51 protein-coding genes and 4 pseudogenes (2 of these 55 cut by a window edge) are annotated in these 56234 nt (G+C 55.4%); 21 read left to right on the forward strand and 34 right to left on the reverse strand.

The window, feature by feature from the left end:
• A protein-coding gene (locus tag ACIO0C_RS18260) for an arylsulfatase (protein ID WP_401314297.1) crosses the window boundary here: on the reverse strand, window positions 1–433 show its beginning. It extends 1226 nt beyond the left edge of the window; the window shows 433 of its 1659 coding nt (coding positions 1–433); the start codon lies at window positions 431–433; its stop codon lies beyond the left edge, outside the window.
• 348 nt (window positions 434–781) lie between these two features.
• Here ACIO0C_RS18260 and ACIO0C_RS18265 point away from each other — a divergent pair, with 348 nt between their 5' ends.
• Entirely contained in the window at window positions 782–1597 is an 816-nt protein-coding gene (locus ACIO0C_RS18265; RefSeq protein WP_401314298.1) for a transporter, read from the forward strand.
• A 187-nt stretch (window positions 1598–1784) separates the two neighbouring features.
• Here ACIO0C_RS18265 and ACIO0C_RS18270 read toward each other — a convergent pair whose 3' ends face one another.
• From ACIO0C_RS18270 to ACIO0C_RS18315, 10 genes and pseudogenes are all read right to left on the reverse strand, one after another.
• Window positions 1785–1994, reverse strand: a complete 210-nt coding sequence (locus tag ACIO0C_RS18270; protein WP_401314299.1) for a hypothetical protein — start codon at window positions 1992–1994, stop codon at window positions 1785–1787.
• A gap of 117 nt (window positions 1995–2111) precedes the next feature.
• Window positions 2112–2237: pseudogene (locus ACIO0C_RS18275) on the reverse strand (NmrA family transcriptional regulator); the annotation flags it as partial.
• A gap of 201 nt (window positions 2238–2438) precedes the next feature.
• Window positions 2439–2723: a hypothetical protein gene (locus ACIO0C_RS18280; protein WP_401314301.1), complete on the reverse strand. Its 285-nt coding sequence runs from the start codon at window positions 2721–2723 to the stop codon at window positions 2439–2441.
• 199 nt (window positions 2724–2922) lie between these two features.
• A complete protein-coding gene (locus ACIO0C_RS18285; protein ID WP_401314303.1) occupies window positions 2923–3153 on the reverse strand; it encodes a hypothetical protein in 231 nt (76 codons plus the stop codon).
• A gap of 129 nt (window positions 3154–3282) precedes the next feature.
• Complete coding sequence (locus tag ACIO0C_RS18290; RefSeq protein WP_401314304.1) at window positions 3283–3504, reverse strand: hypothetical protein; 222 nt, start codon at window positions 3502–3504, stop codon at window positions 3283–3285.
• Window positions 3505–3576: 72 nt separating this feature from the next.
• Window positions 3577–4596 carry a DNA topoisomerase IB gene (locus ACIO0C_RS18295; protein ID WP_401314306.1) on the reverse strand — a complete coding sequence of 340 codons (1020 nt, stop codon included), beginning with the start codon at window positions 4594–4596 and terminating at the stop codon, window positions 3577–3579.
• A gap of 76 nt (window positions 4597–4672) precedes the next feature.
• Window positions 4673–5752 carry a molybdenum ABC transporter ATP-binding protein gene (modC, locus tag ACIO0C_RS18300; protein WP_401314308.1) on the reverse strand — a complete coding sequence of 360 codons (1080 nt, stop codon included), beginning with the start codon at window positions 5750–5752 and terminating at the stop codon, window positions 4673–4675.
• A 3-nt stretch (window positions 5753–5755) separates the two neighbouring features.
• Window positions 5756–6436, reverse strand: coding sequence for a molybdate ABC transporter permease subunit (gene modB / locus ACIO0C_RS18305; protein WP_401314310.1), 681 nt, complete (start codon window positions 6434–6436; stop codon window positions 5756–5758).
• Window positions 6437–7204, reverse strand: coding sequence for a molybdate ABC transporter substrate-binding protein (gene modA, locus ACIO0C_RS18310; RefSeq protein ID WP_401314312.1), 768 nt, complete (start codon window positions 7202–7204; stop codon window positions 6437–6439).
• A gap of 122 nt (window positions 7205–7326) precedes the next feature.
• Window positions 7327–8391: an NAD(P)H-dependent flavin oxidoreductase gene (locus ACIO0C_RS18315; protein ID WP_401314313.1), complete on the reverse strand. Its 1065-nt coding sequence runs from the start codon at window positions 8389–8391 to the stop codon at window positions 7327–7329.
• 120 nt (window positions 8392–8511) lie between these two features.
• Here ACIO0C_RS18315 and ACIO0C_RS18320 point away from each other — a divergent pair, with 120 nt between their 5' ends.
• Window positions 8512–9495, forward strand: a complete 984-nt coding sequence (locus ACIO0C_RS18320; protein WP_401314315.1) for an MDR family oxidoreductase — start codon at window positions 8512–8514, stop codon at window positions 9493–9495.
• Between the two features lie 134 nt (window positions 9496–9629).
• Here ACIO0C_RS18320 and ada read toward each other — a convergent pair whose 3' ends face one another.
• From ada to ACIO0C_RS18340, 4 genes are all read right to left on the reverse strand, one after another.
• A complete protein-coding gene (ada, locus tag ACIO0C_RS18325; protein WP_401314316.1) occupies window positions 9630–10694 on the reverse strand; it encodes a bifunctional DNA-binding transcriptional regulator/O6-methylguanine-DNA methyltransferase Ada in 1065 nt (354 codons plus the stop codon).
• Window positions 10695–10781: 87 nt separating this feature from the next.
• Complete coding sequence (gene alkB / locus ACIO0C_RS18330) at window positions 10782–11447, reverse strand: DNA oxidative demethylase AlkB (RefSeq protein WP_401314416.1); 666 nt, start codon at window positions 11445–11447, stop codon at window positions 10782–10784.
• A gap of 171 nt (window positions 11448–11618) precedes the next feature.
• Window positions 11619–11786, reverse strand: a complete 168-nt coding sequence (locus ACIO0C_RS18335; protein ID WP_162135948.1) for a hypothetical protein — start codon at window positions 11784–11786, stop codon at window positions 11619–11621.
• Window positions 11787–11821: 35 nt separating this feature from the next.
• Window positions 11822–12124 carry a DUF1883 domain-containing protein gene (locus ACIO0C_RS18340; RefSeq protein ID WP_008065357.1) on the reverse strand — a complete coding sequence of 101 codons (303 nt, stop codon included), beginning with the start codon at window positions 12122–12124 and terminating at the stop codon, window positions 11822–11824.
• Between the two features lie 212 nt (window positions 12125–12336).
• Here ACIO0C_RS18340 and ACIO0C_RS18345 point away from each other — a divergent pair, with 212 nt between their 5' ends.
• Window positions 12337–12693 (forward strand): hypothetical protein, encoded by a 357-nt coding sequence (locus tag ACIO0C_RS18345; RefSeq protein WP_401314318.1) that lies wholly within the window; start codon window positions 12337–12339, stop codon window positions 12691–12693.
• A gap of 70 nt (window positions 12694–12763) precedes the next feature.
• Window positions 12764–12994, forward strand: coding sequence for a hypothetical protein (locus ACIO0C_RS18350; protein WP_008065361.1), 231 nt, complete (start codon window positions 12764–12766; stop codon window positions 12992–12994).
• Window positions 12995–13004: 10 nt separating this feature from the next.
• On the opposite strand, the gene ACIO0C_RS18355 is transcribed toward ACIO0C_RS18350, so the two are convergent.
• On the reverse strand, window positions 13005–13286 hold the full coding sequence (locus tag ACIO0C_RS18355; protein ID WP_401314320.1) for a hypothetical protein: 282 nt from the start codon (window positions 13284–13286) through the stop codon (window positions 13005–13007).
• A 130-nt stretch (window positions 13287–13416) separates the two neighbouring features.
• Complete coding sequence (locus tag ACIO0C_RS18360) at window positions 13417–13605, reverse strand: hypothetical protein (protein ID WP_401314322.1); 189 nt, start codon at window positions 13603–13605, stop codon at window positions 13417–13419.
• Window positions 13606–13897: 292 nt separating this feature from the next.
• On the opposite strand from ACIO0C_RS18360, the gene galU reads away from it, so the two are divergent.
• Together galU and gorA are read left to right on the forward strand one after the other, a co-directional pair.
• Window positions 13898–14737 carry a UTP--glucose-1-phosphate uridylyltransferase GalU gene (galU, locus tag ACIO0C_RS18365; RefSeq protein ID WP_008065368.1) on the forward strand — a complete coding sequence of 280 codons (840 nt, stop codon included), beginning with the start codon at window positions 13898–13900 and terminating at the stop codon, window positions 14735–14737.
• Window positions 14738–15677: 940 nt separating this feature from the next.
• Window positions 15678–17036, forward strand: a complete 1359-nt coding sequence (gene gorA, locus ACIO0C_RS18370) for a glutathione-disulfide reductase (RefSeq protein ID WP_401314324.1) — start codon at window positions 15678–15680, stop codon at window positions 17034–17036.
• Here gorA and ACIO0C_RS18375 read toward each other — a convergent pair.
• On the reverse strand, window positions 17033–18046 hold the full coding sequence (locus ACIO0C_RS18375; protein ID WP_401314326.1) for a DNA-binding protein: 1014 nt from the start codon (window positions 18044–18046) through the stop codon (window positions 17033–17035). The genes gorA and ACIO0C_RS18375 overlap by 4 nt on opposite strands.
• A 208-nt stretch (window positions 18047–18254) precedes the next feature.
• On the opposite strand from ACIO0C_RS18375, the gene ahpC reads away from it, so the two are divergent.
• Together ahpC and ahpF are read left to right on the forward strand one after the other, a co-directional pair.
• Window positions 18255–18818, forward strand: a complete 564-nt coding sequence (ahpC, locus tag ACIO0C_RS18380; RefSeq protein WP_007975937.1) for an alkyl hydroperoxide reductase subunit C — start codon at window positions 18255–18257, stop codon at window positions 18816–18818.
• Between the two features lie 126 nt (window positions 18819–18944).
• Window positions 18945–20507, forward strand: a complete 1563-nt coding sequence (gene ahpF / locus ACIO0C_RS18385; RefSeq protein WP_401314328.1) for an alkyl hydroperoxide reductase subunit F — start codon at window positions 18945–18947, stop codon at window positions 20505–20507.
• A gap of 105 nt (window positions 20508–20612) precedes the next feature.
• Here the strand turns inward: ahpF and ACIO0C_RS18390 are convergent, their stop codons facing one another.
• Both ACIO0C_RS18390 and gloA read right to left on the reverse strand, forming a co-directional pair.
• On the reverse strand, window positions 20613–21782 hold the full coding sequence (locus tag ACIO0C_RS18390; RefSeq protein ID WP_401314330.1) for an IS4 family transposase: 1170 nt from the start codon (window positions 21780–21782) through the stop codon (window positions 20613–20615).
• Window positions 21783–21950: 168 nt separating this feature from the next.
• Complete coding sequence (gloA, locus tag ACIO0C_RS18395) at window positions 21951–22472, reverse strand: lactoylglutathione lyase (protein WP_401314332.1); 522 nt, start codon at window positions 22470–22472, stop codon at window positions 21951–21953.
• A gap of 145 nt (window positions 22473–22617) precedes the next feature.
• On the opposite strand from gloA, the gene ACIO0C_RS18400 reads away from it, so the two are divergent.
• Window positions 22618–23142 carry a DUF4946 domain-containing protein gene (locus tag ACIO0C_RS18400; protein WP_401314417.1) on the forward strand — a complete coding sequence of 175 codons (525 nt, stop codon included), beginning with the start codon at window positions 22618–22620 and terminating at the stop codon, window positions 23140–23142.
• 25 nt (window positions 23143–23167) lie between these two features.
• On the opposite strand, the gene ACIO0C_RS18405 is transcribed toward ACIO0C_RS18400, so the two are convergent.
• The 6 genes from ACIO0C_RS18405 to ACIO0C_RS18430 form a co-directional block, all read right to left on the reverse strand.
• Window positions 23168–23332: a hypothetical protein gene (locus ACIO0C_RS18405; protein ID WP_401314334.1), complete on the reverse strand. Its 165-nt coding sequence runs from the start codon at window positions 23330–23332 to the stop codon at window positions 23168–23170.
• Window positions 23333–23540: 208 nt separating this feature from the next.
• On the reverse strand, window positions 23541–26039 hold the full coding sequence (locus ACIO0C_RS18410; protein ID WP_401314336.1) for a TniQ family protein: 2499 nt from the start codon (window positions 26037–26039) through the stop codon (window positions 23541–23543).
• Window positions 26014–26988: a TniB family NTP-binding protein gene (locus ACIO0C_RS18415; RefSeq protein WP_401314338.1), complete on the reverse strand. Its 975-nt coding sequence runs from the start codon at window positions 26986–26988 to the stop codon at window positions 26014–26016. The genes ACIO0C_RS18410 and ACIO0C_RS18415 overlap by 26 nt, the downstream gene beginning before the upstream one ends.
• A gap of 264 nt (window positions 26989–27252) precedes the next feature.
• Complete coding sequence (locus tag ACIO0C_RS18420) at window positions 27253–29136, reverse strand: transposase (protein ID WP_401314340.1); 1884 nt, start codon at window positions 29134–29136, stop codon at window positions 27253–27255.
• Window positions 29123–29761 (reverse strand): hypothetical protein, encoded by a 639-nt coding sequence (locus ACIO0C_RS18425; protein ID WP_401314342.1) that lies wholly within the window; start codon window positions 29759–29761, stop codon window positions 29123–29125. The genes ACIO0C_RS18420 and ACIO0C_RS18425 overlap by 14 nt, the downstream gene beginning before the upstream one ends.
• 501 nt (window positions 29762–30262) lie before the next feature.
• Window positions 30263–31033 carry a hypothetical protein gene (locus ACIO0C_RS18430; RefSeq protein ID WP_401314344.1) on the reverse strand — a complete coding sequence of 257 codons (771 nt, stop codon included), beginning with the start codon at window positions 31031–31033 and terminating at the stop codon, window positions 30263–30265.
• Between the two features lie 617 nt (window positions 31034–31650).
• On the opposite strand from ACIO0C_RS18430, the gene ACIO0C_RS18435 reads away from it, so the two are divergent.
• Window positions 31651–32547: a hypothetical protein gene (locus ACIO0C_RS18435; RefSeq protein WP_401314346.1), complete on the forward strand. Its 897-nt coding sequence runs from the start codon at window positions 31651–31653 to the stop codon at window positions 32545–32547.
• 115 nt (window positions 32548–32662) lie between these two features.
• On the opposite strand, the gene ACIO0C_RS18440 is transcribed toward ACIO0C_RS18435, so the two are convergent.
• The gene (locus ACIO0C_RS18440) at window positions 32663–33643 is read right to left on the reverse strand and encodes a DNA-binding protein (RefSeq protein WP_401314348.1); all 981 of its coding nucleotides are present in this window, start codon (window positions 33641–33643) and stop codon (window positions 32663–32665) included.
• 176 nt (window positions 33644–33819) lie between these two features.
• On the opposite strand from ACIO0C_RS18440, the gene ACIO0C_RS18445 reads away from it, so the two are divergent.
• From ACIO0C_RS18445 to ACIO0C_RS18455, 3 genes and pseudogenes are all read left to right on the forward strand, one after another.
• Complete coding sequence (locus ACIO0C_RS18445) at window positions 33820–34728, forward strand: site-specific integrase (RefSeq protein WP_401314349.1); 909 nt, start codon at window positions 33820–33822, stop codon at window positions 34726–34728.
• Between the two features lie 460 nt (window positions 34729–35188).
• Window positions 35189–36105: pseudogene (locus ACIO0C_RS18450) on the forward strand (ATP-dependent nuclease); the annotation flags it as partial.
• 19 nt (window positions 36106–36124) lie between these two features.
• The gene (locus ACIO0C_RS18455) at window positions 36125–36490 is read left to right on the forward strand and encodes a histone-like nucleoid-structuring protein, MvaT/MvaU family (RefSeq protein WP_401314351.1); all 366 of its coding nucleotides are present in this window, start codon (window positions 36125–36127) and stop codon (window positions 36488–36490) included.
• Window positions 36491–36589: 99 nt separating this feature from the next.
• Here the strand turns inward: ACIO0C_RS18455 and ACIO0C_RS18460 are convergent, their stop codons facing one another.
• The 4 genes from ACIO0C_RS18460 to ACIO0C_RS18475 form a co-directional block, all read right to left on the reverse strand.
• Window positions 36590–39643 carry an FAD-binding and (Fe-S)-binding domain-containing protein gene (locus ACIO0C_RS18460; protein WP_401314419.1) on the reverse strand — a complete coding sequence of 1018 codons (3054 nt, stop codon included), beginning with the start codon at window positions 39641–39643 and terminating at the stop codon, window positions 36590–36592.
• 145 nt (window positions 39644–39788) lie between these two features.
• Window positions 39789–40427: an RraA family protein gene (locus ACIO0C_RS18465; protein ID WP_401314353.1), complete on the reverse strand. Its 639-nt coding sequence runs from the start codon at window positions 40425–40427 to the stop codon at window positions 39789–39791.
• A 33-nt stretch (window positions 40428–40460) separates the two neighbouring features.
• A complete protein-coding gene (locus tag ACIO0C_RS18470; RefSeq protein WP_401314354.1) occupies window positions 40461–41435 on the reverse strand; it encodes a hydroxyacid dehydrogenase in 975 nt (324 codons plus the stop codon).
• A gap of 9 nt (window positions 41436–41444) precedes the next feature.
• A complete protein-coding gene (locus ACIO0C_RS18475) occupies window positions 41445–42794 on the reverse strand; it encodes an MFS transporter (protein ID WP_401314355.1) in 1350 nt (449 codons plus the stop codon).
• Between the two features lie 170 nt (window positions 42795–42964).
• On the opposite strand from ACIO0C_RS18475, the gene ACIO0C_RS18480 reads away from it, so the two are divergent.
• Window positions 42965–44512: an IclR family transcriptional regulator C-terminal domain-containing protein gene (locus ACIO0C_RS18480; protein ID WP_401314421.1), complete on the forward strand. Its 1548-nt coding sequence runs from the start codon at window positions 42965–42967 to the stop codon at window positions 44510–44512.
• A 150-nt stretch (window positions 44513–44662) separates the two neighbouring features.
• Here the strand turns inward: ACIO0C_RS18480 and ACIO0C_RS18485 are convergent.
• Window positions 44663–45484: pseudogene (locus ACIO0C_RS18485) on the reverse strand (IS5 family transposase); the annotation flags it as partial.
• Between ACIO0C_RS18485 and ACIO0C_RS18490 the strand changes: the two are divergent.
• The 3 genes and pseudogenes from ACIO0C_RS18490 to ACIO0C_RS18500 form a co-directional block, all read left to right on the forward strand.
• Window positions 45478–45756: pseudogene (locus ACIO0C_RS18490) on the forward strand (LysR substrate-binding domain-containing protein); the annotation flags it as partial. The pseudogenes ACIO0C_RS18485 and ACIO0C_RS18490 sit on opposite strands and share 7 nt — an antisense overlap.
• Before the next feature lie 91 nt (window positions 45757–45847).
• Window positions 45848–47014 (forward strand): pyridoxal phosphate-dependent aminotransferase, encoded by a 1167-nt coding sequence (locus ACIO0C_RS18495; RefSeq protein WP_401314357.1) that lies wholly within the window; start codon window positions 45848–45850, stop codon window positions 47012–47014.
• Window positions 47011–47928 (forward strand): AEC family transporter, encoded by a 918-nt coding sequence (locus ACIO0C_RS18500; protein ID WP_401314359.1) that lies wholly within the window; start codon window positions 47011–47013, stop codon window positions 47926–47928. Before ACIO0C_RS18495 ends, ACIO0C_RS18500 begins: the two co-directional genes overlap by 4 nt.
• Before the next feature lie 243 nt (window positions 47929–48171).
• Here ACIO0C_RS18500 and ACIO0C_RS18505 read toward each other — a convergent pair whose 3' ends face one another.
• Window positions 48172–48459: a c-type cytochrome gene (locus tag ACIO0C_RS18505; protein ID WP_401314360.1), complete on the reverse strand. Its 288-nt coding sequence runs from the start codon at window positions 48457–48459 to the stop codon at window positions 48172–48174.
• A gap of 500 nt (window positions 48460–48959) precedes the next feature.
• Between ACIO0C_RS18505 and ACIO0C_RS18510 the strand changes: the two genes are divergently transcribed.
• The 4 genes from ACIO0C_RS18510 to ACIO0C_RS18525 all read left to right on the forward strand — a co-directional run bounded on the left by ACIO0C_RS18510 (window position 48960) and on the right by ACIO0C_RS18525 (window position 55812).
• Window positions 48960–50678 carry an ABC transporter ATP-binding protein gene (locus tag ACIO0C_RS18510; protein WP_401314362.1) on the forward strand — a complete coding sequence of 573 codons (1719 nt, stop codon included), beginning with the start codon at window positions 48960–48962 and terminating at the stop codon, window positions 50676–50678.
• 75 nt (window positions 50679–50753) lie between these two features.
• Complete coding sequence (locus ACIO0C_RS18515; RefSeq protein WP_401314364.1) at window positions 50754–52058, forward strand: tryptophan 7-halogenase; 1305 nt, start codon at window positions 50754–50756, stop codon at window positions 52056–52058.
• 324 nt (window positions 52059–52382) lie between these two features.
• A complete protein-coding gene (locus ACIO0C_RS18520; RefSeq protein ID WP_401314366.1) occupies window positions 52383–53858 on the forward strand; it encodes a benzaldehyde dehydrogenase in 1476 nt (491 codons plus the stop codon).
• A gap of 154 nt (window positions 53859–54012) precedes the next feature.
• Window positions 54013–55812, forward strand: coding sequence for a sigma-54-dependent Fis family transcriptional regulator (locus ACIO0C_RS18525; protein WP_401314367.1), 1800 nt, complete (start codon window positions 54013–54015; stop codon window positions 55810–55812).
• 226 nt (window positions 55813–56038) lie between these two features.
• On the opposite strand, the gene ACIO0C_RS18530 is transcribed toward ACIO0C_RS18525, so the two are convergent.
• Window positions 56039–56234, reverse strand: partial view of a helix-turn-helix domain-containing protein gene (locus tag ACIO0C_RS18530; protein ID WP_401314369.1) — the final stretch only. Its footprint extends 764 nt past the window's final position; only the last 196 of its 960 coding nucleotides appear in the window; its start codon lies beyond the right edge, outside the window; its stop codon occupies window positions 56039–56041.

Below are 56234 nucleotides of genomic sequence, written 5' to 3' on the forward strand. Positions count from 1 at the left end.
GCGCGTAATCGGCTTCACCCAAATGCCATTTGCCGGTGAAGTAGGTGTCATAGCCGCCGGTCTTCAACACGGATGCCAGCGTCCATTCGGCTGCTGGCAAACCACCGCCCTGACCCTGGAAGGCCACGGTAGTCATGCCGCTACGATTGGGGATCCGCCCGGTTTGCATGGCCGCCCGGCCAGGCGTGCAGCTTGGTTGGGCATAAAAAGAGTAAAAAGTGACGCCTTCTGCCGCCAACTCATCGATTTTGGGCGTGGGCATCCCGCGCCCGATCCCACCTCCATAGGGACCCAGATCGCCGTAGCCCGTATCGTCGGAGACGATAAACAGGATATTGGTCTTTTCCGTTTGAGCCGCGTGGGCAAGTCCGCTCAATGAAAAAAGCGCAGCAAACACGAGAGATAGCGTGAAACGATCCGATAACTGTTCCATACCAGAATCCTTCGTAATTTCATGGTGTTGGCAACCGGGTGATGAGTGCACATCAACATTGACCCTTGGTGCATTGACCACCGAGTAATTAGCCTAGGTACTGCGTACAGAATCATTTCCCCCTTAATTGCATGACCATGCACGGGTTAAGGCGCACGAAAGAGTCTAGTGCGGTTTTTCCAGTTGGCAGGGTAATTGCCCGGGTCGCATCTACTGCCCGTTATCCAATCTGAACACGGTTCAATAACCTGATCTAAGCTCAACCGCGGCAGGGCTAACGCTCAGCCTGCGTCTTGCAGTAGCGATGCGGTGGTCCAGACTTTCAATTCCCAAGAAGGGAGCAGGCGAATGAACAAAGGCTTGCAACTTGCCCGTTTTATTGCCTTGGCGACGGTGTGGTCTGAATCGGGTATCGCTGCCGATAGCCAGGCGGAACTAGCCAAACAATCCCTGAACCCGGTCGCCGCGCTTTACAGTTTGCCGATTCAATACAACTGGAACCAGAAACTCGGGCCCAGTGGTGAGGGCTATCAGAGTGTCACCAACATTCAGCCGGTGCTGCCCTTCAGTCTCAACGAGGAATGGAACCTTATTTCCCGCACCATCCTGCCCGTCATCGATCAGCATGGTCTGGTACCCGGCGGGATTGCCGACAAATCAGGAGTGGGAGACACCACGCAAAGCTTCTTTTTTTCACCCAAGCAGCCCACCTCCAGCGGTTGGATCTGGGGCGCAGGTCCGGCCATATTGGTGCCCACCGGCAGCGATGATCTGCTGAGCAGCGAGCAATGGGGGTTGGGGCCGACGGTGGTGGCCCTCAAACAAAGCAATGGTTGGACTCGCGGCATTCTGGCCAACCATATCTGGTCGCTGGAAGACAGCCCGCCGGATGACAAAGACAAGGTCAATCAGACGTTTCTGCAACCGTTTTTAAGCTTTACCACCCATACCTACACCACGTTTGGCATCAATACCGAGTCCACCTACGATTGGCAGACCAGGCAGTGGTCTGTGCCGATCAATCTTTTCATTACCCAATTGTTCAAGGTGGGTCACCAGCCCATGAGTCTGCAGGCGGGGCCGCGCTACTGGGTCGAAAGTCCGGAGAATGGCGCCGAAGGCTGGGGGTTTCGGGTAGCGTTTACGCTGTTGTTTCCCAAATGAGGTGATGAAACAGCACGTTCAAGTGGCTGCTTTTGGCTGGGGATTCAACCGGTCGATGCAACAGATTGGCTAAGTCGTTCAGCGGGCGTTTCGTAGTTTAGTGTTTTCCGGGGGGGGGCGGCTGTTCAGCTGCCTTGCCACGACATCACGGGGGGCCAGTGGCGTCCATTGACCGCTGGCCGTCTCGCTACTCCTGTTTATCCTCACTGCCCAAATCCGCCTTGCGCCGATCGCTGCCATTGGGGTTGCCGACATTGATCAGCCTTCTTTCCAGCAGAATGGTTTTCAGTGCCTCGCGTTCTGACGGGGACATCTGATGCTCTCGCTCCTTGAGTTCAAGCAGGATCGGGGTGGACCACTGGCGATAGGTTTGTTCGGCATTACGAGTGGATGACATCGGTTCCTCCTTGGGTTGATTTCCGCCAATCAAGACGCCTCGCTTCTCTACACAAAGTGACCCTAGCCGAGGAAGGCCATTGTTGCCAATGCCTCACATCGGACTGGCCCAGGCACCCTCGGCGACCGCCTCGGCGAACGTCAGCGCTCGTGGCCCGGTCAATTCATGGAGCTGACCTGAGTGACCGGGTTGGGTCAGTGCCGCGACGGCGACGTCGGCAATGTCCTCGGCCTGGTCGGTGAATGCCTGGATGCTCTCGGCGATCAGGTGAAGATGAGTGAAATCGCCGGGCTGTCACAGATTTCGATTGGCTCGCTTTATCAGTACTTCCCAAGGTCGCCGATTGGTGGAGGCTTGCAAGGCACATGTCGCTGCATGAAATCTTTGGGTTGGTGCGCCAGTAACCAGGATTGGGTCGACTGGGTCGACCCGTTCCTCGAGCCTCTAGACAAAACCCTGCCCATGAAAGCCCCGGGGCAACCGTTGCAGTCCGGCCATGGCAGTCAGCCGCTCGGTCCAGGCCTGGCGCCAGTCATTGACCACCTGAACGGTCTTGGCCTTGCGTGCGGCGCGACGTGCAGCGTTGCGTTCGGTTTTGCGCGCCTCTTTGTAAGCGTCGGTGTTTCGACAGCTTCGGCATTTCACCCGATTCAGTTCCCGGGTGGAGGTGAGGTTGCTGCCCTTGTGACCGCAGGCCAGGTGCCCGCTGACTTTGAAGTGGGTGACCATCAGAACGCCTCCTTCGTAACGTAGTAAACGTTGGACAACCCTGTTTTAGTGATGTTCGCCGCTTGCGGGCACAAAAAAATCCCAGCGCCTGGCTGGGTTGGGGGCAGGAATCAGACGGACACACACACGCGGTGACGATAACGTCGCCGGTCATGCGTCCCGCGTCAGGCAGTGTCTGCGCATCGGTATCCAGTTACGATCATCTGAACCGTGGCAGAGGTGGGTCGACTGGCCGCAGCGACGACAGGGTGTTACGGATCAGCGGCGTATCCTTTTCGATGTCGTTCAGCCGATCACGAATTCTGAGGGCAGTCGGATGTCCGCCTTGATGATCGACCCAATCGGCGATTTCCTTGCACGCGGCAGCCAGGCGAACCTGACGGGAGTCGAGCAGGGTGAGCAGGGTGGTGATGGACTCTTTTTCGGACATGGGGAACACCTCCGTTGAAGAAACCTGGAATTGGCAGTAAAAAGCCCGCCGCAAGCGAGCTTTCTACCCATGGGGCGCTGATCCTTCAGCCTTTTCATTATAGACCTGTAACCGCTTGGTGAATGTGCGTCAGCCTTGCCGGACCATCATTTGTGACCGGGCGTTGAGCTGTCGGCATACGTTTTGGGCATCGTCTTCACATTCATAGCCGTCACCGATGAAACCGTTGGTGCGGGTATCGGCGATGCGGTACCAGACGGCGGCTTCAGCGGGTTGATGCACGGTTTCTCCAGCCCGGCGTCCATGAATGATGATCTTGTTACAGCGCTTGACGACGAAAATGTCTTCCATGGCTTCACCGCAGCTGATTGGCGTACAGATCTACTATAGAAGCCATTTGCAATCGTGCAAAAAATAGGCAGGTCAGTTCGTCGGTTCAGCGGCCATTTTCTCCAGCAACATCGCCAGCCCGACTTCCTCCGCCCGCAGGCCTTTACGCACCCTCGGCCTTGGCATTTGCGCGAGGGCGCCGAGCAAAAAGCCCTCGAGCACCGCCGGATGGATGTAGCACTTGCGGCAGACCGCCGGGGTGTTGCCCAACTGCCTGGCAACGTCCTTGACCATCGCCACCACGTGCTGTTTGGCCTGTGACTCCGGTTGCCACTCAAGCCCGCGCAACACCGCCAGGGCCAGGACGCTGCCGGCCCAGGTGCGGTAATCCTTGGCGGTGAAGTCGGCACCGGTCAGGGTTTGCAGGTAGGTGTTGACGTCGGCGGAAGTGATGGTGTGTCGCTCACCGTTTTCATCGAGGTATTGAAAAAGGTTTTGCCCGGGAATCTCCTGGCAGCGCTTGATGATTCGCGCCAGACGCCGGTCCTTCACGGTGATTTGATGTTCGACGCCGCTCTTGCCGCGAAACTGGAACAGGATAGCGCTGCCGTTGACCTCCACATGCCGGTTGCGCAGGGTGGTCAGGCCGTAGGAGCGGTTGTCCCGTGCGTATTGGGTATTGCCGACGCGAATCAGCGTCGCGTCGAGCAAGGTGATGACCGTGGCCATGACCTTGTCGCGACTCAAGCCCGGTGCCGCCAGCAAAGCTTCCAGTTGTTTGCGCAACTTTGGCAGGGCCAGGCCGAAATCCCGCAGGCGCGAGTATTTGTCGCTGTCGCGCACCTCGCGCCAGCGCGGGTGATAGCGGTACTGCTTGCGCCCGCGGGCGTCGCGGCCAGTGGCTTGCAGGTGACCGCGCGGGTCGGTGCAGATCCACACGTCGGTGTAGGCCGGAGGAACTGCCAGGGCATTGATGCGCTGGATTTCCTGCGGGTCGACGATGCGCTGGCCAGTGGGGTCGAAATAACAGAATTTGCCGCGCAGTTTCCGGCGGGTGATGCCCGGTTGGGTGTCATCGACGTAATGCAGGTCACGGGGCAGTGCATCGGGCATGGCGGTTGTCCTGGGCGAAGGATCGGGGGGCCGTTACAGCCATTGACCCCGCGCTGCGCCAGTCGTGCCCGCGCCGTTACGCCAGCACGGCCACGGCCTTGATTTGCGCCCAGAGACGCTGGCCCGGGTGCAGGTGCAAGTGGTCCCGGGAATAACGGGTGATACGCGCCAGCAAAGGGCTGCCCTCGGCGTCCAGGCGCACCAGCACATGGGCGCTGTTGTCGGCAGGCATTTCACTGACCACCGTGACTGGCAGGCGATTGAGGATGCTGCTTTGGTAATCGCCTTGCAGGCTAAGGCTCACATCCCGCGCCTGGACTTTGCAACGCAATGCCTGGCCCGTGGCCATCGGCGTGTGCGTCACGCGAATGTTCAGGTCGGTATCGGGCAGTTGCAGCGTCAACAACTGGTAGTGGGCGTCATAGGCAGCGACATGCCCCTGGATCACCACGCCGGCGTCGTCACCCAGCGCCAGCGGCAAATCGAGGCGTGCCAGGGTCTGGCCGATGGGACCGCTGGCCAGTGCCTTGCCGTCGCTGAGCAGGACGATGTGGTCGGCCAGTTGGGCGACTTCATCCTGGGAGTGGCTGACATAGAGTACCGGGATGTCCAGCTCATCGTGCAGCCGTTGCAGGTAAGGCAGGATCTCGCTTTTGCGTTGCGCGTCCAGTGCTGCCAGGGGTTCGTCCATCAACAGCAGTGTCGGGCTGGTGAGCAGGGCGCGTGCCATGCCGACACGCTGGCGTTCGCCGCCGGAGAGGTGCTGCGGATGCCGGTCGAGCAGGTGACTGATGCCCAGTAGTTCGGTCGCGTGCGCCATGTCGACCCGGCGCTGGGACTTGGGAATGCGCTTAAAGCCAAATTGCAGGTTGGCCAGCACCGACAGATGAGGGAACAGGCTGGCTTCCTGAAACACGTAACCCAGTGCGCGCTTGTGCGGCGGGACGAAGATCCCCTTGTTGCTGTCTTGCCACAGGAGCTCGTTGACCTGGATAAATCCCTCATCGGCCCGTTCCAGACCGGCGATGCAGCGCAGGCAGGTGGTCTTGCCAGAACCGGAGTGCCCGTACAGCGCCGTCACCCCGCGGCCGGGCAACTGCAAATCGACATCGAGGGCGAACCCCGGATAATTCAGCTTCAGGCGCATTCGAATCATCGATCAGCTCCAGCCCGCTTTGGTTTTACGGCCGCCGTACAGCGCCAGCAACACCGCAAAAGAGAACACCAGCATGACCCCGGCCAGCCAATGGGCCTGGGCATATTCCATGGCTTCGACATGATCGTAGATCTGCACCGAGACCACTCGGGTCTTGTCGGGGATGTTGCCGCCAATCATCAGCACCACGCCGAATTCGCCGACGGTGTGGGCAAAGCCGAGGATGGTCGCGGTGATGAAACCGGGGCGGGCCAGGGGCAGAGTGACACTGAAGAATGTGTCCCAGGGACCGGCGCGCAGGGTCGCGGCCACTTCCAGCGGGCGGGTACCAATGGCGGAAAAAGCGTTTTGCAGCGGCTGGACCACGAACGGCATTGAATACAGCACCGAGCCGATCACCAGGCCTGCAAAACTGAAGGTAAGGGTGCCAAGCCCCAGGGATTGGGTGAACTGGCCGACAAACCCGTGGGGGCCGAGCGCCAGCAACAGATAGAAACCGATTACCGTGGGTGGCAACACCAGCGGCAGGGCGACGATGGCTCCGACCGGGCCGCGCAGCCAGGATTGGGTGCGCGAGAGCCATAATGCCAGCGCAGTGCCGACCAGCAACAGGATGACGGTCGTCAGGGACGCCAGTTTCAGGGTCAGCCAGATGGCGGAAAAGTCGGCACTCGATAGCGACATTTAGATCTGGTAACCGTAGGACTTGATGACGGCAGCGGCTTTTGGCCCCTTGAGGTACTCAACCAGTGCCTTGGCGGCCGGGTTGCCCTTGCCCTTGTTGAGGATCACCGCGTCTTGTTTGATCGGGTCGTGCAGGTCGGCCGGGACGATCCACGCCGAACCGCTGGTGATCTTGCCGTCCTTGTAGATCTGCGACAAGGCAACGAAGCCGAGTTCGGCATTGCCGGTGGACACGAACTGGTAGGCCTGTGTGATGTTCTGGCCTTCGACGATCTTGTCCTTGACCTTGTCGGTCAGGCCTTGCTTGGCCAGCACTTGGGTCGCCGCCAGGCCATAAGGCGCGGCTTTCGGGTTGGCGATGGACAGATGCTGATACTGGTTGTCGCTCAGGACTTTGCCCTTGGCATCGACGTAGCCTTCCTTGGCCGACCACAACGCCAGCGTGCCGACGGCATAGGTGAAGCGCGAGCCCTTGACGGTGTCGCCTTCGGCTTCAAGTTTTTGCGCCGTGGTGTCGTCTGCACAGAGGAATACTTCGAACGGCGCGCCATTCTTGATCTGGGTGTAGAACTGGCCGGTTGCGCCGAAGGCCGTGATCAACTTGTGCCCGGTGTCCTTCTCGAAATCGGCGGCGATGGCCTGGATCGGCGCGGAGAAGTTGGCAGCGACAGCGACCTGGACGTCGTCGGCCTGGGCAGAGCCGAAGGCGAACGTGGCAAGAAGGCTCGCCAGGCAGGTGGGGGCAAAACGTGAGGCACGAATGGTCATGAAACGGCTCCGTCACAGGCGAGTGTTGCAAGAGGGGTTAATCGTTATATATCGGAATATATAGCGAAATGCCGGTAAACGGAATGTGTTGCAGCGCCAACCGTTGTTGCCCGTCACGACGCTCAGCGCGCAAGCAACTTCGCCAACCCTTCCTCGGCCAGGCGCCGGGTTAATTCTGCGGTACCCGACTCGACCCCCAGGGTGAACGCCTGTCCGGCCCAGAGGTTGCTGAAGTCTGCCTCGTCTTTGGCGCGCAACGGTAGCAATGCACCGCCCGCGAGGGGGAAGTGCGGTGCCTGGCTGCTCATCGGTCCCAGCTCGCGCATCACCCGATTGAGAATCCCCCGTGCCGGGCGACCGGTGAAAATGTTGGTGAGCGCGGTCTCGCTTTCCCTGGCGGTCCGCAATGCCTGGTGATGCGAGGCGCTGACCTTGGCCTCTGGCGTGAACAGGTACGCCGTGCCCACTTGCACCGCCGATGCACCCAACATGAACGCCGCCGCCACTCCCCGCGCATCGGCAATGCCGCCGGCGGCAATCACCGGCACGTTCACGGCATCGACCACTTGGGGCACCAGGGCGAAGGTGCCGACTTGGCTGCTCAGGTCATCACTGAGAAACATGCCCCGGTGCCCGCCCGCTTCATAACCCATGGCGATGATCGCGTCGCAGCCATGCTGCTCGAGCCAGATGGCTTCTTCGACCGTGGTGGCCGAGGACAGCACTTTTGCTCCAGTGGCCTTGACCCGATCCAGCAGGGATTTTTCCGGCAAGCCAAAGTGAAAACTCACCACCTCTGGTCGCAACTCTTCCACCACTTCGCAGGCGGCCTGATCGAACGGCGCGCGATTGGACACCGGTGTCGGCGCATCGAAGTCCGCTCCCAGTTCGCGATAATAGGGCTGCAGCAAGTTCTTCCAGTCCTGGGCACGTTGCTCGTCGACCGCCGGCGGTTGATGGCAAAAGAAGTTGACGTTGATCGGGCGCTGGCTGTGTTGGCGAATGTCCTTGAGGGCTTCACGCAACTGTTCGACGCTCAGCATCGCAGCGGGCATAGAGCCGAGGCCGCCGGCGTTGCTCGCCGCAATGACCATGGCCGCGGTGGTGGCGCCGGCCATGGGGGCCTGGATGATCGGCAGTTCGATCCCGAGCAGGTCAAGAATGCGCGTATCTGGCCATTGGCTCATTTCAGATGTTCTCCGTCATTGATAGCGGTTCATCATATTGGCTTAAAGTGGAGTACGGTATTTTTTTGCGATGTGGTATTTAATTCACACCACAACAGGTGATCTCACCAGGAGGCAGCAATGTTCCAAGGTATTCTGATCGATAAAAACGAAAGCGGTTACCAGGCCACACTGCAACAGATCAATGAAGACCAGCTGCCCGAGGGCGATGTAACGGTGCGTGTGGCGTACAGCACGCTGAATTTCAAGGACGGCCTGGCGATCACCGGCAGCAGCCCGGTGGTGCGCAAATTCCCGATGGTGCCGGGGATCGACCTGGCGGGGACCGTTGAAGCCAGTGGGCATCCGGACTACAAGGTCGGTGACAAAGTCCTGCTCAATGGCTGGGGCGTGGGCGAAGGGCATTGGGGTGGCCTGGCGCAGAAAGCGCGGCTCAAGGGCGAGTGGCTGATTGCGCTGCCCGAGGCATTCACTGAAGCCCAGGCCATGGCCATCGGCACGGCAGGCTACACGGCGATGCTGTGCATCATGGCGCTGGAACGCAACGGTGTGACGCCCGACCAAGGCGAGGTTCTGGTCACCGGGGCCAACGGCGGTGTGGGCAGCTTCGCCATCGCGTTGTTGAGCAAGCTCGGTTATCGGGTGGTCGCTTCCACCGGTCGTCTGTCGGAGCACGAATACCTCAAGCAACTGGGGGCCAGCGAAATCATCGACCGTGCCACCTTGTCCGAGCCCGGCAAGCCCCTGGCCAAGGAACGTTGGGCGGCGGTCATCGACTCCGTGGGTAGCCACACCCTGGCCAACGCCTGTGCCAGTACCAAATCCGAAGGCACCGTCGCCGCCTGTGGTCTGGCACAGGGCATGGACTTTCCGGCGTCCGTCGCGCCCTTTATTCTGCGCGGCGTGACTCTGGCGGGGATTAACAGTGTGACTCAACCTAAAGCCAGGCGTGTGGAGGCCTGGGGGCGTTTGGCCAAGGACCTGGACTTCGACTTGTTACCGCTGATCAGCCATGAAATCGGTTTGAGTGAAGCGATTGAGGCTGCGCCGCGGCTGTTGGCTGGGCAGTTGCGGGGGCGGGTGGTGGTGGATGTGAATCGCTGAACACGGATCAAAGCCCGGCACACAACATTGTAGGCGCTGGCTTGCCAGCGAAGGCGTTGTTGAATTTTGCAATGATCTTTCGGGCGCCTTCGCTGGCAAGCCGGCTCCTACAGGGCGCGCGGCATCTCTCGATGTCAGGGCTTCTCCCGCTCCAGCAATTGCCGCTTACGTTCCACGCCCCAGCGATACCCCGACAGATTGCCGTCGCTGCGCACCACGCGGTGACAGGGGATGGCGACTGCCAGGCTGTTGGCGCCACAGGCTTGTGCTACGGCGCGTACAGCTTTGGGGTTGCCGATGCGCTGGGCAATATCGGCGTAGCTGGCGGTGCTGCCGGCGGGTATCTCCCGCAGGGCTTGCCAAACCCGCTCCTGAAACGCTGTGCCGCGCACATCCAGGGGCAAGTCCAGGCCCAGGGCCGGGGCTTCGATGAAGCCCACGACTCTGGCGATCAATTGTTCGAAGGCCTGGTCGGCACCGATCAGCGTGGCGCGACGAAACTTGTCCTGCAGGTCGCAGACCAGTTGCTGCGGATCATCACCCAGCAGAATCGCGCAGACCCCACGCGCGCTTTGCGCCACCACAATTGCGCCGAGTGAACACTGGCCAACCGCAAAACGAATGTCATTGTTTTGCCCCGCGCCACGGTAATCAGTGGGTTTCATCCCCAGCACCTGATCCGCCGCCTCGTAGAAGCGGCTGTTGGAATTGAAGCCGGCAGCATACAGCGCATCGGTGACCGAGCGGCCATCGGCCAGTCGCTCGCGCATTCGGCGCGAACGATGGGCCGCGGCATAGCCTTTGGGTGTCAGGCCGGTCACAGACTTGAACACCCGATGGAAATGAAAACTGCTCAGGCCTGCCGCTTGCGCAAGCTCATTCAGCGCGGGCAGCGCTTCGGCGGTTTCGATCTGGCGGCATGCGGCGGCCACGGTGGCGGCATGTTGCGCGGCGACGGCACTGTGATCCTTCGCCGCGCGCTTGCTTGGACGATAACCCGCGGCCTGGGCAAGCTCGGCGCTGTCGAAAAATTCGACGTTCTGCGGTTTCGGCAAGCGCGAGAGGCTGCTGGGGTTGCAGTAGATCCCGGTGGTTTTCACCGCATAGACGAACTGCCCGTCCGCCTGTGGGTCGCGGGCGACCACCGCGGCCCAGCGTGGATCGTTTTCGGTGCTGCTTGTTGTCGATTGGCTTGTCATGGCTTTGCATCCGTTGACCCGTTTGCCGCAGATTAACCACCGGCCCGTACAGCTACACTCCGGCGCTTGCGGTCAAACTCCAGGTCCTCACTGCGCAGCCCGAAAAGTGAAGTTGATCCGCTGTTCGCCCAGGCGTGTGTGTTGGCCATCCTTGATCGGCAGGACGCCGTGATAACGCAAGCGATCCACGCCGCCCCAGACCACGACGTCGCCATGCAACAACGGTACCCGCTGGCTTTTGTCGCTGCGCGCGAAGCCGCCGAACAGGAACGTCGCGGGCAACCCCAGGGATACCGAAACGATAGGGGCAGTGTAGGATTTTTCGTCCTTGTCCTGATGCAGGGACATTTTCGCCCCGGGCACATAGCGATTGATCAGGCAGGAATCCGGCACGAAATCGGCAAATCCCGCCTCCCGTGCCGCCGCCTGCGCCAGTTGGAAAAATACTTCGGGCATGGGTGGCCAGGGCAGGCCGGTCCGGGGATCGTCGCGGGTGTAGCGATAACCGCTGCGATCGGTGGTCCAGCCCCATGTGCCGCAACTGCTCAGGGCCACCGACATGGTGAAGCCGCCGGGGGTGACCATTTGCCGAAACGGTGCGGCGGTCAGCACGGCCTCCAGAGCTGGCAGCAAACGCGCAAGCCAGGGCAGGGCAAAGCCTCTGAGAACAAAGGACTGTTCACCGATCTGCTCGCGTCGGCGCGCTTGCTCGGGCTCGGCGTCGGCAAACAGGTCCAGGGTGGTTGGGTTCATGGTGCTCATGATGCGTCGTGAAAGATGATTCCAAGCGTATCAAAATACGTGTACTCGGCCCTCCGGTGATTCAGGTGGCGAGACTAAGGGGCTTGACGAATGTAAACACTCCGACACTTGCGGTCGAATCTCGGCAGGGAGCAGACGTCCATGTTGTCGCTCCAGGCAACGTTACAGCGCTTTGCTGACGCTGATGTCGCTGATGACGTCTTCGCCGCCATGAAGGGCGTCCAGCGCGGCTTTGGCTTCTTCTGCAGTGCCGTTTTCCAGCTGGGCAAATTCGAAGCGGCGTTCGCCATTGAGTTTGTACTTGATGACGTATTTGGTCGTCTGGGCCACGGTCATACCTGTCTGTTTGCGTATTGAGGCGCTGCTCAGCTCAGTTTCGAGCTGGAGCGGCGGATGATCTTGATCGAGTGGGTCAGGGTCGGCTTGCGCGTCACGCTGATCGGCCGGCGGTTGACCGTGTCGATGGTGATGTTCCAGAACCCGGTGCTCGGCGCCGTGATGCGGGCCGGGAAGGTGTCGAACGCGCCGCCGTGATAGGTGTGACGACCGCCATTCTTGAAGCTGCGGAAGTTGGCGTCGTTCATCAAGCGAATGTTGCACGTTTGCGAGCATTGAATGACGACGATGTCGTCTTCGTTGAGGTGCTCGCGCTGGTGGATAAATTTCATGGGGCGCCTCCAGAAGGGCTTTTTCTACAAAATCAAAACGATAGCATGGGCGATTGGCGCAGTTTATCAGCCCCGGGGCGTTATTATCCGGCTGTCCGGGCCCGGTTTGACAATAAAAACCGGATATTACGCACACCGTGAAAGAAAAAAGCGCTGAGGCTCGGAGAAAACCCGTGTTTGAGCTGTCGGAGGGTCTTTAACGGAGGTTTCATATGAAGTGGGGCATGTTGGGCTTGCCGTGGGTCTTGGCAGTCAGTGGGTGTGCAAGTGTCTCGGACATCAACCAGACGCTGCCGACCATGAATGTGATTTCAGGCAAGAAGCCCCATGAGTATGCGCAGTGCCTGAGCGAAAAACTCGCCGACAGCCGTGGCGCGCTTCAGATCGAGGAGCAGAAAGACGGGGTACGGGTGATCGTGCCGCAGAAGCTTTCCTCGGGGCCGGCCGCGGTGTTCGATATCGAGGAGCGCTCCGGCGGCAGCAGCATCAAGCTGCATGAGCGCATCTCCAACGTGCCGTTACGCCCCTTCGATGTACGCGATGCCGCCACGGCGTGCATTTCCGGCTGATAGACTGTCGAGCGTCAACCAATGCCGTCAAAGCGACCCTTTGGCGGCATTGTCATTTCTGGAGTCGAACATGAAGCGAGAGCGGGTAAGGGAGCGGCACGCAGAGGGCCAAATCTGCGCCACCCATGTGATTCAGAACCCGGCGAATCCGGGGGAGTGGATCGTGTTTTTCAAGAAAAGCGCCGGGCGCAGTTTTTTCCTGGTGGACGAAAGCGACGAAGTCGAGTCCTTCAGCAGTCTCGACGAGTTGGTCGAGACCGTACGCAGCCTGGGGATCAAGTTCGCGGAAATTCACATGTAGGCACCATGCCCTATTTGCAGACCACTACCACGCTACGGTTCTTGTAGTTGCCAACGTCGACGCCCAGGGTCTTGTCGCTTTCCTCGGGGGCGGGTGAACCGTCGGTGCCAACGATCCGGTAGCCTGTGCCGGCGCAGGACGCATCGGCTTTTTCGTAACAACTCGCCCAGGAATTGGCTTCGCCGGAACAGTCGATGGCCAGGCCTTGTTCGCCATTGTTCAGGTAAGTGGTTTCGGAAGTGGCGCAGCCACTGAGGGCCAGAACCGCAATCAGCGGCAAAAATTTGGTCATGTCGTTGTCGTCGTCAGGATGAGGGGCAAAGCCTGTGACAGCGCGGTTGGCAAAAGGTTATAGCCAAAGGCCACTTCTTGCCGGTATTCGCAAAAAAAGCCCTGCACCAAGGCAGGGCGTCAGGCGTGGATCAGTTCTTGTCCTTGCCCCGTCGTTTGGGTGCCGGGTGCTCCAGTTGCAACACCGATGCCACTTCGACAGCCATGGCTTCGGACGGGAAAGGTCCGGCAATATTCTCGCCGCCAACGCCAGCTACCCACCACTGGCCGTCTTTGGCCTTGTTGATCAAGTACCCGTTGACGCTTTTTGCTTCTGACATCTATTTGCCTCGCTGGCTGGTTCAATGGCGCCATGATACCGCCAAATGCACCGTTCGGGTGCCGATGGGCGCGGGTTGGTGCGCTTGCCCATGGGTTGACTTGGCGTGCAAACCTGGCGGACTCTGCTATCAATAACAGGCTGCTGATCCATTCGCGGTGCTTGCTGCGGAACTAACGGCGAGAATATTTCTCTATGATGGCATCGGTTAGCCAGCGCGGGGCATTGTAAGGTGTACGCCGCCTGATTAGACTGCGCCGAAACTCGTACACACAGCCCTTTCAAGGACTTTTATGATCAAGAAATGCTTGTTTCCAGCAGCCGGTTACGGCACTCGCTTCCTGCCAGCGACCAAAGCCATGCCCAAGGAAATGCTGCCGGTGGTAAACAAGCCACTGATCCAGTACGGCGTCGAAGAAGCCCTGGACGCCGGGTTGACGGAAATCTCCATCGTCACCGGTCGTGGCAAGCGCGCCCTGGAAGACCATTTCGACATCAGCTACGAGCTGGAAAACCAGATCAAGGGCACCGACAAGGAAAAGTACCTGGTCGGCATCCGCAAGCTGCTCGACAACTGCTCGTTCTCCTACACCCGCCAGACTGAAATGAAAGGCCTGGGTCACGCGATCCTGACCGGCCGTCCGCTGATCGGCGACGAACCCTTCGCCGTGGTACTGGCGGACGACCTGTGCGTCAACCTCGAAGGCGACGGCGTACTGACCCAGATGGTCAAGCTGTACAAGCAGTTCCGCTGCTCGATCGTGGCCATCCAGGAAGTCGATCCGCAAGAGACCAACAAGTACGGCGTGATCGCCGGCGAGATGATCCGCGACGACATCTACCGCGTGCACAGCATGGTGGAAAAACCAAAACCTGAAGATGCGCCGTCGAACCTGGCCATCATCGGTCGCTACATCCTGACCCCGGACATCTTCGACCTGATCGAACAGACCGAGCCAGGCAAGGGTGGCGAAATCCAGATCACCGACGCCCTGATGAAACAGGCCCAGAACGGCTGCGTGATGGCCTACAAGTTCAAGGGCAAGCGTTTCGACTGCGGCGGCGCTGAAGGCTATATCGACGCGACCAACTTCTGCTTCGAGAACTTCTACAAGACGGGCAAGGCTTACTGATAGCGCTTGAGCTGCTTGTATTGAAAGCGATCTTCTCAAGCATGTAATCATGCTGATGAAGGCCTAGACAAACGCCCCGATTTGATCGGGGCGTTTGCTTTTGTGCACGCTAAAAAAGCGCCTGCTTTACTGTAGCCAGGGCGAAGGCGTCCTGACAGAGGGCCCATCTCTCGCGGCTGAACCCGATCTACTGTGGGAGCTGGCTTGCCAGCGATGGCGGCCTGACAGCCGACCTGGATCTTGTTGACTGAGTACATATCCATTCCTCCGGTAACGGCCACTTATGGTTTCGCTCTTACAGCGAGTCACTTGGAAAAGCCCCAAGTAACCAAGGGCTCTTGCCCCTGGCGTTCGGTGCCTCGCTGTGGCTCGACATGCCCTCGCTCCGGTCCTGCTCCGTGGGCCCACTGCGCAGAACCGGAACGAAGCCTCTCGATATAGGTTGTCCGTGATGTGATCGTTCCCACGCGCCGCAAAGGAATGCCGCCAGGGACGCTCCGCGTTCCGCTGTCGACGCATGACGTGAGCCCTGCGCAACGGTGACGCGGAGCGTCACAGGATGCATTCCTTTGCGGCGCGTGGGAACGATCACGTGTTCACTTGAAATCAGGTCGACTGTCAGGCCGCCTCGCTTTTGCTTTTGATCTGGGTGCCCCGTTAACCACGATGGCCGAACGCAGGCATTGCGCAGTGGGGAAACCGGCAGGACGCCGGTTTAGCCGCGCTGGGCCCAGAGTGTGAGACGCTGTCTGGCGCCTATCATGTGGCTGCAGGCATGTCGGGTGATCAAGCAAGGGAATTGATATCGCAGGCGGGAAGGGCATTCGAAGGTGGAATCGGTTTGGTTTCGTGGGTGACCCGCTCGACCCGGGCATTTCAGCACAACGCTTGCTCATCGGCCGCCCGCAGGTATGCTGTTCACCTGCCGAGGAGATTGAAAATGGCCTACGATTTTGACCTTTATGTGATTGGCGCCGGTTCTGGCGGTGTGCGGGCGGCACGGTTTGCGGCCGGCTTTGGTGCGAAAGTGGCGGTGGCCGAGAGTCGCTACCTGGGCGGCACCTGTGTGAACGTCGGTTGTGTGCCGAAAAAATTGCTGGTCTACGGTGCGCATTTCGCCGAGGACTTCGAGCAGGCGTCGGGTTTTGGCTGGAGCCTGGATGAAGCGCAGTTCGACTGGGCGACGCTGATTGCCAACAAGGATCGTGAGATCAATCGCCTCAACGGCATTTACCGCAACCTGCTGGTCAACAGCGGCGTGACGCTACACGAAGGCCACGCCAAGATCGTCGACCCGCATACCGTCCAGATCAATGGCGAGCGCCATACGGCTAAAAACATCCTGATCGCTACCGGTGGCTGGCCGCAGATTCCCGAGATTCCGGGGCACGAGCACGCGATCAGCTCCAACCAGGCGTTTTTCCTCAAGGCGCTGCCCAAGCGTGTGCTGGTAGTGGGCGGTGGTTACATCGCCGTCGAATTCGCCGGAATCTTCCATGGCCTGGGCGCGCAGACAACGCTGTTGTATCGCGGCGAACTGTTCCTGCGTGGCTTCGACGGTTCGGTGCGCAAGCATTTGCAGGAAGAACTGACCAAGCGCGGCATGGACCTGCAATTCAATGCCGACATCGAACGCATCGACAAGCAGGCCGATGGCAGCCTGAAAGTAACACTCAAGGACGGCCGTCAGCTGGAGGCCGACTGCGTCTTCTACGCCACCGGTCGACGTCCGATGCTGGACAATCTCGGGCTGGAAAACACCGGGGTGAAGCTCGACAACAAAGGTTTCGTCGAGGTGGATGACCTGTACCAGACGGCCGAGCCGTCGATCCTGGCCCTGGGCGATGTGATCGGTCGGGTGCAGCTGACGCCGGTGGCGCTGGCCGAAGGCATGGCGGTGGCGCGACGCTTGTTCCAGCCTGAGCAGTATCGCCCGGTGGATTACAAGATGATCCCGACGGCGGTGTTCAGTCTGCCCAACATCGGCACGGTCGGCCTGACCGAGGAAGAAGCGCGCGAAGCCGGCCACGAGGTGCAGATCTTCGAAAGCCGCTTCCGGCCGATGAAGCTGACCCTGACCGAATGCCAGGAGCGCACGCTGATGAAGCTGGTGGTGGACGCCCAGACCGACAAGGTGCTGGGTTGCCACATGGTCGGTCCGGAGGCTGGCGAAATCGTCCAGGGCCTGGCCATCGCCTTGAAGGCCGGTGCCACCAAACGCCACTTCGACGAAACCATCGGTGTGCATCCGACGGCCGCCGAAGAGTTCGTCACCCTGCGGACGCCGGTTGGCGCTTAATCGACTTTGGCGACGTCTGGCGCTGCTGTGTTGGCAGCGACCAGGCGTAGGCTTTTTTCGAGGTCTGCCCGGGTTTTCTGCAGTTCCATTTCCAGGGACCTGTTGACCTGCGCTTGCTCCTCGACGCTCTGTTTGAGTGCCTGGCTTTCCAGCATGGCCACGCGCAGGCGTTCCTGGAGGAGGGTGCGGTCGCTGTCGACACGATTGGCCTGGTCGAACAGTTGATCCTGGCGGGCGTTGCTTTGCTTGAGCTGTTCTTGCAACAGACTCAGCTCACGCTGTGTGCCGCGGTTCTCGGTCAGCAGGCGTTCGTTGTCGCGGTGCAGTTGGGTGATTTCGTCCTGGCGGACCAAGGCGCTTTGTTGTGCCTGGCGCACCTCCATCTGCAGTTGCTGCACTTGGTTTTCGTGGCGGCTCTGCTCTTGCTCGCGCTGCTCGTTGATCGTATTGCGGTAGTGCTCCAGGGCGTCACGGCTGTGCAGGTGTTTCTCTTCGAGCGAGCGAATCTGCTCGTCCTTGTCCTGCAGGCGTAGTTCGAAATCAGCCAGTGCCTGAGCCAGCCCGGCATTGCGGGTTTGTTCGCCCTGCAGCAGAGCCAGTGTGCTTTGCAGTGCCTCGGATTCCTGGGTCAGTGCCAGGCTCTGCAATTCGTAGTGCTGCTGCAATTGTGTATTGGCTTGTTCGGCTTGCTGCAACTGCGTTTCCAGTGCCTTGCGTTGTTGCTCATACTCCTCGCGGGCCTGGTCAATGGGTTCCTGCGCCTGCTCTTTGAGGCGCTGCGCCAGGCGCGTTACCAGGGCCAACAGCTCTTCGTCGATCGGCTCGGGCGGCGCTTCGTCAGCACCCGGGGTGCTGTCATCGAGCTCCTTCATATAGCGATGGATCGTGGTTTTCGAACCGGTATTGCCCATCTCGATCCGTACGGCATCGATGCTGGGGTTTTCGCCACGGGCAAGGATCGCCAATCGAGCCGCTTGCACCACCTGTTTGTTCACGCCGCCACGGGCCATGGAATCTCCTGCGATTTCTGCTGTGTGGTACGTACCACGAAAAAGCAGATTCTAGCATTTGCGAATGTAAATTCGGTTTTCTTCTATCAATACTGTTGGTTAATAGCGAAAGCCAATCAGCAGCATCAGGTTTGCCAATGAGCCAACCGTCCGTCGAGTGGGTAAAGTTCTCTCCATCAACTTCTTAACCCCTGACGGAGAGTCAACGATGCCTATCATCAACAGCCAAGTTAAACCGTTCAAAGCTGACGCATTCAAAAATGGCGACTTCGTAAAAGTCTCGGACGCTGACCTCAAGGGCAAGTGGTCCGTGGTGTTCTTCTACCCGGCCGACTTCACCTTCGTCTGCCCGACCGAACTGGAAGACCTGGCTGACAACTACGACGCCTTCCAGAAGCTGGGCGTCGAGATCTACAGCGTTTCCACCGACACCCACTTCGCCCACGCTGCCTGGCACAACACGTCGCCAGCCATCGGCAAGATCCAGTACACCATGATCGGCGACCCGACCCACGCCATCTCCCGCAACTTCGACGTGCTGATCGAAGAAGCTGGCCTGGCTGACCGTGGCACCTTCGTGATCAACCCTGAAGGCCAGATCAAGATCGTTGAACTGAACGACGGCGGTGTAGGCCGTGACGCTTCCGAGCTGCTGCGCAAGATCAAGGCTGCCCAGTACGTTGCTGCACACCCGGGCCAGGTTTGCCCAGCCAAGTGGAAAGAAGGCGAGGCCACTCTGGCGCCGTCCCTCGACCTGGTCGGTAAGATCTAAGTCCGTGACACGCTTCCCAGGGCGGAACTCCGCACCTACTCAGTAAGTTGCACCGCCCAATAAAAACGCCCGGGCGAGATTCGCTCGGGCGTTTTTTTTCGTCTCAAGTAAAAGGAAATCGCCCGTATGTTGGACGCCAATCTTAAAGCCCAGTTGAAGTCGTACCTGGAACGGGTCACCCAGCCGATCGAGATCGTAGCCTCCCTCGACGACGGTGCGAAATCCCGGGAAATGCTCGAACTGTTGAAAGACGTTGCCAGTCTTTCCACCCAGATTACCTTACTCGACAACGGTGATGACGCACGCAAGCCATCGTTCTCGATCAACCGCCCGGGAGCGGATATCAGCCTGCGTTTCGCCGGCATCCCGATGGGCCACGAATTCACCTCCCTGGTGCTGGCCTTGCTGCAAGTCGGCGGCCACCCCTCCAAAGCCAGTGTCGAAGTGATCGAACAGATTCGCTCGCTCAAGGGCGAGTTCAGCTTCGAGACTTATTTCTCGCTGTCCTGCCAGAACTGCCCGGACGTGGTCCAGGCGTTGAACCTGATGGCGGTCCTGAACCCCAACATCCGCCACGTCGCCATCGACGGCGCGCTGTTCCAGGCAGAAGTCGATGAGCGCCAGATCATGGCGGTACCGAGCATCTACCTCAACGGTGTGAACTTCGGCCAGGGCCGCATGGGCCTGGAAGAAATCCTCGCCAAAATCGACACCAGCGGCATCGAGCGCCAGGCCGAGAAGATCAGCGCCAAGGAGGCCTTTGACGTGCTGGTGGTCGGCGGTGGCCCGGCCGGTGCTTCGGCGGCGATTTATGCCGCTCGCAAAGGCATTCGCACCGGTGTCGCGGCTGAGCGTTTTGGTGGTCAGGTGCTGGACACCATGGCCATTGAAAACTTCATCTCCGTGCAGGAAACCGAAGGGCCGAAACTGGCGGTCGCCCTGGAGGAACACGTCAAGCAGTACGACGTGGACATCATGAACCTGCAGCGCGCCGACAAATTGCTGCCAGGCAAAGCCGGCGAGCTGCACGAAGTGCACTTCGCCAGCGGCGCGAAACTCAAAGCCAAAACGGTGATCCTGGCCACCGGTGCGCGGTGGCGTGAAATGAACGTGCCGGGTGAGCAGGAATATCGCAACAAGGGCGTGGCGTACTGCCCGCACTGCGACGGCCCGTTGTTCAAAGGCAAGCGCGTGGCGGTGATTGGCGGCGGTAACTCCGGCGTCGAGGCGGCCATCGACCTGGCCGGTATCGTGTCCCATGTCACGCTGCTGGAGTTCGATGTACAGCTGCGTGCCGATGCGGTGTTGCAGCGCAAGTTGCACAGCCTGCCGAACGTGACCGTGATCACCCGTGCGCAAACCACTGAAGTGACGGGTGACGGGCAGAAGGTCAACGGCCTGCGCTACAAGGATCGCCAGAGTGACGAATTGCGCAGCGTGGAACTGGAAGGGATCTTCGTGCAGATCGGTCTGTTGCCCAACACCGATTGGCTCAAGGGCACCATCGAGCTGACACCGCGTGGCGAGATCATCGTCGATGCTCGTGGCGAAACCTCTGTGCCTGGTGTGTTCGCTGCCGGCGACGTGACCACCGTGCCGTACAAGCAGATCGTGATCGCGGTGGGCGAGGGCGCCAAGGCTTCCCTGAGCGCATTCGACCACCTGATCCGCACCTCGGCCCCGGCGTAATAGCGGACGCTGAAAACAAAAAACCCATGAATGATCATGGGTTTTTTTTCCGCTTTACACTGATCGTTCCCACGCTCTGCGTCACTAGTGTCCGGTAAACATGTTTCATAGCTGAAGGCTGCCTTGGGCAGCCTTCAGCTTTTCTCGCTTTTGCCTTCGTCGATCCGCCACTTCTGAGGGAGCGGATCGCTCATGCAGGACATGAGCGATGCGAACCGTGAATTCGAACAACGAGCCGGTGAATGCTGAGCGACGGTGGAAAAGTTGCAATAACAGGTAGCTGATCAAGGCACTGTAAATTTGCAGGCGCACTGCGTTTTCAGAGAAGGCATAGAAGCGTTTGAGTTTCAGGTGTTGCTTGATCCACTTGAAAAATAGCTCGATCTTCCAGCGATCTTTGTACAGGGCTGCAATTTCCTCGGCGGTTCTCGTGAAGTCGTTGGTCACCAGGATTAACGGGGTGGCATGCTCCTCACGCTCAACCACAACGCGTCTTACCGGTGTTTCCAGGTAGTCATTCAGGCGCTTCCCGGCCAGACGTTTTTTGCCAAACTGGACGACTTCATCCGCCATGACGGAGCTATGCTCGGTGGCGTTCGAGTGCTCGTGCAACACTCTGACATTGGCGTTTTTCTTCAAACGGGTAACGAAAAAAGCCCCTTTGGTCTGTAACTGGTACCACCAGTTGTAATCGCAGTAGCCCTTATCAAAGACATACGTCATGCCGGGTTGAATCGGCATTTTCAGGGCATCGCTCAGGTCGTTGACGTTGGCCGGCGTAATGTTCACGTACACCGGGGCCAGTTGCGCCAGATCCAGCCCCACATGCACCTTGAGGCCTTGGGTGATGCGGGTTTTCGTCGCAGCGGTCCAATCGTCGAATTGGGGGCCACGCAGGGTGATTGAAGTGGAATCAATCAGGCTAACAACGGCGCCAACTTCTTTCTGATGCTGGCGGCTGATGCCGCGCAACAGCAACTCGCAGAGGTCCTGAAAGGGCCGGTAGTCACGCTTGTTCAAGGCATCCGACAGGGTCGACCGGGCAACAGAGCCGGCTTTGAGATGGTAGCTATGCGGCCCTAGCGTTTCGGAAAAAGTCGCCAGAGACCGCAGGCTCAAGGCTTGGGTGACATGGCCGCTGATCAGGGTGACCAACAACTGCCAAGACGTGCAGCGTTTGACGTAGCGATCAGCTTGGTGCCTTTCGGTGGATTGCCGAAAGAACTGACGCGGGATCGCACTGAGTAGATGGGCTAAGCGGGTGCTGGCGAACATGAGTCAAAATCGAGTCCGAAAAGTCTGATTATGGCTGATGATCGCCAACAGCAAGGGGGAGCAAGCTCCCCCTTTGGTTTTTATCGGACACTAGTGACGCTCTGCGTGGGAATGCAGCCCGGGACGCTCTGCGTCCCAAAAGCGTGACGCAGAGCGTGGGAACGATCATTACAGTGGGGCTGGCTGGATGATTTCGACCCAGTAGGCATCCGGGTCCTTGATGAACGCCAGGCTCTTCATGCGCCCATCGTTCAGGCGCTTCTGGAAGTCGCAGCCCAGGGCTTCGAAGCGCTCGCACGCGGCGACGATATCCGGCACGGAAATGCAGATGTGGCCGAACCCGCGCGGGTCGGTATTGCCGTTGTGATAGGCGAAGTCCGCGTCGTTCTCGGTGCCGTGGTTATGGGTCAGTTCGAGAATGCCGGGGATCGATTTCATCCACTGCGTACGCTGCGCGGCATCGGCCGGAATCTGGTTCTTGTCGACCAGGGCGAGGAAGTACAGGCTGAATTGTGCTTCCGGAAAATCGCGTTTCTCCACCAGCGAGAAGCCGAGGACGCGCGTGTAGAAGTCCAGGGACTTGGTGATGTCCTTGACCCGCAGCATGGTGTGGTTGAAGACGAAGTTCTGGGTGGCGGTGTCAGGCTGTGCGGTCACACCGGGGAAGGTATTCAGTTCTTGCAGGCTCATGGGCCCTCCAGAAAATAAATGGGGCTAACGAATGACGACAATGATACGCATGGGGGGCGACATCACCAAACCCAAAGCGTCTGCTATTGCCTGGCCGCCGGCCGAAGATCAAACTTCAGGGCTAACTGGCTGGGTGTTGATGGCAATGATTCGATTGTGCAGGTCGTTGATGATCTTGAGTGGTGTGCTTTCAGTGTTTGCCCAGGCCCACGCCGATGAGCCAGTGGTGGAGTGGCCGCCGGGCTGGCAGGTCGAAGCCATTGCCCAGGGCGAGGCCGGCTCCGGTGTCAGTCGCCAGCGTGCGGTCAAGAACGATGCGCAAGGCGAGCCCTTGATGGTGATGGAATTGACCATGACCCGGGTGCAAAGCGGTCATCAGGTGAACCTGGAAGCGGTGTTGCTGGAAATGCGCAAGTCGGTGCAGAAAGACTTTTTCCAGGGTGGCTATCAAAGTGTCTGCAACCGCATTCACTCAACCACCTTGAGTCGCTTGCCGGCACTGGAAACCACCTGCACCATCACGCAAAACGGGCGGCATGTGCTGTCTCAAACATTGGTTGCCGCCGTGGATGCCGATAAGGCCTACGTACTTTCCTACGCCGGGCAGGCCGAAGCTTATAAGGCCAGTCAAAACGAAATAGAGGCAGCACGTAACGGCTTGAAACTTTAGTTGAAAGCTTCAATGGGCACCGATTTCATGCCCGTGCCGATAGTGTTAGATAGCCAAAAGGATTAAGCACAAAGTTGCCTGGAAAGTACCGGGCTGGTTTGTCTTTAGTGCCATCATTGAAAAAAAGCCCTGCAGGCGCAGGGCTTTGTTTTTTCAGTGCGAGGGTTCCCCGTTTTTCAATATGGGCCATCAAATCGACCTTTGATTTTGCTGGTTTTGTCAGAATGAGCTGGAAGCAAAATGTCAAAATATGTTGGATTTTAAGGTGATGATGCCAAAATCGGCGAGCATTTTTAAGACTTTTCTGAATATGGAGGACGGCGGCGAAGGATAGCGACGTTAATTAGTTGTCGCTCGGGGATTTTGATTGCGGGGATAGATGTAGCGCGTCGTAAAGTTTACAAGTAGTCATGCCGGGCGGCGTAGTCGTGCAATTCTGTTTTTTTAATCATTGGATGTTTGTGTGGAGTTTTTAATGGGTAGGAAGCGACAAGGTCTCTAAGTTTTAATAAGCGTCTAGTGATTTGTGTTCCTCCCAAATAACTGTCTGCTTGAGGGATTGTATAGTATTTTTTTAGAATTTTTTCGACTTTCAAGATGTCATGGCTAAGGAGGTACCTGGTAGGGCCCAGTTGAATTGGTTTGGTGAATCCTGAATTTATGAATAGTGCGCCAAAAGAAATGGCGCTAATTTCGTATTTGGCCATTAATTCTGTAACATTTGCAAAAGGGGTGTCGCGATAATGATTTCTGTTATTATCTGATTTGCCAGTTGGAATGGGGAAATGTTGTAAAATCTCATCGATCGAGAATAGATAATCTGGAGCTGTGTCTAGAGGTGCGCCGCATATGGGGCTTATTGAAAAGTACGCCAGAAGTCGCCGCGCACAAAATTTTGAAATTTTCAACCATTGTCCGATTGTAGTTAGTTTGGCGTAACGATAATAAAAACTATCGACATCGCTAGCGTTGATCAAGACGCGCCCTCCGCACTTTAAATTCACACGGTGCAGAACTTCTTTTTTGAGTAGAACCGGAATGGTGCAGTGATTTAAGTGCAGTTTCTTACAAGTTTCCAACCTGGTATAACCAATTTTTTCTTCACTAACCAGCCGCTCTCTAGCACTAATATAGGCTAAAATTTTCTCTCTCAAGTAAAATGTCGAAGGATTATTGTCAATGCCTGGGCCGGTCCAGGGTTTTATTCCGATGCGGTGTAATGTTTTGATAGTCATGGCACGCCGACAACCTAATAGTTTTCTGGCCTCGGCCGCGCTCATGTATCGGGACTTGAAATTATCGAGATCTTTTATTGAAATGCAGTAACCCCCTCCAGGTCCCTTCCGCTGAACATCTACTAGGATTTTAGATTTGATCAGGTGACGTACTACACGTATACATATTTTAAGGTATGTCGACGCCGCAGCGGTGGGAAGCCAATCCTCCGGTTCCTTACTAGTGTAAAGTTCTAGCATGCGGGAGGGGCACCTTTGTTTCTTTGGAGTGCACGGGACATTGTTTTTGCACCATTCAATCACAACAAGACTGGTTTTCGTGCTCATGAGGGAAGAGCGCAGTACTCGACTTTTAAAGTTAAGTGGCGTTATTTCTAACTGTTTTATAGCTTTTCGGATTTGTAAGAGGGGAATGCCGGTTTGCGACGAGAGTTGGTTGATTGAAACGTAATTATCCGAAAATTGCTCTATGTCTGGTTTGGAAAAGTACTTTCGACGTTGTCTTTTTTTTAGAGTTATAATTTTCTCATTAACAGCGTCAGATATTGCTCTTGCGCTAATCTGCAGCTCTTTCTGAAGTTCTTTTTTCGAAAATCCGTTAATGGGTATTATCTTTTTCCTGAATTCGTTGTGAAGTCTAATGGAAAGAACTTTTTTCGATATTTTTTGTGCTCGCCTCCAGGTATATCGACCTTTTTCTGACCGCATATTCATCAGGCTCCGCAGTTTTGTCCAGTTTTGCCCTGTCAACTTAAGCCACGCGAGAATCTGGCGTCGCGTCAGTGAAAATTGGTGAATGGGTATCCGTTCCATCTCTGCATCATCTGGACTTGCCCAAAATGCGTTATCGCTCACGAACTCACGTGCGCATTGTTGTACCTTAACATCGTTAAACAATGAAAGTTTAGCCGCGATGATGCGCTTGGGTATTTCAGGGTATAATGCACTCAGGTTGCGCAGGCAGGCTAGCATTGACGTCATGTCTTTCTCGAACAAGGCCAGTGCCATAGACATTAGGCACCGATTCGCTGGGCACTCAGCAGGAGATTCTAGACGATATCCCAAGCGGTTCAGGTGATTCATGAATTTACTGAAATCATCAGCAGCTCCCGCTCTAAAGATACAGAGCAGTTTCTGTTCAATTTTGACTTCGTCCGAAGTGCAAGGCGGCGATATCAGTAAATGCTCGCATCTACATTGCGCTTCAAAGGGGGTATGCCAATGAAGGTTCAATTGGCATTTAGGGCATTTGAACAGGTATTTTCTCAAGTGGTAGGGGCAGTAACTGCAAAACTTGAGGTCTTTAATGTAGTGCTCATGGCCCTCTGCCCAGCAGTCGGAGCAAAATGCTGCTCCGCTTTTTCGTATTATATCGGAATTGACAGTGATGCCATTAATTTTCAACGGCGGAATGTCACGCCGTGCCTCCACTGGTTCATAGAACCCACTAAGAAATTCTTCGTCTGCGGCACCGGCCCGTCCTGCAATGGATTGAATGACGGGGTGCGAGCGACTAAGGAGTGAGGCAAAGATGTTGGTTCGACCTATAATACCCTGTAGGTCTGTATAATTGCCGCATCCATGTTTGACAGCCATACGCTTGAGCATACTGGTTGGGCTCTCTTCCGGCAGTGGACTAGGGATGAACAGTAATTTCGTCATCATCAGACTCCTGATAGTCCAAAATAAGCTTTAAGGAATCGTCGTAGGACATTGCGAAAGGGTTGCCAGTTGACAAGTTATTCGGCAGGTCTATACACTGGCAAGCTGTAAAAAAATCACTTGCCATTAATTCCATCCCGCCCGCTCTGCGCAAACACGTCTTGAGTGCGTAATTAATAACCAAACGCATTCTCTTTAAATTGCCTCGACTTGCTACGAAAAGTGGTGCAGCAATGGTTGGGTCGTTAAGATGGACACCCTTCTCAAGGCTTGCAATTTCATACATCGCTTGGTCAAGATGTCGTAGTGTTGCAAAGAGTTCAGAATCGTTTGCTGCCTCATAAGTGAAGTGTGACAACTCCGCGAGGTATGGGTATCTGTTTTCCAGCGCTGCATCCTCGCGCCTAATATCACGACACAGTTCTGTACCCGAAAGGATCACGGGAATTCCGACACCATTAAGCAAAGAGACAATCCATTGCAAGGCATCTAACCTTACTTTTTCCGAGACTGTATTGAAACAGAGGCGTTGAATCTCATCGAGTAAGATGATTTTCACTTGAGCGGTTTTCAGACAAGTGATTAACTGGTGGGTAAGTTTTTCTATGGTGCCATTAGGCGTTTCGTTGATCAGGAGACGAAGCATGTTTGTGATCAACCCCTTGACAGTCGCGGGAGAGGGGACCTCACAATAAAAGGCAGGCAAATTCTCGTAAGTACCGTCTTCACGGCGAATCACCGAGTCACCGCTGTAATAATTTCGAATGTAATTGCAGAGAGTGGACTTTCCTGTGCCGCTTGGCCCACACAGGAGGGCGCAGACCGGTTCACCTAGCGCTTCAGTGTCTTCAATTGCGTCTTGGATTTGCGAGCACGCCTGCCGATAGCGCGGATGGAACACAATCTTGGTTTTGAACGTCCTGACGATTTGTTTGATGCTGGTTTTCATGGCAATGCACCTCGTTTTTCTCAGTTCTAATGGATGAACTGAGCAGGCGGAGCGACGGATGCTGGAAGATCCCCCAACACTAGGGCCGCATTCAGCAGCCCTACGTTACTGGCGCCATCATTTGTATCGATTGATCAAATGAATGCGGCTTTAAAACTTCCATGAAGTTTCTTCCATTCAATGGCCGCCAATATTTTTCCTTGAGCCTGGTCGCGCGAGTTTGCGATGAAGATTGCGGACGATGGCCTCCAGAGATTCATGGCTTCATACGTCCGCGGACGAATACTCATCGGGCGTGTCGCCGTTAAAGTTGTGACCCTCTTGGGCTCGAGGTTTGATTGCTTTTACCTTGGCTAGTCGTTTACGTGATTTTTGAAGCGAACCTTTTTCCGCCGCTTGCTGTAGTCGACGTCGCTGCGCCGGGGTTTTTACCTTGGCCAATTCTCGAAGCAGCGCCACTCGGGCTTTTCGAGCCTTGCTGGAGTCAAATGTTTGGCGATTGGCCCGCAAGCGCTTAACCGTCAATTGATGCAAGTGCATAGTGAGACCTTCCTGGTAATCAGGATCGACTGCTTGGAGTTCTAGGAGGTCATCGGGATAGCTGGGATGGCAGGCCCACGCATGGCCCAGGTCACTTGGGTCGTAGTAGACGCGGAGTTTGTCCACGTGGGGTTGCCGATTGGCCAGATATGATACCGCTGGTCCCGTCCAAAACAGCGACTTATACCGCACGCGTCCTTGTTGCGCAGATGCTTCGAATGCGCACAAGAAAGTTTGGTTCAGTTCAGAAAGCGAAAAGCGCCGTGGGGGAAACATGGGCGAGCGAGCTGCCTCCCACGCCAGTCGAGGAGTGGTGTTTAGGCTGCTATGCACACGTTCACAATAAACGTCGTTCACCCAGCGTCCGAAAGCATCCCTGACCTCTTCTATGGTGAGACGCGCTTCTTTTTCCGAGTTGTAATCACCCCTCGCTGCAATATCCGAGAAGGTCGTACCAGGCATCGCATGGGCGATCTCCTTCGACCAGACACCGAAAAAAGCTTCCACGTGTGGTTTTTGATTGCCCGTGGCCGGCTCGCAGTAGCAAACTTCACCCCCGAGCATGGCGATGATTCGCCGAAGATTCTGCGCTATGAACTCTGGCCCGCTGTCGAACACGTACCTTACGGCGACGCCGCCATAGGCGTTATCGCTGGACAATGACTGCTTGAGTGCCTGAAGCGTAGTGTCCAAAGAAGGGGGATTAAAACCGATGCTCCACGCATAGGGCATTCGCGTATAGACCTCCAGGAAGAGCGTCAGGTAGGGGCGACCTATCACCTCGCCGTGGGCATCCACTACCATAACGTGCATCTCCTGAGTGTCAGCTTCGACCAATTCGAACAACCGGCCTAACCGTGGCCTTTTGCGCGTCCAACCGTGCCGTTTCTGGGCAGACTTATTTCCGTGCTGTGCTTGGTTCGTTTCATAGTCATCCAACTCCCGAAGTATCCGATTGAGGGTCGATGCCGAAGGTATCTTCAAACGGTCGTGTTCAGGCCTGCCCGCGTTGAAGGCTTCCAGCTCTTCGACGATGGCATCGATTACTTCAGTTTTGCAGGCGGGTTCTGACTTCAGATAAAATTCTTTCACCAGCGGTTTGATGATCTGTTGAATTTCCCAAGGTTGAAGGTCAAGGCGATGTTTTGCTTTCTGTTTTCGCTTGGGAATAAGAGAGAGGTAGCTGTATCCGGACTTGCAATAACCTCGGATCCAACTGCGCGCGAGACTCAGGCTAGGCGGGCTGACATCTCTGATCTGTTTCGCCACTGCGTTGATGATAGATTGGGCGCGCCGCGCTGGCATGTGTCCATGGAGCTCCTTCATCAGCGGATCCACGTATTGCACGTGTCGATCGAATACGGTGGCGACTGATTTGCAAAGCCCCGAGATAATTTTTCCCGCCTCCTTTTCGATGGGAGCCTCTTGATCTTTGATAAAATCTCCCCGCCTCATCGCCCGAAGCAGAATCTCCTGAGTCTGGCGCAGTACGATCTTTCGTCCCTCGATGGCGCGCAGTTGTACGCACTCACCCTGTAAATCGACAATCTGAAAAGGCTGACCGCGATAGCGGTAGTGTTCGCCGATCTTGAATTTAACAATGTCCATCATGTCCTCCATAAATCATGGTTTCTAATGTGATGCGTTGTTCGAGATCGATCCTCAGTTCATCAAGGAAAATGGCATGACTGATATCAGTGGGTATTGCGCCACTTGCCAGAAGTGCCTTGAACGACATCTGTCGCTCAGGCTGCGCTAGAACCTGTTTGCGCACCCTAGAGACAGCATGTCGGGAGCTGCCAAAACCGTGGTGATAGAGAAAGCGCAAATTGGTATGGACCAAGGGATGAGGCAAGTCTTCGGGCATCAGCCAATGAAAAAACAGGCCGTTATCAACAAGCATGGTTTCGACGGCTTGTTTCTGGCCGGCGCTAAATGCTTCAGGTGGCGGTTGAAACTTGTGGTAAACCTCCCTGCCGTTGTTCAAAAACACAAGAAAGTCGGCCTTGTAGCGCACATCGCCGCGGCGCAAAGTTGGAGGTCGGCATTGATAGGAACGAACTTCCGGTTGGTACTCCATGAGGACGCAGTAGCCAGCTTGCTGCAGATTGCCGCAAGCGACGGGACCTCCATTTTTTTGCGATGGAAAAAACGTAACGCGACTGCCTGGACGCCCTTTGCTTAACGGCGAACGGGTAAGTCGCTCTGTAAGATGACGGCATGCTGCGAACATTTTTCGTCTCCTCTCGTATGAGTGAATCGAACAATGACGGCTACCTAAGCGGCGTTTTGTCGACGCAGCAAGGCGCTCGCTTTGACTAGGTCAAAGATGCGCGTGAACGTGTGCCCCTCTGCGCCGTTGGATGTTGTGAGCGCCGAGCCCTAACGGGAATTATTGGTGTGGTCACCGCACGGTGAACGTGCCGGCGGCGATCAGCAGGAGCCTCTGAGAGCGGCGACCTTCATGCAAATGTTCAGTCTTTGCCGCCGACATTCGGGTGGACGCTCGCTCCTCTATGCATTGCCGCCACTTTGTTCATGTCGGCTGTTATGGCGCGTGGACGGTCGCAAGACTTTCATTTATGTTCTCCGTAATCAGGTAGTTGGCCTACCACCGTCATCGACTGGGTGTAGTCATTATGTCGCCCTGAACGAATAACGGTGGAGGTAGTGCTATTTCGGTAGTTCGCAGTAGCTGATGTTCGCGCCGTCGCAATGCGCACGCTTATGGCCGCTACGGTTCAAGTTTGGGCGTTGACTGCTCTGCCGTGTGGATTACTGGCCGATCTAGTGGCTTACTGCTTACACCTGAGAACATTTTCACCATCGAGCGCCTGGCAGCGAGCCCATCGGACAGTGCACGGGTAAGGTACTCGTCGATGAACAAGCACATTGTCTTTTGAGGCGGAATTTTCAGCTGGTCATCACGCCGACGAGAGAGATTCATAATCTGAATTTCCGACTGCATCCGCCGGCTCGCTTCAGCCTTTTTCAAGCCTCGGCCGCAGTACATCGACTCGGCGTAATAGCCCACGAGACGTTGAATTGCGGATGGCTGTTGCGTAAGAGACGCATAGGACTTATGCAGAAAGTGGATTGGGGCCGGCTCTTGTCGAACCTCGGTCGGGGCCGCCACCCGCCGCTCCGCGGATGGCTTCGATTCAACTGGCCGCAACCAGACGCAGCCATTGCGAATGATCAATATTTCATGGCGGACGCCTTGGAACTGGTACCAGCGCCTGAGATGGCAGCGGCTCGCTTTACAATTAGATCCGCTAGGGGAGTTTGTCAGCATTTCTGGCGACTGGATCGTTGCCTTGGCCAACGTTCCATCATAGGTAATACGCTGGTCGATGGGGCAGTCGTGCTGCAGATCCCATGCCGTCGAGAGGAAACAGCGCAGGCCTGGTAGGCCGTCAGCTTTTTCCATGTTTGAAGTGATCTGCCTGGTCTCGATGAGGATGGAGGCAGATGCGCTGGATTTGTTGGTGATGTCTAAGTTCATGATGCGAGGACTCCTTAACTGTGAGGGCCTACCCGTGCTCTCGGCTGATAAAGCGCAGCCGTCGCAATTGTTTCCCGTAGCACGCCGTTAGGACGTGCTGTGAGGCGCGCGTCTAGAGTCAGCTCTAGTGCGCTGATAGGGCCGGACACCAAGCGATGATGTACGGCCTGCCGGTGCTGCTCGCTGCTATGTTCGTTTTCGAACCTCATGTGCCATCATTGACCGACTCAGGAAGGTTGCTCTCGATGGTCAGGACCAATGGTGCCCACGACGGTCGTGAAGAAGAATTGAAATCGACGTCAACTCCAGCGACAACCTGTTTGGGGCGAGGGAAATTATTCACCCTCTGTTTCCCATAAAGGAATGGATTCCTAACGCAAGGCTCCAAAATAAATAATCCCGGGAATCCTATTTAATCCGCCATTTTTGTGCGGCTTCATCGTTCATTTTCGCCTTTCTGCTCGAAGTATCTTCTTTTCTAGCCATCTTTACACTTGTGTATCCTATGCCATCATTTCGCTATGAATGGCATCGTTTGGCCACCCTTAAATTTTCTTTATGGGTAGAACGCACTAAACTACTGTGTTCGATAAAACGAACGTGGGTGGACGGTTTAAATGGTCAGCCCCGAACAGCGTCTATGGCGGCTTGTCGAACAGTTGAAGGCGATTGTTTTTATTAATCACCTCATTCTGCTGGCTAAATGCCGCAGAAATCCAAGCGCGCTGGAGCGCTGGGGTGAAGCCTTCGAAGTGAGGGCGGGCCTCGTTCGACCTGGGGGTGGGTTCACAAATAAATGGAAGAGATACCTTCAAGGCGTTATGCCGGAACCTAAGCTGCAGACTGCCTTGATCGCAGAGTTTCCAATGCTGAAGCAGGTGTTGGACAACCCACTCTGGGAGATTCTGCGACTGCTGGAAGTGTCGAGCGATTATGGCCGGACATTGGTGACCCAGCTCAAACTGCATGGCAAGTCGCTGCATGGACTACAGCGCCGGCGGCTACAGCGGCGCATCACGGCTGCCTATTGGCAAGATCTGGGATTTTGGTTAGTGATTCTGGCGGGTGCTGTCGAGAAATACCGCTGGGCGCGCGAGTTTATGCGCGAGCGGTTCTTCGTCTATCTCCTCCTGATCTGTGTGCAGCCCGAATTCAGCGGCGCCCAAAAATGGCTGTATCCGTTGCTGGATTATCATTTCCGTGAGGGGCACCTGCCATCGATCGGGTGGCCGGTCAGTGCCGAGGCTTTTGACATACAGCTTCGCGGTTTCCGTGTGTTGCCGCGCCAGTTGATGAAAATAGCTGGCATTCAAGGGGAGCTCGAACTGGGTTTTTTCTGTAAGGATTCGGAAGGCTTTGAGGCGGTGAACTATGGCTATGGCTTGTACTGGGATGCCGACTGGAACCGGCGGGTGTTGACCTCCAAGGAAATGCGCTACTTGTCTCCGACCCTGCAAATTAACCTTGAAGACATACAAACGGACGGTAAGCGTCGCGAGAAGCGGGCTGCTTGATAAGGCAGCCAAACTGGGGCTGTCTATGGAGCACAGGGTATTTGGCTGCCGATACCTTGGGGCAGTTCAGCGGAAGCCGAAATGGCGAACGGAAGGAGCTGGGGTACAAAAAACCTCAATCGAGGTCGGTCGGCGCTGATCTAGCCAGGTGCTCCACCAGCGTCTGCAGCTGGTTAATGTGGAGAGTTCGGGCCCGCAGCTCACGTTGGGCCTGTCGCTGTTTGAGCAACTGCTGCTTGGTCTTCTCGCGCAAGACCGTGAGCTGGTGGGCAATGGTCTGCAATTGTCGCAGATCGCTCTGATGTTCGAACTCGGCGGCCTGCACCTGCTCCTGAGCTGTTTGCAGGGCCTGTTCCAGGCGGCGCATCTCCTGATGCTGGCGCGACTGCTCGCCACTCATTCGCTCCAGGTCACGATACAGCTGGCTTAATTCTTCCTGTTTGCTGAGCAACTGGTCGCGGTTTATCCGTGCTTCACGCTGCAACTGCTGGAGTTGCTGATCGTGGCGTTGGATTTCCTGTTCGCGCTGCAACAAGTGCTGTTCCCGATAGTGGTCCAGGGCGTCCTGAGTAAGACGGTGTTTGCCCTCCAAAGAGAGGATCTGTCCTGCCCGATCCTCCAGCAGGCGCAGTTGCTGTTCATGGGCCTCCTGCAAGCGCTGACGTTCCAGCTCACACGCCTGTAACTGGCCACTCAGGGCCTGTTCGTGGACCAGGCCTGCCTGTCGGGCTTGAACCAGGGCGGCGTGAGTCTGTTGCAAATGCTCCAAATGCGCCGCTTCCACCTCCCGTTGTTGCCGGGCCGCCAGTTGCTGACGGTCGAAGGCCGCTCGATCGGTCGCCAGCGCCTCTTCGGCTCGCTGTTGGATGCGCGCGCCTACACTGGCGATATAGCGACTGAGCTCTTCATCCAGCGGCATCTCCGGCGCTGGCGCCTCGGCTTCCCCGAGCTCCTTGAGGTAGCGCTGGATGGTGGTCTTCGAACCGGTATTGCCCAGCTCCACGCGCACAGCGTCGATGCTGGGGTGCAGGCCGCGGGCGAGCAGGGCGTTGCGTGCAATCTTGACCACCGCCTTATTGATGCCGCCGCGCGCCATGGCTAGGTCTCCGACGATTTCGTGGTGTTTTACGCAGTATGGAAGTACAGGTGTACAAAAGCCCGTATCGCAGCGGGCGGGGCGACGAAATAACTCTGGAGAATGCCGATTTCTCCGGAGTTATGCAGGATTTTTTGAAAATGGGGCTTTTTCGCGGTACGCGAGGAGGAACTTTCATGACTGACCCGGCGGATCGTTATTTACGGCCCGTGCAGCGCGACAGCACCCAACGTCGGTATCAGGGGGTGCTGAGCTATTTCGAGCAGAGTTGGGGCGCTTGCTTGCCAGCGTCCGGCGACATGGTGGTGCGGTATCTGGTGGAACATGCCGAAACGTTGTCCAGCAGCACGTTGGGCCTACACTTGGCCGCGCTCGCGGAGTGGCATCAACGCCACGGCTTTGACGATCCCACCAAAAACGTCAAGGTGCGCCAGGTGCTGCGCAACATTCGCGCGCAACACCCACGCCTGGTCAAACAGGCCGAGCCTCTGCCGTTGATCGAGCTGGAGCGCTGCGTTGCCGGCCTGCAGGAACGGTTCGCCAATGAAAACCCAGTGGCACGGCTGCGTGCCTACCGTGATCAGGCGTTGATTTTGATGGGTTTTTGGCGGGCATTTCGCGCCGATGAACTGTGTCGACTGCGGGTGGAGCACAATACGTTATGCAGCGGAAAACAGCTGGAGGTGTTCCTGAGCAGCAGCAAAACTGATCGAGAAAATCGAGGGCAGGTGGTCGTGTTGCCGGCATTGAGGCGATTGTGTCCGGTGCAGGCCTACGAGGACTGGCTGTCGATCAGCGAACTGCAGGATGGGCCGGTATTTCGTCCCATCAACCAGTGGGGGCAAATCAGTCCGCAAGGCCTCAAGCCCGATGGCGTGACCTATGTGCTGCGCGAGGCGTTTGCTTGCAGCGGTCTGGATGGTGCGGCCTATACCGGGCATTCATTGCGCCGAGGATTTGCGACCTGGGCGAACAATGACAACTGGAGCACCAAGCAACTGATGGACTATGTCGGTTGGCGGGATGTGAAGTCGGCCATGCGTTACATCGATACCACCGCGCCCTTTGGAGACCTGCGCCGTTAGCGGTGTAGGTGGTTGAATAACCCTGCAACATGCGCTGGTGAGGCACTGCTGGATGAGCTGTCAGTGTCACGGCGCTAAGTGTCTGTATCCGGTGCGGGCGTATGAGGATTGGCTATACCCCAGTCATTCTCTCCAAGAAAAATCACGATCGGTGGCGCTCCAAGAGCGGTTGTTCACGCTCTGGATTGAATGACCAGTCCTCCTGACGTCAGCTCGACTGAAAATGTCGGGGAAGACCATACGCTGGATCACTATCGACAAACTCACCGACAACTGACACGGACGGTGCAGGAGATGCGGCGTCCGGTACGCCAGTGCTGGGATTGTTCCTGCACCAGTCACAACTTTGCCGCTAATGGCCTATGTACATCTCCAGGGTATTTAACGACATTGGTCAGTATCACCAGGCGCGCGCAAGCCAGCGCACGTGCCGAGCGTTAAATTTAAGGGATGAAATTTAGTGTATCTGAGACAGCTAGAGATCGAGTGCTTCAAGAGTTTCGGTAGGCGTTTCACGATTGAGTTTCATGCAGGGCTGAACGTGTTGGTTGGGGAGAACGGCGCGGGCAAAACAGGTGTGATCAATGCTTTGCGCCAGCTTTTTCAGGATTCGGAGTCGGGAAAACGTTCGGTCAATGAACGCGATTTCCACAAGTCATTCGAGCTGGACGCCGTGCCTGCCTCCAGTTTCGCCATCCAGGCGATTTTCGGCGACCTCAGTGTCTGCGAGAAAATAGCGGTCGACTCTTGGCGTGGCGAGCAGGACGAAGCAGTGCTCAATTTAACTGTGCTTAACCGCGAAATGCGCGGCCGTTACAGCCAGGAGCTCGGGGGCGGAGCCATCAGGACGGGGATATTTAATCAACAGACGTTGGACCTGATTCATTGCATCTATCTGCCCCGCTGCGCGATGCGGAGCAGAAGTTGCGGGAGGGACGACAGTCAAGGCTCACCGGGCTGATGAAGGCGTTGTGCAAGGACCAATTACAGGCGTGCGCCAAGAGCGGAACGTTGCATCCGCTTGAAGTGAAGGTCGCCGACTTCAATTCACAACGGGCGAATGCCCTGATTTCCAGTAGCCTGCGTGCAGCCCTCGGAGAAAGGCTGTCGCAAAACACGACGATCCAGTTTTCAGAGTCCAACTTCACCAGGATCGTCGAAGGTTTACGTTTGCTGTATTTTCCCAATGGATCACCAGCCGAACTGTCGCAGTTCCGCTCGCTGGATGAGAACAGTCTGGGCTACAACAATCTGCTCTATATCGCCTCCATCCTCGCCGAATCGATCGTCGAAGATGGTGAGGGCCCGGAGCGAACACTGCATAAGCTGCTGTTGATTGAAGAGCCGGAAGCGCACCTGCATCCGCAACTGCAGATTATCATTGTTATGCAGTGCCATGTCTAAGCTCGCAGAATTCCGTCAACTCGAAAAACATCTAGCCGAGCAACTCCAGGCCCTCGAAGCTTTAAAGGGTGATGCCGGTCTGAAGCAAGAAATCGAATTCGAAACGAAGCTTCGTGCATTGCTTGCCAAGTACGGCTACAGCTTGAAAGACGTGATTAACCTGCAGGATCCACAAGCAGGCCGTCGCGCTCCAGCACTAGAGTCTAAGTCTGGCAGCCGTAAACCACGCCAAGTGAAGGTCTATAAAAAACCTCACACCGATGAAGTCGTCGAAACCAAGGGCGGCAATCATAAGATGCTGAAAGAGTGGAAAGCAGAACACGGCTCCGCAACTGTCGAGTCCTGGCTGACCAAATGAGTTTGGTTTGAGTACAAGAGGGCCCTTCGAGGGCCTTTGCATTCCATACGAGAGATGCGGTTGAACTGCCTCATGCGAATGACATGAGATAGCGTTAACTTAGTGATTTTTCTCCCGCACGACAGCGAGAAGAGCCTGCAGCGGGTGCAAAATCGTCACACCATCCTTGCGTTTAACTTGGCTACGGCAAGAATACCCATCCGCCAACAGGCGCCCCGAACGGTTGAATTTTTCTACCAGCGGGCTCCAAGACTGACCGTAGATAATGTCAGACATCTTCGCGTTCTGCGTCTCGTGTCCATACGTGCCAGACATGCCGCAGCATCCGCTGGCTTGAACGTTCAGTTGCAGCCCCATTCGCTCATAGACTTGCTGCCAAAGGCCGATACTGCTCGGCTCATTTGTCTTTTCAGTACAGTGGGGAAGGAAGTAATACGGGGCGGCGTCTTTGACAATTTGAGCCTGTGGAAGCGCACCGGCGAGCCACTCCTGAGGTAGTAATACGGTGGGTGCTTTATCGCCGCCCAGTGTCTTCGAATATTCCTGGCGATACACAAGCGTCATCGCGGGATCGAGTCCTACAAGCGGTATTTCGTAGCGCTGAAGCTGACCAAGAGCTTCGCTGTTGTAATGAGCTGCTTTTTCAAACGCTTTTATAAAACCTTGCACCTGAAGAGGTTTCCCATTGGGCGCGAAGGGGGCAATGTAAACCTGGTAGCCAAGCCTTGAGACCAGTTCGATCCAATCCGATAGCACAGGGGTTTCGAAGTAACGGGTAAAAGCATCCTGGACGAGGATTACGCTGCGAGCGCGCTGTTCATTCTCCAGTGTCAATAGAAGTTCAGGGGTGGCGATTTCAACACCCCATCGACGGCATACAGCGTCAAAGTCCGTCATGCTGAGCAAAGGGCTATCGACCATTCCGGCCACATGCTCAAGGATGAGCCGGACGGGGCTAGCACCCATGACGAAGTTGTACAGACGCGGGAAGCGTGCGATGTAGGGAATCGTGTATTCCAGCGAGCCGATCAGGTAGTCCTTCAGCGGGCGCAGATAGCGGCTGTGATACAGCTCTAGAAACTGTGAGCGGAACTCGGGCACGTTGACCTTGACTGGGCATTGCCCTGCGCAGGATTTACACGCCAGGCAGCCAGCCATTGCCTCGTAGACTTCGTGGGAAAAGTCTTGCTGGCCCATCTTTTGGGCGACTGTGTTCACGGCTCGTCTTGCGATGCCTGCGACATTGCTGGTTGATCGTATTTGATTACCGGCAGCCACTGCATCAATACCGTGCTGGCCCTGCAGCCTCAGCCATTCGCGAATCAGCGAGGCACGTCCTTTAGGTGAATGCACCCGATTGCGCGTGCCCTTCCAGGACGGACACATGGCGTCGTCAGGATCGAAGTTATAGCACGCGCCGTTCCCGTTGCAGTGCAATGCGGTGTCGTAGCTGCGCCAAATCCTTTCATCAATGGTGCGGTCGAGCTCACCGCGTAACGTTACTTCGTCAACGCGTGTCAGCCGGGTGTCAGGCCGTGTTTTCGGTGTTGCGATTTTACCGGGGTTGAGCTGATTCCAAGGGTCGAACGCCGCTTTCAACTCCTGCAGGGCCGGGTAAAGTTCGCCAAAGTAATCGGGCACATATTGGGATCGCAATCCCTTCCCGTGCTCGCCCCACAGCAAGCCGCCGTGCTTTTGAGTTAAGGCTGCAACCGCGTCGGAAATGGGACGGATCAGGGCTGCCTGGACGGGGTCTTTCATGTCGAGAATCGGTCGTACATGGAGTACACCAGCGTCGACATGGCCGAACATGCCGTACTGCAATTCATAGCTGTCCAGCAGAGCGCGGAACTCTTGAATGAAGTCAGCAAGATTTTCCGGCGGTACAGCGGTGTCCTCAACGAAGGGCTGCGGCCTGGCTTCACCCTTGACGTTGCCCAACAACCCAACCGCGCGTTTACGCATCGCATAGACGCGCTTGAGTGCATCGGCGCCAATGGCGAGCGTGTGGCCCAGCCGCACCACGGACGTATCGCGCTGCAGGTGCAAGACGAAATCATGAACGCTTTGCTGGACGGCGACTTCGTCGTCGCCACTGAACTCAATGAGGTTGATGCCCAAGGTCGGTGTGCTTGGATCTTCTGGGAAGTATTCGGCGACGCCGTGCCAGACAATGTCCTTCATCGCCAGCATCAGGACTTTTGAGTCCACGGTCTCAATCGATAATGGTCTAAGCAGCATCAACGCCTTTGCATCACGCAACGCGTCCATGAAGCCTGCATAACGGACGTTGACCAGGATCGAATACTTCGGGATCGGCAAGACGTTGAGTTTGGCTTCAACAATGAAACCCAGCGATCCTTCGGAGCCGCACAGCACACTGTTGAGGTTGAACCGGCCACCCTGCTCGCGAAGATGCGCCAGGTCATAGCCGGTGAGGCAACGGTTCAATTTCGGAAAGGTACGTTCGATCAGATCGGCCTGGTTATCTGCAATGCCTACAGCGCATCGATAAACCTCACCGATCCGATCCTGACGCGCAGTTTCTTGCACCAGAGCGCTTTGACCCACCACGCCGCTGTGGAGTAATTCACCGCCAAGCAACACCGTAGAAAGCTCCAGCACGTGGTCACGGGTTTTGCCGTAGGTGCAACTTCCCTGTCCACTGGCGTCAGTGTTGATCATGCCGCCAATCGTTGCCCGGTTGGAAGTGGACAATTCCGGCGCGAAGAACAGTCCGTAGGGTTTAAGCGCAGCATTTAACTGATCCTTTACCACGCCACTCTGAACGCGCACCCAGCGCTCTTCAGCATTGATTTCAAGAATGCTGTTCAAGTGACGTGACAGGTCGACGACGATGCCGTCGGTCAGCGACTGGCCATTGGTTCCCGTTCCGCCACCTCGTGGTGTCAAGACAACAGCTCGATGCTCGGGATCAGCCGCCAAGGTCGCGAGAATCTCTACGTCCTTAGCATCTACGGGGAATACGGCGGCTTGAGGTAGACGCTGATAAATCGAGTTGTCTGTTGCAAGCACCATCCGCTGGCCATAGCTGTGGGCGATATCTCCCCGGAAGCCCGCTATAGTGAGCTGCTTCAGAAATTCGTCGTAGTTCACGCTTTGATTTTTGGACGGAAGCAACCGGGCGATCATGATAAAAACTCCAACCGGCATGCGGCTTTTCTGACTGACTACGTGTTGGCGGTAGGGGAGGTGCGATGCCCGTGGGCATGTTTGGACGATCAAGTGACATCTAAGGGAGGTTTGATAGCACCTCCCTTGCAAACGTCGACGACCCTCAACGAATGCTCGCCCTGACTTTCTCTCTAAAACTATTCTCGATCCCATCTTGGATCTTGAGCTTGCCGGCGAGCGATGGAACCAAGTGGCGGCTGATAACGATGATTCCGTCTTTGTCCCCCAAAATTGCGTCGCCCGGGTTGCACACTACATTGCCGCACGCGACAGGCGCCCCGACCTGTCCAGGGCCGTACTTGGATGGGCCGGCTGGATTCACAGCCCGCGCATAGGTCGGCAGCCCCATGACGCTCAGCTCCTCCACATCTCGAACTGCGCCGTCGATGACCACAGCTGCGACTTCGCGGGCAAGACAAACCTCACCCAGCAGATCACCAAAAACAGCACGGTTAGTTTCACCGTTGCCATTAATCACGAGAACATCACCTGGCTTGGCATCGTCCAATGCCCTGTGGATGGCCAGGTTGTCACCTTCCCACGTGAGGATAGGTAGTACCGTTCCGTAGAACGAAGCTTTACCTGCAACATGGTGGATAGCGGAAGCCATCATTCCCATGCGCTGCAAAACATCGCCAATTAGCGCGACCGGGTAATGCGATATCTCTTTAATTTCTTTAAGGGATGCGCGTTCCCAATCTTCGCTCACTGTGATGCTTTCATCAGATACATTGATAAACATGGTGACCTCGGCGTGAATCCGTTTGATGCGTTATTAGTTGAACGTCTTGGATACAGGTTTGTTGACTGGGTGTAGGGGGGCTTCGCCGTGCAAAACTGCAGAAATCGCCTCTACTGCGCTCATGCCAACGCGCAGCAGTGATTCATTGGTCTGCCCTGCAACGTGAGGTGTGACGAGCAGGTTGGGCAGGTCTGAAACGGGAAAGGTGTTGCAGCTGAACGGGGTGATCATGTCGCTGTTTTCTGCGGCCAGCACGTCGACTCCTGCGCCACCCAGCTTGCCGCTGCGTAGTGCGTCAGCAACCGCCGCTTCATCGATCACTCCACCACGGCTGGTGTTGATCAGGATGGCGCCTGTTTTCATCTTCTCGATTTCAGCCCCGCCAATGAGGTTCTCAGTGCCCGTCTGCAGAGGCACGTGGAGGCTCACCACGTCTGCCTGAGCCAACAAGGTATCGAGATCTACCAAGCGTTTATCGAAGCTCGAATCATAAGCCGGGTCAGTCGCCAGAACCTTCATGCCGAAAGCTTCAGCAACTGGCGCAACGTGCCGACCAATGTCGCCAAATCCAATCAAGCCCAGAGTGCGACCCTCAAGCTCGATACCTGTAAGAGACAGTCGATCTGCCGCCCAAATGTTGTTGCGGGTCTGATCCGTTGCCAGTTGAATCTTGCGGCTAATACCCAGCAGCAAAGCAAATACATGCTCCACAACACTTCTTCTGTTTGCGCCAGGCGTGTTGGTTACCCATACCCCAAGTTCTGCGGCAGCTTTGTAGTCGACGTTGTCGTAACCTGCACCATGGCGCGCGATGATTCGCAGCCTGGGAGAAGCCGCAATCATCTCAGCGGTCAAATGGCCGCCTCTGAGAAAAACCGCGTCTACCTGATTCTGAATCTCTTGGTAAGTGACTGCATTGGCGCCGTAGCCGAGTCGTACCTCGCCTAAGGTAGAAAGCTGCTGCAGGACGTCTTCATGGATCGGGCTGGTGACATAAATTAAAGGCATGATTTGAACTCAGGAGAATTGATGACAGGTGGAGTCAGCAGGGGCATTTTTGCGAACGGTCGAAATGACGATCAGCCCCATCACGCCTGCGGCGCACAAGATGAAGGCAGGCGTAAATTGATTACCGGTTGCACCAATGAGCCATGTCGCCAAGAAGGGGCCAGCTCCTCCACCAATGACGGCTCCCACGCTGTGCCCGAAAGCGACACCTGTGTGGCGGATATGCATTGGGAAGAATTCAGGCATCACTGAGTAGGTGCCGGCTTGGCAAAGCGCGTACGGAATCATGCCCAGTGCCAAACCTGCGATTGCGAGATTGACCGAGCCTTGCTGCATCAGCATGAACGAAGGGATCGACACTACGGCGTAGGCGATATAGGAGTAACGCAGGATGGCCCTTCCACCTTTATAGGATCCCAGCTGACCAGCGAGTGGGATTAGGAATGCGGCCAAAATCACAGCGATCAGGACGATGGTTGATGCCTGTCCCTTGGAGAACCCGAGAATCGAACTGAAATACGCGGCGATGAATACGGTGCCGATGTAGGTGCCAACATTCTGTACCAACGCAATCAAGATTACCTTGGTCAGAGGCATCCGATAGTCGCGAATTAATTCCTTGAACGGCTGGCTTTTCTTGACTTCAGCATCGTCTTTCTTGGACTCGAACTCTGGACTGTCCTCAATGCTCAGCCGCATGTACAAGCCGATGATGCCAAGAGGCAAGGCCAGCAGGAACGGAATGCGCCAGCCCCAGTCGAGCATCTCAGGATCAGTGAGAGTCGCTGCCGCAAGACCAGCAATTGCTGCGGCGAGGCCTTTGCCGAATTGAGCAATGGAAGGCAGGAATGAGATGTACAGCGCTCGCCTCGAAGCTGGCGCCCATTCACGTATGTAGCTCGCGGCGCCACCGATCTCTCCACCGGCGGAAAACCCTTGGAGCATGCGTAATGCGACCAAAAGGATGGGAGCCCACACACCAATCGTCGCGTAGCCGGGTAGTAGACCAATTAGCGTGGCTGCAGCACCCATCAAGGTGATGCTCGCTATCAAGCTTGCACGTCTACCAACTTTGTCACCAAGCCAGCCGAAAGCGATAGCCCCGAGAGGCCGTACCAAAAATGCGGAACCAAACACAAGGAATGTGTTTAGTAGACCCGTTGTCGCATCGTCCGCAGGAAAGAAAACCATTGCCAGGGTCGCAGCAACGTATCCGTAAACGCTGAAGTCGTAGTACTCAACAAACGTCCCGAATACAGCTGCCCTGGTGGCTTTCTTGGCTTTCTTGGCTTTCCTCGTTTGCTCCGTTTCTTCGGCAGGCAGCATGGCAGTCTCCGCCATCACGTTATTGTTGTTCATGGGCACCTCGGAGGTTATCGGACTTTGGCCATTCAAAAAATGGGACACTGTCCTGCTTTTTTTTGTCTAGCTTCTAGAACCTCGTGATTGTTGTCAACAGTCAGGTGCAATTTGCTGTTGGGCAGCTTTTAACCCCAGAATGGGGGCCCGAAACCTCGATCTAACTAATGATGGCTCAATCAGAACGCTCTATTTCCGCTTCTACGCCCGCTACCCCTGCGTCCAGCCATACCAGGCTGATAGAGGTACTGGACGCACTTGTCAGGAGAGCGGGGGGGGAGCCATGGGGGGTTCGAGAGCTTGCGGCAGAGCTTTCAGAGAGTCGAAGTACCGTTAATCGGATTCTGGTCTCGTTGGTTGAAAATGGTTTTGCCATTGAGGCGGCGATAGGCAAATACAGCTTAGGGCCAAGGATAAGCGTTCTTACGAAAGCGCTTGGCGATGCAAGTCTGCTTCTGGGGTTGAGCGGGGCATCGCTGAGTGAGCTAGCTGATGCTTCACAATGCACTGCACTCATCTCTGTGTACTGCCGTCCGAGTAACGGTTATTTCATAGCTGCCTGCCGCGAAGCCAAAGCTACGCTTACATTCAGGCCTGAACTGGGCGTGATCTTTCCGCTGACATTCGGGGATATCGGTCGCCAGTTTGCTGAATTTATCGAAGCCGATTCATCACCTTCAAATGTGCAAGGTAACGCTGATGCAGACTGCAGTTCGAGGGCTCACGATGCCCTGGGATTGTTATCAGAGGCAGAATTTCCCGGCGCGTTATCGATTGCCACAAGAAGTCTTGCGAATGGGCTGGTCGTTTCAGTTTCTGTGCATTCCGTTGGTAGCGTCGGGTCAAAAAAGACCTCGCAAATTGATGCACATGTACAGCGAGTCGCAGAGCAGATAGAAGTGGCTGTAAAGTCTCGACTGCTGGGCAGCACTCAGCGCGCGCCGGACATATTGATCGAGGAGACGAAGTCCACCGTTACTCGTCTCGAAAGGCTTTTACTGTTGGCCTGCGCATTTCCGGATGGGTTGAAATACTCTGTGGGGTTGACTGATCAACTCTTATGCAATGAGGCGACTGCCAAACGATTGATTCAATCTGGAGTCCAGGCGGGGATTGTTAGTTTATCTGGCTCAACCCTGTTTCCTGGTTCAAAACTCTATCAATGGGCGTCCAGGATTGGCGGCGATCATCGCAACCTCGCTGATCTCACCCGGTCAATTTTGTCAGGATTAGTCCAAGAGACCGGTGAGACAATCGCGTTTCTAGCCTTTGACGAAACCACTGGGAAAGCTGAGTTTCTCGACGTAATTCAAGGATGGCGACCGATTCAGTACAAGCTACAGGTCAACGTGGAAGTACCGCTTTATGCCGGTGCAGCTGGTAAAGCTGTATTAGCTTTCTGTGATCAAAAATTAGTCGATTCTATCGAGCTTGAAAAAATTACCGAGGCAACCATTACTTCTCGTGAGGTGCTCAAGGCGGAGTTGAAGGTCATTCACGATAGAGGCTGGGCCACAGGTGACGGTGAGCGTGTAATCGGCGCATTCGGCTTGGCTGTGCCATTTTTTGCAGACGGTAAAATACGCGGGTCAATTTCGGCCACGATTCCTCAGTACCGCAAAGATGAGCGTAGTCTTCCATCGTTAACTCAGTTGATGCGCGAGGCTACTAAAAAGATAGAGCGACTTCTATCTTTGGGTGTAAACCTGGAACGGTGACCTAGGGATGGTCTGAAGTAGCCATGTGTTTTTGACTGACTTCGGTCACCGCCGATTTTGAAAGTAGTGAGCCGATCCAAACGCTCAGATCACTCACTCATTCCTGGCTTTTTAGCCGCTGCGAGCACCTCGCGGCGGCTATTCCCCACATTACAGGCGCACCTCTCCTGCATTGCTCAGTAAATGTCGGCGGGCCATCCACAGATTCGACAACGCAAACAGCGTCACCAGATGTGCCGTGTTCTTGGCCAGACCACGGAAACGCGTCTTCACATGACCGAACTGGCGCTTGATCACCCGGAACGGGTGCTCGACCTTCGCTCTGACCTGCGCCTTGGCTTTTTCGATCTTGCGCTTGGCTTTGTACAGGATGCTGCGCTGGCCCAGCTTCTGGTGGGTGCTGCGCCGTGCGGCAATCTGCCAAATGACCTGGCGACCTTCATGCTCGGGGCGTTTCTCCACTCCGGTATAACCGGCATCGGCACAGACCACATTTTCGTCGCCGTGCAGCAGCTTATCGACCTGCGTGACATCTGCCACATTCGCCGCCGTACCCAACACGCTATGCACCAGGCCTGACTCTTCATCAACGCCGATATGGGCCTTCATGCCGAAGTACCATTGATTGCCTTTCTTGGCTTGGTGCATTTCCGGGTCGCGCTTGCCATCCTGGTTCTTGGTCGAACTCGGCGCATGAATCAGCGTGGCATCGACGATGGTGCCCTGGCGCAGCGACAGGCCCCGATCACCCAGATAGCCATTGATCACGCCCAGAATCCCTGCTGCCAGCTCGTGCTTTTCCAGCAGGCGACGGAAGTTGAGGATGGTGGTTTCGTCGGGAATTCGCTCCAGGCTCAGCCCAGCAAACTGGCGCAGAATAATAGTCTCGTACAGTGCCTCTTCCATGGCCGGATCGCTGTAGCCGAACCAGTTTTGCATCAGGTGGACGCGTAGCATCGCCATCAGCGGATAGAGTTATTGAGCAGGAGCTCAGCAGGATGGGTATTCGAGTCACGGAGGAGATGGAGCTTGATAGCCAGGAAGCGCTCTCTCGTATGGCATCTCGCGGCTTGGGAGTTGCTGTCGTTCCACTGTCTGATGAAGACCTGAAAAAGCTTCAAGGTGTCACGCTGCTGCCTTTTGGAGATCCGCAAATCATCCGCCGTATTGTTCTTTTAGAACACCAAAAAAGCGGCAGGCAGCACCTCACTAGGGTGCTAGCGAAGGCGTTGCGAACTGATTAGTTTTTCTCACCGGTCAGTTAAAAATATCCCGTTTTTATTTAATCATTTCACTCCATACCCTGTCTGTAACTCCAGGCAAGGTATACGTCCCATGAGCATCGCACTTCCTCCACCATCCCCTATCCTGGCTATGGCCAAACGCGCAGATGACCGAAAAGCAGCAGGGCACGATGTCATTGATCTGACGCTGGGCGAGCCGGATTTCAGTCCTCCAGAACATGTCATCGCGGCGGCTCACTCTGCACTAGATGCGCGTAGCTTGGGTTACTCACCGGCTAATGGTTTAGCAGAGTTACGTAATGCGATTAAAAATGCCTTTGAGCGTGATCGAGGCCTGGCCTACGGCGATGACGAAATTACAGTTGGCTGCGGCGCCAAGCAGATTATCTTTAACGCGTTTCTAGCATCAATCGAGCCGGGCGACGAGGTCATCATTCCCGCGCCCTACTGGGCGTCCTATCCTGACATGGTCGCCGCGTGCGGCGGCAAGCCGATCATCATCAACTGCTCTCTAATGGACAGTTTTCGTCTAAGGCCTGAGCAGCTCAACGCGGCCATTACTGAGCGAACTCGCTGGCTGATCATCAACGCACCAGGCAACCCAAGCGGTGTCACTTACAGCGCTGAAGATCTTGGTGCTCTGGGAGACGTACTCCTCAAGCATCCACACGTCATGATCATGTCAGACGACATCTACGCTCACATTCACTTCCTAGGTGGGACGCAGCCGTTCCAGTCACTTATTGCTGTTGTCCCCCAACTCAGGGATCGAGTTTTGACAGTCGATGGGGTATCTAAAGCCTACGCTATGACGGGATGGAGAGTTGGCTGGGGTGCCGGGCCACGCGCTTTGATCAAGAATATGATCGCTATCCAGTCTCAGAACTGCACGCAGACCGCGAGCTTAAGTCAGATTGCTGCGGCGGTTGCATTGAACGGCTCTCTAGAGTGCCTGAAAGTGCGTAACGAAATTTACCGCCAACGAAGGGATGCTGCACTCTCAATTCTCAAGTCGTCGACGCTGTTGGCTGTGAACAGACCAGACGGTGCTTTTTATCTGTTCCCCAAGCTCATTGGTGCTCAGAACGATGGTGATACCGCAGCCAGCATTTTGCTTGAGGATTACAACGTGGCCGTCGTGCCAGGTTCGGCGTTCGGCGTGCGGGATGCCTTCCGCCTTTCATTTGCCACCGAGGAAAAAGTGATAATCGAGGGCTGTAAACGGATCGTGGATTTTATTGCGAAAGCACATAAATGATCGCTCTCGTACTCTCAACCATCTTCCCGATAATTTTGCTGATCTCCTTGGGCTATGCACTCAAAGCTAAAGGCTTCGTCCCCGATAGTTACTGGCAGGGCGCTGAGAGAATCGGTTATTACATTCTGTTGCCGTCGCTATTCTTTTATAGCCTAGCAACGGCTGACTTGAAGGATGTTCCTGTACAGGAAATGGTTTGGGTTTTGTTGCAGTCTACTGGGATTAGCGCACTGCTGTTGTACGTTTTTCGCAATCGAGTAGCCCAGGATGGCCCGGCATTCACATCTGTCTTCCAAGGGGGAGTCAGGTTCAACAATTTTATAGGAGTGACAGTCGCAGCCGGGCTTTTCGGGAGTAAGGGGGTGGCCATGGCAGCCGTTGCAAATGCCGTCATAGTTCCAACCGTTAACATCCTCTGCGTCTTGGTTTTCGCAAAACATGCAGACTCAAACAGCTCCATCAAATCCGTCGCAAAGTCCATCGCTACGAATCCACTGCTGGTTTCGTGCTTGCTCGGGATTGCTGCTTACTTTAGTGGGCTATCAGTGCCTGACTACCTTGCACCGATGGTTAAATCACTGGGTCAAGCCGCCTCGCCCCTGGGGTTGCTGTGTGTAGGGGCTGCCTTGAGTGTGAGGTCAATCAAACTACAGATTCGCCCAATAGTTTTTTCATCTGTCTTCAAGTTTTTCGTGATGCCTTTGGCGACTTACGGTGCCTGCCGGGCTTTGGGATTTGGAGGGCACGCGGCATTGGTGGCAGTCATATTTCAGTCACTTCCTACTGCATCCTCGTCCTACGTGATGGCCAGACAACTGGGAGGTGATGCGCCGCTGATGTCGAACATTGTCGCCATTCAGACTTTGCTTTCAGCTTTCACGTTACCGGTAGTCATAGCTGTTGGCCTGGGTTAGGAGTAATCCAGAGATCGATGAGCAGCGTATGTGAGCCTTAAGTCACTCCGCTCGGCTTCTGGGTTGTTCAGTGCTGGTATGCCAAGCCATCTTCGACGAGCCCCGGAAGGGACGTGGCTGCGCTGAGCTAGGAAAAAGAGGGCGGCCTCCCGCCCTTAATACATAAAAGTGAAGTTACTCACTCCACCTTTTTTCGCCGGATGCTTTATCGAAGTCGGCGTTTTCTTGAGAAGTCAGGTCTAGTTACTTGGACATCCAGACGATAACAGCTCGGTAATCTTCATCGCTGCAGTCCATGCAGAGACCACGCGGGGGCATGGCTGCGAAGCCCTCTGTAGCGTGCTTCACCAATGTGTCCATTCCTTTATCCAAGCGCGGCGTCCAGGCAGATTGATCACCTTTCTTGGGCGCGGCCGGTAATTGGCCGTTGTGGCACATCATGCAGCTACGATTGAACACGGCTTCGGGCTCTTGAGCGGCCACGGCGGAAGCAAAAAAAACCAAGCATGCAGAGATTATAATTCTTTTCAATTTTCACCCTATAAATTTGTATTGAGGTTCTACCGCCACGGTCGCCACTCAATCAGCTGTGCTGAGCAATCATGAATTGTGTTCAGATCCTGAACACGTGTGTTTTCTCAGAACGTAGTTAGGCGGTCCTATCGATCGTTTGATACAGCAGCCCATTGGGCTTTTTTCATCTTCGATGAGTCATCCTGCACAGGGCCGCTTGCGTTGATTGCGGTCGACGCGGTTCGATAAGCATGGGGCGTGCCAGCCAGAACGGCAGTGTTTGTTGAGGTGGGTGCCGTCGACTCGCCTGGTATGCGACCTGGATTTAGGTTTTTGCAGAGCTAAGGAGCGAAAGTCAGCGGGCGGCCGCGCTGTCGAGTTTCTAGGTTGGAGCAGAAATTGCACTCGACACAATGCGCACTGGACGCAACGGTGCAGATCTAGATGCGAAATTCGCGCGGGGCTTTATGTACCATGATCAAAAAAATTACTGGTGCTGTGACTGGCGAAGCCGTTCGATGCGGCGCTTAATTCTCAGAGTGATCGACAGCGAACAGCCAGAGTCTTTGTTGGCGGCATTGCGTTGGCTGTACGGCTTCGTACGTCCGCATAGGCTGGCAATCATCGGGCTCCTTGGCTTGTCAATTTGTGCCTCACTTCTAGTGTTGCTGCAGCCATGGTTAACCAAACTGCTGATCGACGATGGACTGCTGGCCCGGGACTTTCCAACGTTGGTAAATATCGCCTGCCTGATGATCGTTGCTGGCGTATTGGGTACGGCTCTTTCGGGGATCAATCGCTACCTGCACACACGCTTGTCTGGACGGATTTTGTTCTCGTTACGTGACGATCTTTATCGGCACCTGCAGACCTTGTCTCCGAGCTTTTATGCACAGCGACGCATCGGTGATTTAATGTCACGGCTCGACGGTGATGTCGCCGAGATTCAGCGCTTCGCCGTAGACTCATTGTTTTCAGCTGTATCGAGTGTGGTCGGGCTGATCTGCGCCATAACGATGTTACTGACTCTATCGTGGAAGCTGTCATTGCTGGTTTTGGTGCTGATTCCCCTCGACATCCTTTGGTTGCGCTGGATGCGGCGCAAGGTCGAACGCGATGTACGGCAATTACGCGAGCGTTCCGCAGACGTGTCTTCGTTTATGGTCGAGACGCTGCCAGTCATGAAGTTCATTCAGGCGGCCGGCCAGCAGCAACGGGAATCTCGCCGCCTGGAGGCCTTGGGGCAGGGCTACATGCATCAATTGCTGCGCCTGCAGATTACTGAGTTTTTTACCCAGGCTGTACCCGGCACGCTGACTTCGTTGGCGCGTGCCTGCGCCTTCCTGGTAGGGGGCTATTGGGTAGTTCAGGGAACATGGCAACTGGGGGCTCTGATAGCATTTTCCACTTACCTTGGGATGGCAGTCGGGCCGGTCCAGAGTTTGCTCGGTCTATACGTCGCAATTCAACGGATGACGGTCAGTCTCGGACGCGTCATGGAGTTGCGCGGTGAGGAGCCTACTGTTGTTAATCAAGCTGTACCCAAACCGATACCCACCCAAGGCGAGTTGCGTTTCGACGATGTGCATTTCAGCCATCCCGGTCGTTTGAGTACGTTGCGCGGCATCAAGGCACAAATTCCTTACGGATTGAAAGTTGCGTTGAGTGGCGGTTCCGGCGTCGGCAAATCAACATTGATAGACCTTCTGCAGCGGCATCTTGATCCGCAGACGGGGCGGGTGCTACTGGGGGGCGTTGATCTACGCGAGTTAGACTTGTTTGAGCTACGGCAAAGGATTGCTGTCGTCAGTCAAGATATCGTCCTGTTCCGTGGCAGCCTCGCCGATAACCTGGCCTATGCCGCACCGCACGCCAATCGGGATGCCATAACTGCGGTGGCACAGCTCGCAAAGCTCGAGAGTTTGATCGCCTCGCTGCCCGAAGGCCTCGACAGCCCTCTAGGTGAGCGCGGTCAACAGCTGTCCGGCGGGCAAAAACAACGAATCGCCATTGCCCGAGCGCTGCTGCAGGACCCAATGATTCTGGTGCTTGATGAGGCGACCTCTGCGGTAGATGAAGCCACTGAGCGGGAAGTCATCGAAGCCATTGATCGACTATTTGCAGGGCGAACCCGGATCTTGATAAGTCACCGCCCGTCTACCTTGGCCCACGCAGATCTGCATTTCGAAATGGTTGATGGTGTGTTGGTATCGAAAACGGCAATGCATGAAATCTGAATGAGGATCGGCGTAGTGTTTAGGCAGTACTTTCCCGTGTCTACTTATCCGATTGCGAAGTGAGGCTTTGTTTAGATGACTGACTGCAGAATTCTGATCTTGGGGGCTGGGCCTGCAGGAGCGGCAGTGGCGCTGGGGTTGCGGCGGCTAGGTTATGCCGTTTCGGTGGTCAGCGAGTGGCGGCGATTCAAAGCCCTGGAGGGCGTGTCGGTGCGTGTTCTGGAGGCGTTGCGCGGCGCAGGACTTCATCATGCTTTGATGGACGCGATGTTGCCGTCTCAACGGCAGGTGATATGGAACGGTCAGCAGCACGCGCAGAACGTTGAGTTTTTATTGGACCGCCAAGCCTTCGATGAAGGGTTGCGGGAAGATTTGCGCCTGGCTGGCGTCGATTTGATCGAGGGGCGGGTGTTGAGTGTTCAAACTTCCGCTATCGGACATCACGTCGATGTCGAAGGCCATAATGCAATGCATGTGGATTTTATGGTGGAGGCGCGTGGACGTCAGGCGCCATCGCTCGGTAAAGTCCTGCGCGGACCGGAGACGCTCAGTCTGCTCAATCGTTGGCAAGGCCGGCCGGGGGCTATGGCCAGCGCGGTGGAAAGCCTGGAAGACGGTTGGGTATGGATGGCTCGGCGTGCTGATGGTCAATGCTATTGGCAGTGGACAATGGACGTTGCCAGTGCTGACCTGCCTGGCAAACAGCATCTACTCGAACATTGTCATCAGAGGCGTCAGGCTTCGATCGCGGCGAGAGCATTTTTTGGCCCAGATCGGCAAATTGATGTGCAGTTGCATGCGCGTAGCAGTACCGCAATTTTAAGTCCTCAGGTGTGTGGCGATAATTGGATTCGAGTGGGCGACGCAGCGATGGCGGTCGATCCGTTGTCGGGCAACGGGATATTTCAATCGTTATCGTCGGCGTTGCAGGCACCGACAGTGATCAATACGTTGCTGCGTAAACCTGATCGAGCGGTCTTGGCCCAGCTTTTTCACCAGCAGCGGGTGGAGCAGCTGTTCTTGCGGTTCGCCAGGATCGGTCGGGATTTCTACATTGAGGAGCAGCGCTGGCAAGAACAACCGTTCTGGTTTGTGCGCCGACAGTGGCCAGACGCCGAGGCGACTCATGCAGAAGCAGACTTCAGCGCGTTGAAAATAGTGCGGGCGCCTGTGCTGCACAACGGTTTTGTCGTTGAGGCAGAGGTGGTAGTCACCACAGATCAGCCAATGGGTGCTTGGTGTGTGCAGGGGGTCGAGCTAGCGCCACTTGTGCGACGTTTGCGTTCCGAGCCCCACGAACGAGTGCTTGCGGGCTTGACCGCAGAACAAGGGCGCATGGTTCGAAGCTGGCTATTGGCTCAAGGGTACAAGCCCGCTTGATTCTGCTTGCCCATCCCTTTCTCTGAATCATGTTCGGCGTTTCAGCTCGGTGCTCGTTTATTTCATCATGAATGTTTTTTTGATCGCTGGTTAATACTTGTGCATGTCCAAATATCATCCCCGGCTCTTCATTAGTTGCCGAAACAATATAGTTTTTTGTAAGTAATAAGTGTTCAATTGTGGGACACGTTTTTTTGATGGTGTGCAAGTATTAGACATATTCTTCAGTGTTTGTTCGTAAAATCAAATTGGCACGCCTTATGCTGGTACGAAAGGAGTTGCTGGCGCAGCGCACTATCCAAGAATAATTTTATAGGTAAAGTCATGAATAAAACTTCAAAGTTTCTGCCAGAAGAGCTCTGGAATAACTGTGTTTTCGACGGTACTTGGAAAAACATTTCGCCTAATGTAAGTCAGGTTATAGAGCCCGCAACAGGTACATCGTTGGGTTGTATCGGTATGGCTGACGCCGCGGCGGCTTCAGCTGCTGCCCGTGCAGCTCATGAAGTACAGGCGGAATGGTTTGGTACCTCCTATGAAGAGCGTTCTGCAATCATGCGTAAGGCGGCTGATATCGCAGAATTGCACTTTGGTGAAATTGTCGAATGGCTGGTTAAAGAAAGTGGTTCGACTCAGTTGAAGGCTGGGTTTGAAGCTCGCGTGACGATCAAAGCGTTGCATGAAAGCGCCATGATGCCAGGCAAGAGTCAGGGTGATGTATTGCCTAATGCGCCAGGAACCAGTCGCCTCAGTTTAGCCCGGCGCCGGCCGCTGGGTGTCGTAGGGGTCATCTCCCCGTTCAACTTCCCGCTTTATTTGGCCATGCGTTCGGTCGCGCCTGCTCTGGCCGTTGGAAACAGCGTTGTGCTTAAGCCGGATCCGCGCACCGCAGTATGCGGTGGGTTGCTCATCGGCCGTTTGTTTGAGCTTGCGGGACTGCCAAAAGGCGTCCTGCATGTTCTACCTGGTGCAGGCGACGCGGGTGCTGCGTTGGTTGAATCAGCAGATGTCGCTATGATCCAATTCACCGGATCAACCGCCGCGGGTCGAAAGGTGGGTGAAGCGGCAGGCCGCAATTTGAAAAAGGTGTCATTGGAATTAGGCGGCAAGAACTCATTAATCATTCTAGATGACGCAAACGTAGACCTCGCAGTTGCCAATGCCATTTGGGGAGCATTCCTCCATCAAGGGCAAATCTGCATGGCCACCGGTCGAATCCTGGTACAGCGCAGTCTTTATCCTGCTTTTCTCAAAGCACTGATCTCCAAGGTCGGTAAGCTCACCGTAGGTAATCCTGCAACAACAAAGGTTTCTTTAGGCCCACTCATTAATGCCCATCAACGCGATCAGGTCGCTAAAATAGTCAATCTAGCTCAGCAGGCGGGTGCGAAACTCGAAGTTGGAGGTCGCTACGAGGAACTGTTCTTCCAGCCTACAGTGCTCAGCGACGTCAAACCGGATAACCCGGCGTTTCGTGAAGAAATTTTTGGGCCTGTGGCAGTTGTTGTGCCCTTCGACTCTGATGAAGATGCCATACGGCTCGCTAACGACACGGAGTACGGTCTGGCTGCCGGCATTATCAGCTCGAATGTTGGGCGGGCACTCAAAATTGGTGACAAGCTCCGTACCGGCATGCTCCATATCAACGATCAGACGGTAAATGACGAAGTGGTAAATCCGTTCGGTGGTTGGGGCGCGTCTGGAAATGGTACGAGTGTTGGGGGGGCTGCGAATTGGGAGGAGTTCACGCAATGGCAGTGGCTGACCATCAAAGACGAAGCGACTCCTTATGTTTTATAAATGAGAGATGATCTCACGTCGATTGAGGTAATGCTAAGAAAAACTCGCCCGTTCTAAACGGGCGTTTTTTTATGTGATGTAATTATATGTGAATTGTTGCCATTGATGATAAAAACACCTGAGAGTGTTGGGGAAGATTACGAGTGGTCAGCACATGAATATTAGAGATATGCATGGCCTTGATGAGGTGCGGCGTCGCTTTCTGGATGGACATTCGCTGCCAGCGGATTTGTTGCCGCCAGCTGTAGCCAGCTCATGGGAACGGTCCAGAAAAGCAGGCTTGACACCTTGGGATAAGCGTTTGACCGGACGCTTGCGCGCCCACGAATTGAGCAAACTGGATGCACGGTTAGCCGCCTGCGCTCAGCCCGAGCTAGACAGATTATGGGGAATATTTGGAGGGCAAGATTGGGCGCTCTTTTGTGTCAATCCCGAGGGCGTCATCGTTTATGCCAAACACGCGTCCGCGCCAGACGTTGTAGACCCGCTGAAAGTGGGAAAACGTGTCAATGAAATAGATATTGGAACTACTGCTCCAAGTTGCACGCTTTATGAGCAGCAGCCTTTTATCGTCTGCGGAGGTATGCACTATCTAAAAGAGTTTGAAAATTTTTTCTGTGTATCAGTTCCGGTTTTCGGGGTGCACGGGGAGTTGGTTGGCGCGATTGATATTACGGGCATTGGTCAGCGGAATGCGTCTGCTGTTTTAGAGCAGCTTAAAATCGCGGCGATGGCTATCGAAAGTAGGTTGTATTCGGGTTTGTTAGACTGTCAGATCGTAGCGCTGCAATTTGATGCCCGATTGATCGGAACTCCATTTCAAGGTCTGGTCGCATTTGATCAGGATGGAAAATTTTGCGCGGCTAATAAAGTTGCGAAAAAAATACTGGGCATTGATGCTTCGACGATATTTGAATCTTCGTTGAGTTGGGAAAATTTTTTCGAACGTGGTCCCCAGTCTATAATTGTAAATGCGCCAAGCCTCATAGCTTTGAATGACGGCTCTTCAGTTTATGCTCAGTCTTTATCTTTCCCTAGTTCCTCCAAAGCGCCTGTTCGTGCACGCCATTCGGCTCATGAAATTGGACAAGATTCAGCGCTAAACCAACAATTTAGTATGGCTTCAAAAGCGTTTGCAGCAAGCATTCCTATACTTTTGCAGGGAGAGACGGGCACCGGGAAAGAAGTATTCGCTAGGGCGCTTCATGACTCGTTCAACCCTGGCGCTCCATTTATAGCCATTAACTGCTCTGCGATACCTGAACACCTCATTGAATCCGAGTTATTCGGTTACGTTGAGGGAACGTTTACTGGTGCGCGCAGAGGAGGTACCAGAGGACGTATTGAAGAAGCGAATGGTGGAACACTATTGCTTGATGAAATAGGTGATATGCCGTTCAATCTGCAGACTCGGTTACTTCGTGTATTGCAGGAAAGGGAGGTCACCCGTCTTGGTAGTTCCGAGCGCCATCCGGTGGACGTTAGGGTAATTAGCGCGACACACTGCGACATAAAAAAATTCATTCAAGATCACCGTTTCAGAGAAGACCTTTTTTACCGACTTAATGGCCTGCAAGTTAATATTCCAGCCCTCCGTCAGCGGCAGGATATAGATGGCATTATCTCCAGGTTGACTCAACGTTATCAAGCAGGTGCAATACATCCTGATGCGTGGGAGCTTATTAAGCATCAGGAGTGGCGCGGAAATATCAGGCAGTTGGAACAAGCTATTCGTCTCGCAGTAGCGTTGGCTGGCGAAGGGCTCGTGATCCTTCCTGAACACTTTCCTGGCTTGGAGCAGCCTGACTGTAAACGGAGTGAAAAATCTTTGAAAGAATTTGAAAGAAAGAAAATTCAAGATGCGCTGGATGCCAATCATGGCAATGTGAAAGCTACTGCACAGCAGCTAGGCATTGCACGCGGCACTGTTTATCGTAAACTGAGGCTCGAATAGAGCGGCTATAAGAACATAGTAAAGAGGGTGCTTTTAACGCCGAGTTATTGCTGTGGCGCAACAACTCGGTGGTTACCGAATTTTTCATTATTAGAATATCGTTGCGACGATCAACTGGGTATGGCCGTTGTTTTAGTTGCCACCTAGCTACAATCCTCCCTTCTTCTCGCAGACACTCCCAGTGCTCACATAGCAAAGACATACTCTATGAGCTTGCTGTGCTGTTTTATCTGACTTGATCCAGGCGCTCGCTCTCGCGCCTGTAGTCCCTTGGCGAAAGGTTATAACGGATTTTGAATGCTCGGCTAAAGTAAGCCATGTCCGAAAAGCCCCATTGATACGCGATTTCACTAATTTGTTTGTTTCTCTGTTCAAGCTGGCTCATGGCTCGGGCGCACCGCTCCAGCCGAGCAGCCAGAACG

The sequence above is a fragment of the Pseudomonas sp. NPDC087336 genome, from assembly GCF_044744285.1.
Classification (GTDB): domain Bacteria; phylum Pseudomonadota; class Gammaproteobacteria; order Pseudomonadales; family Pseudomonadaceae; genus Aquipseudomonas.

Coding starts and splice junctions, on each gene's coding strand:
- ACIO0C_RS18265 (WP_401314298.1), top strand. CDS start 782: ATGAACAAAGGCTTGCAACTTGCCCGTTTTATTGCCTTGGCGACGGTG.
- ACIO0C_RS18270 (WP_401314299.1), bottom strand. CDS start 1,994: ATGTCATCCACTCGTAATGCCGAACAAACCTATCGCCAGTGGTCCACC.
- ACIO0C_RS18280 (WP_401314301.1), bottom strand. CDS start 2,723: ATGGTCACCCACTTCAAAGTCAGCGGGCACCTGGCCTGCGGTCACAAG.
- ACIO0C_RS18285 (WP_401314303.1), bottom strand. CDS start 3,153: ATGTCCGAAAAAGAGTCCATCACCACCCTGCTCACCCTGCTCGACTCC.
- ACIO0C_RS18290 (WP_401314304.1), bottom strand. CDS start 3,504: ATGGAAGACATTTTCGTCGTCAAGCGCTGTAACAAGATCATCATTCAT.
- ACIO0C_RS18295 (WP_401314306.1), bottom strand. CDS start 4,596: ATGCCCGATGCACTGCCCCGTGACCTGCATTACGTCGATGACACCCAA.
- modC (WP_401314308.1), bottom strand. CDS start 5,752: ATGATTCGAATGCGCCTGAAGCTGAATTATCCGGGGTTCGCCCTCGAT.
- modB (WP_401314310.1), bottom strand. CDS start 6,436: ATGTCGCTATCGAGTGCCGACTTTTCCGCCATCTGGCTGACCCTGAAA.
- modA (WP_401314312.1), bottom strand. CDS start 7,204: ATGACCATTCGTGCCTCACGTTTTGCCCCCACCTGCCTGGCGAGCCTT.
- ACIO0C_RS18315 (WP_401314313.1), bottom strand. CDS start 8,391: ATGAGCCAATGGCCAGATACGCGCATTCTTGACCTGCTCGGGATCGAA.
- ACIO0C_RS18320 (WP_401314315.1), top strand. CDS start 8,512: ATGTTCCAAGGTATTCTGATCGATAAAAACGAAAGCGGTTACCAGGCC.
- ada (WP_401314316.1), bottom strand. CDS start 10,694: ATGACAAGCCAATCGACAACAAGCAGCACCGAAAACGATCCACGCTGG.
- alkB (WP_401314416.1), bottom strand. CDS start 11,447: ATGAACCCAACCACCCTGGACCTGTTTGCCGACGCCGAGCCCGAGCAA.
- ACIO0C_RS18340 (WP_008065357.1), bottom strand. CDS start 12,124: ATGAAATTTATCCACCAGCGCGAGCACCTCAACGAAGACGACATCGTC.
- ACIO0C_RS18345 (WP_401314318.1), top strand. CDS start 12,337: ATGAAGTGGGGCATGTTGGGCTTGCCGTGGGTCTTGGCAGTCAGTGGG.
- ACIO0C_RS18350 (WP_008065361.1), top strand. CDS start 12,764: ATGAAGCGAGAGCGGGTAAGGGAGCGGCACGCAGAGGGCCAAATCTGC.
- ACIO0C_RS18355 (WP_401314320.1), bottom strand. CDS start 13,286: ATGACCAAATTTTTGCCGCTGATTGCGGTTCTGGCCCTCAGTGGCTGC.
- ACIO0C_RS18360 (WP_401314322.1), bottom strand. CDS start 13,605: ATGTCAGAAGCAAAAAGCGTCAACGGGTACTTGATCAACAAGGCCAAA.
- galU (WP_008065368.1), top strand. CDS start 13,898: ATGATCAAGAAATGCTTGTTTCCAGCAGCCGGTTACGGCACTCGCTTC.
- gorA (WP_401314324.1), top strand. CDS start 15,678: ATGGCCTACGATTTTGACCTTTATGTGATTGGCGCCGGTTCTGGCGGT.
- ACIO0C_RS18375 (WP_401314326.1), bottom strand. CDS start 18,046: ATGGCCCGTGGCGGCGTGAACAAACAGGTGGTGCAAGCGGCTCGATTG.
- ahpC (WP_007975937.1), top strand. CDS start 18,255: ATGCCTATCATCAACAGCCAAGTTAAACCGTTCAAAGCTGACGCATTC.
- ahpF (WP_401314328.1), top strand. CDS start 18,945: ATGTTGGACGCCAATCTTAAAGCCCAGTTGAAGTCGTACCTGGAACGG.
- ACIO0C_RS18390 (WP_401314330.1), bottom strand. CDS start 21,782: ATGTTCGCCAGCACCCGCTTAGCCCATCTACTCAGTGCGATCCCGCGT.
- gloA (WP_401314332.1), bottom strand. CDS start 22,472: ATGAGCCTGCAAGAACTGAATACCTTCCCCGGTGTGACCGCACAGCCT.
- ACIO0C_RS18400 (WP_401314417.1), top strand. CDS start 22,618: ATGATTCGATTGTGCAGGTCGTTGATGATCTTGAGTGGTGTGCTTTCA.
- ACIO0C_RS18405 (WP_401314334.1), bottom strand. CDS start 23,332: ATGGCCCATATTGAAAAACGGGGAACCCTCGCACTGAAAAAACAAAGC.
- ACIO0C_RS18410 (WP_401314336.1), bottom strand. CDS start 26,039: ATGACGAAATTACTGTTCATCCCTAGTCCACTGCCGGAAGAGAGCCCA.
- ACIO0C_RS18415 (WP_401314338.1), bottom strand. CDS start 26,988: ATGAAAACCAGCATCAAACAAATCGTCAGGACGTTCAAAACCAAGATT.
- ACIO0C_RS18420 (WP_401314340.1), bottom strand. CDS start 29,136: ATGGACATTGTTAAATTCAAGATCGGCGAACACTACCGCTATCGCGGT.
- ACIO0C_RS18425 (WP_401314342.1), bottom strand. CDS start 29,761: ATGTTCGCAGCATGCCGTCATCTTACAGAGCGACTTACCCGTTCGCCG.
- ACIO0C_RS18430 (WP_401314344.1), bottom strand. CDS start 31,033: ATGAACTTAGACATCACCAACAAATCCAGCGCATCTGCCTCCATCCTC.
- ACIO0C_RS18435 (WP_401314346.1), top strand. CDS start 31,651: ATGGTCAGCCCCGAACAGCGTCTATGGCGGCTTGTCGAACAGTTGAAG.
- ACIO0C_RS18440 (WP_401314348.1), bottom strand. CDS start 33,643: ATGGCGCGCGGCGGCATCAATAAGGCGGTGGTCAAGATTGCACGCAAC.
- ACIO0C_RS18445 (WP_401314349.1), top strand. CDS start 33,820: ATGACTGACCCGGCGGATCGTTATTTACGGCCCGTGCAGCGCGACAGC.
- ACIO0C_RS18455 (WP_401314351.1), top strand. CDS start 36,125: ATGTCTAAGCTCGCAGAATTCCGTCAACTCGAAAAACATCTAGCCGAG.
- ACIO0C_RS18460 (WP_401314419.1), bottom strand. CDS start 39,643: ATGATCGCCCGGTTGCTTCCGTCCAAAAATCAAAGCGTGAACTACGAC.
- ACIO0C_RS18465 (WP_401314353.1), bottom strand. CDS start 40,427: ATGTTTATCAATGTATCTGATGAAAGCATCACAGTGAGCGAAGATTGG.
- ACIO0C_RS18470 (WP_401314354.1), bottom strand. CDS start 41,435: ATGCCTTTAATTTATGTCACCAGCCCGATCCATGAAGACGTCCTGCAG.
- ACIO0C_RS18475 (WP_401314355.1), bottom strand. CDS start 42,794: ATGAACAACAATAACGTGATGGCGGAGACTGCCATGCTGCCTGCCGAA.
- ACIO0C_RS18480 (WP_401314421.1), top strand. CDS start 42,965: ATGGCTCAATCAGAACGCTCTATTTCCGCTTCTACGCCCGCTACCCCT.
- ACIO0C_RS18495 (WP_401314357.1), top strand. CDS start 45,848: ATGAGCATCGCACTTCCTCCACCATCCCCTATCCTGGCTATGGCCAAA.
- ACIO0C_RS18500 (WP_401314359.1), top strand. CDS start 47,011: ATGATCGCTCTCGTACTCTCAACCATCTTCCCGATAATTTTGCTGATC.
- ACIO0C_RS18510 (WP_401314362.1), top strand. CDS start 48,960: ATGCGGCGCTTAATTCTCAGAGTGATCGACAGCGAACAGCCAGAGTCT.
- ACIO0C_RS18515 (WP_401314364.1), top strand. CDS start 50,754: ATGACTGACTGCAGAATTCTGATCTTGGGGGCTGGGCCTGCAGGAGCG.
- ACIO0C_RS18520 (WP_401314366.1), top strand. CDS start 52,383: ATGAATAAAACTTCAAAGTTTCTGCCAGAAGAGCTCTGGAATAACTGT.
- ACIO0C_RS18525 (WP_401314367.1), top strand. CDS start 54,013: ATGAATATTAGAGATATGCATGGCCTTGATGAGGTGCGGCGTCGCTTT.